The organism is Variovorax sp. PvP013 (assembly GCF_050435945.1).
GTDB lineage: Bacteria > Pseudomonadota > Gammaproteobacteria > Burkholderiales > Burkholderiaceae_C > Variovorax.
The window spans coordinates 170,285-227,123 of sequence record NZ_JBNDLF010000006.1 but is presented as its reverse complement, the minus strand read 5'-3'; the positions used below and the strand labels follow the sequence as shown (position 1 = coordinate 227,123).

Here is a 56,839-nt window from a genome sequence, read left to right as displayed (position 1 = left end):
GCCGGCGGAACGCGGACCTTGAAACTCTTCAGGTCGGCGGCGGTCTTGATCTCGCGCGTCGAGGACGTGATGTGGCGGAAGCCGTTGTCCCAGATCTTGGAGACCGTGAAGATGGGCGTCTTGGCGATCTCCGCGCGGATGAAGTTGCCCAGGTCGCCGTCCATGGCCTTCCACACGTCATCGTAGTTCTTGAACGCGAAGCCCACGCTGGTGATGCCCGACAGCGGCACGAAGGTCGACAGGATCAGCGAGGACAGGTTGAAGAACTCGACCGAGCCGTTGCGCACCTGGGCCAGCAGGTCGGTGTCGCTGCCGAGCTGGTTGGCCGGGAACAGCTTGATGTTGACGCGGCCCGAAGTCGCCTCGCGGATGCGGTCGAGCGCTTCCTTGGCGCGCAGGTTGACGGGGTGCGTCGGGTCTTGGCCGGTGGCGTACTTGAGTTCGAACTCGGCGGCATCGGCGCGGTGCGAGACGATCGAGAACAGCGGCAGGGCGGTGGCGCCGGCCAGCAGGGAGCGGCGGGTGAGTTGGGTCATGATGGTTTGTCTCCAGAAGGTTTTCGGTGGTGGGTCTGTGCCATGACCAGCGCGGCACGCACGCATCTCTCCCGGCCCACTGTTTTGTCGGTGGAAAAAGAGCCAGGAACGAGAGTTCAGTCGACCCGCCCAGCGGGTCGCGAATGCAAATGCTTCAGTGAATCAGCATGCCGCCGTTGACATCGAGCGTGATGCCGGTGCAGTACGCCGACAGGTCGCTGCCCAGGAAGATGCAGGCGCCCGCGATGTCGTTGGGGTGGCCCAGACGACCCAGGGGAATTGTCTCGGCGATCTCGGCCTTGCGGTCCTCGGTCAGCTTGCCCTTGATGATGTCGGTGCCGATCAGGCCGGGCGTGATGCAGTTGACGCGGATACCCGCCGTGCCCAGTTCGCGTGCCATGGCGCGCGCCAGGCCCAGGACGCCGGCCTTGGCCGCCGAGTAGTGCGGGCCGCCGAGGATGCCGCCGCCGCGCTGCGCCGACACCGAGGAGATGCAGATGATGGATCCACTGCCTTGGCGCTCCATGGCCGGGATTACCGCCTGCGAGCACAGCAGCGTGCCACGCAGGCTCACGTCGAGCACGGCGTCGTAGTCAGACGCCGAGATGTCGACCGTCTTGCGCGGCTGCGTGATGCCGGCGTTGTTCACCAGGATGTCGATGCGGCCGAACTTGGCCAAGACATGGTCCACCGCCGCATCGACTGCAGCCTTGTCGGTCACGCTGGCAACCACCCCGAGGTGCTCGTCGCCGAGCTGCTTGGCGGCCTCTGCGGGCTTGGCGCCTTCGAGGTCCATGATCGCCACGCGGGCGCCCTGGCTGGCCATCTGCATGGCAGTGGCGAAGCCCAGGCCGTTGAGGCCGGCACCGCCGGTGATGAGAACGACCTTGTTCGTGAGCAGCATGTATGTCTCCGGTTGATTTGGAACGGCGTGATTGTGGAAACACGCATGCCTGAAAACAAGCGATACTTTTTCAGTCTAAGTTGATAGTTTGTCATCTTTGGGTTTACCCGGATTCACACCATGAGTTCATCCTTTCCGCCTTTCCCGTGCCTCATCGCCTTCGAGGCGGTCGCGAGACGAAAGAGCTTCGCACTCGCCGCCAACGAATTGCACCTGACGCCTTCGGCCGTGAGCCATCAGATCGCCAAGCTGGAGCAGTTTCTCGACATCCGGCTGTTCGTCCGCACGTCGCACAGCGTGGAGATCACGACGGCGGGCGGCGACTACCTCCAGCGCGTCAGCGGTGCCATGGCGGCGATCAGTGCCGCGACCGACAACGCGCGAAGAGGTGTCAGCAATTCATTGCATGTGCATTCGACACCGAGCTTTGCGACGTTATGGCTCATGCCGCGATTGAAGGACTTCGCGAAGGATCATCCCGAGATCTCGCTATCGATGTCGGCGTCCGTGACGCATTCAGATTTTGCTGCCGGGCACACGGACATCGACATCCGCTATGGCGTGCCTCACTGGCCGCAGCTCACGGCCCGCCCGATCTTCGACGAGCAAGTGATGCCTCTTGCGAGTCCGGCCTTCCTGAAACGCCATCGCATTGCGACCCCTGAAGACCTGACGCGCGTTCCATTGATCCAGTCCAGCGTGGGGGTGGTGCAGTGGCCGGACTGGTTCTCGGTCCAGAACATCCTTCACCGGCCCGGAAGCTATGCTTACCGTTTCGATCGCGCGTTCATGGTTCTAGATGCGGCCGTGCAGGGTCTGGGCGTCGCTTTCGAGAGCACGTCGATCGGTGAACCGCACCTTCGCAAGGGGAAGTTGAGGCCCGTGTTCGAGACCGGGAAGTACCTGCCTGTGCAGGCGCACTTCCTGGTGTACCCGGAGCGCCATGCGCAGCGGCCCGAAGTGCTCAGCTTCGTCAATTGGGTCCTGACGCATGCGGTGACGCCTGCCGATCCCCGCATGCAGAAAGCGGGTTTGTCACGCTGATCACCTTCTGCCGTGACCCATTTCGTGCATCGGGTGAGGAATCGCAAGATCGTCTCACCCCAATTTTACGGGTAAACCCTTAAGGGTTTACACTATGACTTCGGGATGAGTGTCCTGAGGAATGTTTTCATGATCGTATCTCTTGTGTCGGTGGCCATGGTGCCCGGTTTGGCAGCGCTGGTCGGTTGGTTTGCCAAGGTTCCTACGAAAAAGGCCTGACTCCAGCGCATCTCATCACAGCGGTTTGCGCAGACGATGCGTCAGTGGTCCATTTCTGCGTGACAGCGCATCGGCGGAAATCGATCCAGCCGACATTGCTCTGACGACGCGCGATGATTTCTCGCGCTCCAGGTCCATGCTGATGAACGATTCGGCATCGATCAGCTTCTGCAGGCCGATGTCCGTCTTATGGTCCAGCTCTGAAGCAGGTACGCGACGTCCTCTGTGGCCACGTTGCCCGACGTGCCGGCCGCGCTGCCGAGATCGAACCTCTGGTGCGACGGCTCATCGTTGGCGAGACATAGGCGCAACCGCCCAAGAGTTCATGCCATGCACTCCCATCCTCGCGTGGTTGTCATTGCCGGGTCGATCGAGAGCATCGATGCGTTGGCACGGTTCATCCGCCAGATGCCGGCCATCTTTCCAATCTCGGTTGTCGCCCACCTCCACGGGCTGCAGAGCCGTTCGATCGAGCGTCTGATCAGCAAAAAATGGCGCTTTGCATCCCACCCGAACATCGTGTATGCCCGGGAAGGCGATCATCTCCAGGCAGGCCATGTCTATGTCATAACTGCCGAGGACGGTCTGGTCTTTGTCGGCGTGGACGTACTGGGTGTGACGCTCGATGGTGCAGGCTCGAACGCGGATCGTCTGTTCGCCTCCGCTGCGCACTGGTACCAGTCCGAGGTCATCGGCGTCGTGCTCAGTGGCCTGGGAACGGATGGCACCCAAGGTCTGCGCGCCATCACCGAGGTTGAGGGCACGCGCGTGGTTCAGCGTCCGAACGAGGCGGCGTTCTTCAGCATGCCGGTGAGTGCCCTGCGCAGCAATGCTGTCCAGTATTCGGTCATGCTCGACCAACTGGGCAAACTGATCATGGATCTGGTGGCCGAGCCTGGACCGGTAGAGACGCTGTCTGCGGAGAAGATCCACGAAATTGCGTTACAGACTCGGGCTTCAGAGGAGGACCGAACCAAGTCACTGGATCGCAGCATCGAAGACATTCTTCAAGTGATCCGTAACGACTTGAGCATGGACATCGTGTTCGTCACGAAGCAAGTTGGAGACAAAGTTGTCATCACTCATTCGACGCCCGGGACAAATGAAATGCAGATGCATGGAATGTCGTATCCCAAGCACCAGAGCCTATGTCAGCGGGAGCTCGACGGTCGCTTGCCTGCTGTGATGCCTGATGTGGAGGCACTGCGTTTGACGCACTACCTCCCGGTCCTTCCCTTGTTCATTGGAGTCTACATGGCTACACCCGTCTGGCTCGCCGATGGGACGCTTTTTGGAATGCTGTGCTGTCTCAATGCGGCTGCTTCACGAGAAATGGATCAACGTCACTACGTGCGTCTTCAAATGTCAGCTCGGCAAATCTCTCGGCTTGTTAATGAAACACGAGACAGCTGATTGATTCAACAATTGTTGAGCGAATAGGAGAACGGCTTCTGCCACGATGGATGGCAGCTACATCCATGGCGGTGCCACCGATGTTCGATGCCACACGCGTTGATGCGAATGCTTTTTGGTACATGAGATTGCATGCCTGACTGTCATGGTCTTTGGATCAAGCCCCGACAATTCATGGATGTTTTGATGGCAGGCCCTTGAACCATTCAACTGATCAGGGTCTGGCTGAATTGTCGAATCGTTTCGCACGCATGTCGCAGGGATGCGTCATCGAGCGCATAGGCGATGCGGAAGTACGGCCCGAGCCCGAAAGCACTGCCATGCACTGTGGCCACATTGGCCTCGTCCAACAGAGCGCCGATCACATCTTCGTCACTGTCGAGTCGCGTACCCGCAGCCGTGGTTTTGCCGAGCCAGCCTTCGCATGAAGCGAACACGTAGAACGCGCCTTGAGGCATTTCGCAACGCAGGCCGGGCGTCTGGTTGAGCAATTGCACCACCATGTCACGCCGTCGTTGGAACGCCCTGCGCGACTCCCAAATGAAATCCTGCGGGCCCGTCAGGGCGGCCAGCGCCGCATGTTGTGAAATGGTGCATGCGCCCGAAGTCTGCTGCCCCTGCAGCTTCTCCATGGCCTCGATCAGCCAGCCCGGTCCGGCACAGAATCCGATGCGCCAGCCGGTCATGGCATAAGCCTTGGAAACGCCATTCATGGTCAGCACCCGGTCGCGCAATCGAGGTTCGACTTGCGCCAGCGTGAAGAATTCGATGCCGTCGAAGATCAGATGCTCGTAGATGTCGTCGCTCAGCACCAGAACACGCGGGTGTGCCAGCAGCACTTCAGCCAGCGCCTGCAGTTCGTCACGGCCGTACACCGCGCCCGTGGGGTTGGACGGCGAGTTGAGGATCAGCCAGCGCGTGCGAGGGGTGATGGCGGCCTCCAGCGCTTCGGGTGTGAGCTTGAATCCGCTTTCGGCACCGCAGGCCACGGTGACGGCCTTGGCACCGCACAGTTGCACGATCTCGGGGTAGCTCACCCAGTAAGGTGCGGGCACGATGACCTCGTCACCTTCGTTGAGCGTGGCTGCCAGCGCATTGAAGATCACTTGCTTGCCGCCGCTGGTCACCAGCGTGTGACGCCAATCCACCTCCAGGCCGTTCTCACGCTCGAACTTGGCCGCCACGGCCTCGCGCAATGCTCTCAGGCCTGCCACCTGCGTGTAGCGGGTGTGGCCCTTACGGATCGCCTCAATGCCGGCATCGCAGACATGCTGGGGCGTGTCGAAATCCGGCTCGCCCGCACTCAGCGAGATGATCCGGGCCCCCTCGGCGCGTCGGGCGGCCACGCGATCCATGACCTTGTAGGTGGCCGATGGCTTTGCAGCAGACAGGTAGCGGTTGAGTCCCCGGGTCGTGGTCATCGTCGCCCGGTCTTCCAGATCGAGACGTGAATCAGCTCCAGCGGGAGCCGGTTTTTCAGCGCCGTGCATCGTTGTCATTGCATCAGGCCTTGGTCTGCAGTTGGTGGTAGCCCAATGCCGCACGTGCCTCACCCAGGGTCTTGCCCTGCGCGATTTGTTCGCGGATGCGCGATTCGATTGCTTCGATCTGGCGTGCGGTCTGGGCCACCTCGCGGGCGCGGTGGCGCGGCACGACGACCACGCCATTGGCATCGGCGACCACGATGTCGCGTGCGGCCACGCGCACGGCGCCGATGGCGACGGTGGTATTCACTGACTCGACTTGCACGCGGTCCTTGCCGGTGCGCATGAAGCGACCGGCGCTGAACATCGGGTAGTTGTCGCCCAGAGCCTTGCTCACGTCGCGGCACACGCCGTCGATCACCGTGCCGGCGATGCCACGCAGGCCGGCATACTGGGTCATGATGTCGCCCCAAACCGTGCAGTCGGTGCGCCCGTCGTTGTCGATCACGATCACGTCGCCCGGGGCCACGTCGTCGATGAAGTCGCCCACCGTGCCTGGCGGGTTGCTGGCTGGCACGTACTTGACCGTGAAAGCTGGACCGACCACCGCCTGCGTGTAGTCAGCCAACGGCATGATGCCCAGCGCTTGACCATGCAGGCCCAGCTTGTCCATGGCGTCGGAAACGCCCGGGGTGTCCAACCCTTCGAAGAGGGCGACCAGTTCCTTGTCTTCTGCGTTCATGCGTGTCACTCCAAAGTTGATGCGTTGTCGGGGGTCTGCTGGTCGTGTCCGTCAGTCGACCCGTGCGCTCGTCCGCTTGACGAGCGACTCCCAGAGCGGGCCTTCCTTTTTCACGAACTGCTGGTATTGCGTGGCGTCGTAGCCGACGTTTTGAGAGTCCAGCTTGGTCAGTGCTTCGGCGATTTCCGGCGCCTTGAGCGTGTCGTGGATGCCGGTGTTGAGCCGGACCACCAAAGGCGCAGGCGTGCCCTTGGGCACGAACACGCCGTACCAGTTGGTCACCACGAACTTCGGAAAACCCAGCTCCTTCATCGTCGGGACGTCGGGCAGCGCGGTGGAGCGCTGGTCGCCCGTGGTGGCCAGGGCACGGATCCTTCCGCCGGCCAGATGGGGAACGATCGAGCTGGTGCTCTCGAACGCGAAGGCGACATGGCCCGCGAGCACATCCTGGATTGCCGGTCCGGAACCCCGGTAAGGCACGTGCGTGAGCTCCAGCTTGTGGTCCAGCTTCAGTTGTTCCCCCAGCAGGTGGTGCGGCGTGCCGCTGCCCGGAGAAGCATAGGACTTGCCGGGATGGGCGCGCAGGTCATCGATGAACGACTTCACGTCTCGGACCGGCAGCTGTGCATTGACGTACAGCACCATCGGCACGGTCGCGGCTTCGGCCACCGGGGTCAATGCCGCCATGGGATCGCTTGCGAGCTGGTAGAGGTTGCGACTGATGACCACGTTGGTGCTGTTGCCCAGCAGCCAAGTGCATCCGTCGGCCTTCGAGGTGCTGACCGCGGCGGTGCCGATGTTGCCGGCGGCGCCGGTCTTGTTCTCCACGACGACGGTGGTACCCAATCGCTGGGTCAGGCCTGGCACCATCAGGCGCGCCAGCATGTCGCTGGAGCCGCCCGGCGGGTAAGGCACGACGAACTTGATCACCGGGCATGGAAATGCCTCTGAGGGTTGAGCAAATGCAGGGCTGCTGGCGGCAACAGCGAACAGCACGCAGGCGAGATGGCGCAATGGGGTCACCTTGAACTTTTGGAGCTGAAGGAACGACGCTGTCGAATTCATGCCTTGGTCACCTGGGCTGTCCGGCGATGGCCTCGAATTCCTTGTCGTGCATGACCTCGGCCACCGAGCGCCCGTTGCGCACGGCCGTGACCATGCCGTCCTGACGCCGGGCGATGCGCTCACCGAGGTCCAACACGTCATCAATGCGCGCAGCCGACACGAAGACGGTGCCGCAGCGGTCGGCGATCACGTAGTCGTCTTCGTTGACGGTGACGCCGGCCATCTGTACGGGCTTGCCCGAATCGATCTGGATCACGCGGTTGCGCGCGCTGATCATGGTCACGCCCCGCCCGTAGACCGGGTAGTCGATCGAGGAACTGCCGTCGATGTCGCGGCTCAGGCCATCGATGACGGTGCCACGCACCTTTCGGGCCTTGGCCGCGTTGGCCAGGATGTCGCCCCAGCACGAGATGCCTTCCATGCCGCCGGCCACGACCAGCACGCGGTCGTCGGTGGTAACGGCGTCGATGACGGGTGAGATCAGGTGCACCGTGGGCTGCGCATCGCCCTTGCGGCCTAACTGGATGGTGCTGGCACGGCCGACGATCCTGGGACAGTCCCACAGGGGACGCAGACCGTGGGTGGCGCCAGGCAGGCCGAGGAAATCGAGCGCGTCGGAGACGGTGTTGGTGTCCAGCGCGGCAAGCCGATCGAGTGGCGAAGAAGAAGTCATGGTCCCGTTTCTGGTGAAGGTACCCATGCATCTTCTGATCGGCTGCCTGATATGTGAATTCCGATCTTCGTATCGCTGTGATCCGACAATGAGAACAGAGAGGCTTCGGATCGTGCGTCGAACGACCGCTCGATCTGCTGCGCCCGCGCACCCATGAATCACGAAAGCCCCCATGAGCCCCACGATCGATTTCCGCTTGGTGAAGCAACTGTGGATGTTTCTGGCCGTTGCCGAAGAGGAGCACTTCGGACGGGCCGCGCAAAGGCTCAACATGTCGCAGCCGCCGCTCACCGAACAGATCAAGGTGCTGGAGCAGGCGCTCAAGTTGCAGCTGTTCGAGCGCTCGAGGCGAGGAACGAAGCTCAGTCCCGCAGGGGCCGCGATCCTGCCCGCCGTGCGCCGGTTTGCCGGACAGGTCGAGCAACTGGAGCGCGTGGTCCGCGAAGTCGCAGCCGGTCAGTCGGGCGTCCTGCACGTGGGCGCCATCACCTCTGCCATGCTGGAGATCGTGCCGCCGTTGCTCGAAGCGCTCAAGCGCGCCCATCCACACCTGACCGTGTTCGTGAAGGAAATCGACAGCGTCGACGCGGTGCCGGCGCTGGAAGCCGGGGAACTCGATCTGGCCTTTGTGCGCCTTGATGGAAAGATCGGAAGCGACATCGCCACATTTGCGCTGGCGGAGGACAGGCTGGCCGTGGCCTTGCCCAGAAATCATCCACTGGCCGCTCAACCCCGCCTTCGGTTGAATGCACTGTCCAAGGAGCAACTGGTGATGTCGTCGCGGCAGGTCAGTCCGGTGTACTTTGACATGCTCACCGGGGTATGCCGGGCGCATGGATTCGCGCCACGGGTGACGCACGAAGTCAGGTCGGTCACTTCCCAGATCGCCTATGTCAGCTGCGGCCAGGGTCTGGCACTCGTACCAGCATCCATGAAAAAGCTTGCTCCTGAGAACGTGGTGATTCGGCCCTTGAAGGAACGGATCATGGTCGTCACGGCTGCGGCTGCATGGAATTTAAAACGCCATCACCCCATGGTCGATGAAGCAGTTGCTTGGTTGCGGTCTGAGAATGATATCTTTAGCTATGAAAAGAATGAGAATTGTTAAAAGTCAGGAAGGCACTTGGGGTCGCAGCAGAATTGCCGACTACCAGCTGGATGGGTTAAAGCCAAGACAGATTCAACAGCAAAGACACTTTTGATGCTCCAATTCGCACCTGATTATGTAAATAATCTTAGGGCAATAGGTTTGTGACGGGACGCAGTGCAGTGTCAAAATAAGTTGGTTTCAACAGCCGATTACCTTGCGTGCTTGAGTTAAGGTCAAAGTTGTAGCCCCCTAGCGTGTGGCGCCTCATCCCATGCCCCGCATTGCCCTCATCTCCGACACCCACAACCTCCTGCGCCCCGAAGCCCTGGCCTTCCTCGCCGGCTGCGATCACATCGTCCATGGCGGCGACATCGGCGGGCCAGACATCCTGGCGCGACTGTCGGCGATCGCGCCGATGAGCGTGGTGCGCGGTAACAACGACCATGCGCCATGGGCGGCCGACATTCCCGTGTCGTTGACTGTGGTGTTGGACGGCGTCGCGGTGCACGCGGTGCACGACATCGCCGATCTGAATCTGGCTGCGGCCGGTGCGAACGTGCGTGTGGTGGTATCTGGCCACTCGCACAAGCCGTCAATGGTCGAGCGCGATGGGGTGCTGTTCATCAACCCGGGCAGCGCGGGACCGCGTCGCTTCAGCCTGCCGATTTCTGTGGGCGAACTGTGGATCGACGGCGGTCAGGTGACGCCGCGGCTGATCACGCTGGACGTTTCGCCTCCACGTTGAGCCAACGGTCAGCAGCGTTCGTACTTGCTCTGGCACCCTCGGAGCAAACAACACACAGACTGGACGCGCGCATGACACTGGAAAAACCGTTCGAGCCGACCTTGCCAAGGTCTTCCTGCTGACCGTGGCATGGCTCTTCCTCATGCCAGTGGCCACGCTGTTCTTCACCGGCTGCGCGCAGCGCACACAGGAACACCGCGTTTCTCGCTCGGGTCGAGCGGCAGATGGCGGCCTGAAGCAGACCGAGCCGTCGAAGGTGCGCAGGCCCATGGTCTGATCGATGTCCAGCCAGTCCACAGAACGCATTTGGATCGATCTGCCAAGCAGCACTAGACGGTTTGCCGGTGGATGGCCAGTGGCCCGAAGGATTGCGTCACGGGCATGACCTCGAGGAAATTGACGTTCATGCGCGCGGGCAGCGTCCCGGTCCAGAAGACGGCTTCGGCAATGTCGTCGGGGGTGAGGGGGTTGGCGTCCTTGTAGATCGTCTCTACCCGGGCCTGGTCGCCCTTGAGGCGCACCGACGAGAACTCCGTGCCGCCGACCATGCCCGGCGCGATGTCGGTCACCCGCACGGCCGTGCCCAGCAGGTCGGCGCGCAGGTTGAGAGAGAACTGCCGCACGAAGGCCTTGGTGGCCCCGTACACGTTGCCCCCGGGGTAGGGATACGCTCCCGCCGTGGAGCCCAGGTTGATCACGTGGCCGCGGTTGCGCGCCACCATGCCAGGCAGCACCGCGTGGGTCATGTACATCAGCCCCTTCACGTTCGTGTCGACCATGGCGTCCCAATTGGCGAGGTCGGCTTTCTGGGCTGGCTCCAGGCCCAGCGCCAGACCGGCATTGTTGACCAGCAGGTCGATGTCGCGATGGTCCGCGGGAAGACCGTTCACGGCAGCGGCTACGGCATCCCTGTCGCGGACGTCCAGGACCAAGGGCAGCACGCGATCGCGTCCGAGTTCGTCGGCCAGCGCGTTGAGACGCTCCTCGCGGCGCCCGGCCGCGATCACGCGATGGCCGGCGGCCGCGAAGCGCCGGGTGATGGCTGCGCCGAACCCTGAAGAGGCGCCGGTGACGAACACGATCATGCTGTTTCCTTAAAGTGGAAAGGGCGCTGGTGGGGCGCAATGGAAAAGGACGATGATCATCGCAGGCCAGCACTGAAAGCTTGCTGCTGGTCTTCGACCGGCTTTTGGTGCAGGCATCTGACGTCGTGTCCGAGTAAATTCAATGGCTTTCCCAATTCACCCTCGAACGAATAAAAAGCCCTTTGGCTTGTCCTAAAAATCGACACAATTGCCTTTGATTAAATTTAATTGTTGTTGCGATTCAAATAGGATTTATCGAAACGATGTTTTAAAATTTCGATATATACCTAAGCGGTTGATGATAAGACTGGAGATTGTGGTTTATCAACATAAAGGAACGTGCCGGTTGCATCCATATGGCCCTGTTTCACAGGCTTGAATGCTCGGCAAGTCCGGGGGAAACACCTCTTCGCCAACCACACACAGGTGGAAAGCACTTCCTATAATCCGCCCGCCGCCACTGCGAACCCACGTTCGTCGGGGTGGTCACAGTCCGAAGGTGCCTGCCGAACCAGCCATGGTGCGGCAGGTTAAACGGGAAGCAGGTGCGAGACGTCGTCGCTGACGTCTCAAAGCCTGCGCTGCCCCCGCAACGGTCAGCGGATACGGAAACCCTCAGGCCTGCTCTTTCACAGGGGCAGGCAACCACTGCGCTTCGGCGTGGGAAGGCGAGGTGGTTCCGCTCTAGTGCATGTCATGCACTCGAGCACTCCGCGAGCCCGGATACCGGCCTTCGAGACTGCCTTCGGACTTGCGGGAGGGCGTGTCCGGGCCCGGAGCTCGCACGCCTTGCCGCGCGCGGCCGGCCCATCTCCTTCTCCCGCGCATCCGCCATCGGTTCGAAACCCGCGGGGACGCGGGTCGAAGGAGAAGTCAATGAGTCGAACATCGCCCCTGCGCGATTGCGCGAGCGTGCCCGGTCGTCGCACGCGCCTGTCCAGTCTTTCGTTGAGCATCGGTCTGGCCGTCGGACCTGCCGGCGTCGTCGCCCAGCAATCCGAACGCGCCTTGGGAGGCAGTGACCGGAGCCTCAACCAGGTCCAGGTCGAAGCCGATCGACACACGCCGCTCTCGATCGACCTGCCCACCGAGACCGGCAGTCGGCTGGGTCTGACGCCCTTGGAGACGCCCGCGAGCATCGAGGTGCTCGGCGGTGACCTCATCCGTGCGCGCGGCGACGTCTCGGTGGTCGAGGCCGCCACGCGCGCCACCGGCATCACCGGTTCCCCGGGTCCGGGCAACGGCGGCACCGCCATGGCGGCACGCGGCTTCTCCGGCCATGGCTCGGTCATGCAGCTGTTCGACGGCACCCGGCTCTATGCCGGTGCCGGCACCGTGACCTTTCCCTTCGACACCTGGTCGATCGATCGGATCGAGGTGCTGCGTGGTGCCGCCTCGGTGATGTACGGGGAGGGCGCCATCGGTGGCGCCATCAACGTGGTGCCGAAGAAGCCCATGCAGGCGCCCATCCAGAACGAAGCCCTGCTGACGCTAGGCTCGGACGCCACCCGCCAGCTCGCCTTCGGCAGCGGTGGCGCCATCAACGATCGCCTGTCCTACCGCTTTGACGTCAGCCAGCGTCGCACCGATGGTTTCATGCAGCGGGGTGAGGCCGACAGCTTGGCCGTGGGCGCCGCAGTGCGCCTCGATGTCTCGCCGCGGCTGAGCTTCACGCTGTCCCATGACGAGGGCCGTCAGTTGGCGCAGACCTATTACGGCGTGCCACTGATCGACGGCCGCCTCGACGTCAGGACCCTGCGTCAGAACTACAACGTCGACGACGCCGAGATCCGGTACGACGACCGGTGGACTCGCCTCGACGCGCAGTGGGCGCCCGGCAGCGCCGTGACCGTGCGCAACCAGCTCTACCGGCTGGCGAGCCAGCGTCACTGGCGCAACACCGAGAGCTACACCTTCAATGCCGCGACCCGCCGCGTGGCGCGCGGCGACTACCTCCAGATCGGTCACGACCAGGAACAGATCGGCAACCGCACGGACGTCACGCTCCGGCACGACCTGCTCGGCCTGAGCAACCAGGTGCTCGTCGGGCTCGACGTCAATCGCATCGATTTCCAGCACACCAACGACTCGCCCTACGGCGGACGCTCGACGGTCGACCCCTTCGTCTTCGATCCGAGCCTGTACGCTTCGCCGGTGGCGTACACGCCGCGCTATCGCACCCGCACGAACACCCATGCGTTCTTCGCCGAGGACAAGCTGGAATTCAACGATCGCTGGTCGGTGGTGGGCAGCGTTCGCTGGGACCACGCGAAGGTCGAGCGCGCGGATCTCCTCAATGCGGCCAACACCATCGACAAGACCTTCGAGTTCCCCACAGGCCGGCTCGGCGTGGTGTATGCGCCTGACGTTGCGCAATCCTTCTATGCCCAGGTGGCGCGGGCAGCCGATCCGCTGACCTCGCTGATCACCACGTCCGCCACCCAGGTGCCCTTCGACCTGAGCACCGGCCGGCAGGTGGAGGTGGGCTACAAGCGACAGCTGGCGGGAGGGAAGGGCGCCTGGACCGTGGCCGCCTACCGCATCGAGAAGGACAAACTGCTCTCGCGCGACACGTTCAATCCGAACCTCACCCAGCAGATCGGCAGGCAGTCCTCCGAGGGCATCGAAGCCACGCTCGACTGGGCCTTGACCTCGACCTTGCGGCTCGAAGCCAACGTCGTGAAGCTGCGCGCACGCTACGACGACTTCAACGAGGTGGTGGGCGGCGCCCTGATTTCGCGGACCGGCAACACACCCACGGGGGTGCCCGAGCAAGCTGCCAACCTCTGGCTGCGCTGGCGTTTCCTGCCGCAGTGGGAGGCTGACGTCGGTGTGCGCCATGTGGGCGCGCGCCAGGTCGACGCGGGCAACACGCGCCAGATCGGCTCCTACGCGGTGGCCGACGGTGGGGTGAGCTGGCGCGCGAGCCCGTCATTGCGGCTCGCGCTGCGCGGCTACAACCTCGGCGATCGCCGCTACCCGGTGTCGTTCTCCAATGGCGGCAATCAGTGGCTCCTGGGCCGGCCGCGCGCGGTCGAGCTCTCGGCGCTGGTGAACTTCTGAAGGCGGCATGACTGCACTCTGGCGACGGGCTTGGCCGCGCGTGCGGCACGGGCTCTACTGGACGCATCGGTGGCTGGGCATCGGCGGCTGCCTGCTGTTCGTCATGTGGTTCGCCTCGGGCGTGGTGATGATGTACGTGAGGTATCCGAACCTCACCGACGACGAGCGGCTGGCGGGCCTCGCACCGCTGCGACTCGAGCAGGCCGTCGTGGCGCCGGCGGCCGCGCTGGCGCTGCTGCCTGCGAATGTGCGCGACCTGCCGCCACGCCGCATCGGTCTGGAGATGCAGACCGGCGGACCCGTTCCCGGCCGTGGCCTCGGCCTTGAACCGGTGTGGCGCATCGTGGACGCACGCGGCGGCCGCCTCACGGTGTCCGCCCGCACGGGTCGGGTCCTGGGCGATGTCGATGCCGCCCAGGCCACGGCCGTCGCGCGTGCGTTCTCGGGTCATCCGCAGGCGCGCTGGGTCGAGACGCTGGCGCGCGATCAATGGACCGTGCCCCAGGGCCTGGATGCGCTGCGGCCGCTGCACCGCATCGCGGTGGGCGATGCGCAAGGCACGGAACTCTATGTGTCCCAGCGCAATGGCGAGGTGGTGCGCGATACCACGCGTGCCGAGCGCTTCTGGAACTGGCTCGGGTCGGTGCCGCACTGGATCTACTTCACGCCGCTGCGCGCCGACCCCCCGCTGTGGCACGACGTGATGGTGTGGCTGTCGGCGGCGTGCATCGTCTCGGCCGTGACGGGCATCGTGATCGGCATCCTGCGTCTTCGCTTGCGGCAGCGCTACCGCAGCGGCTCGGCCACGCCCTACATGGGCTGGATGGCCTGGCACCACATCGCCGGTCTGTTGGGCGGCTTCTTCGTGCTGACCTGGATCGTGAGCGGATGGCTGTCCATGAATCCCAATGGCTGGTTCCAGCGGGGTGGCACCGACGCCGGCGCGTTGGCGCGGTATGCCGGCATCGATGCCGGCACGCCAGACGTTCCTTGGCCGCCCATCGCTCTGCCAGTGGGCACCGACATGGCTGCACCGCGCGAGGCCGTGCTCGTGTGGTTCGACGGTCGGGCACTGTTGCGGTTGCGCGATGCGCGGGCGGCCGTGCAGGTCGTGGATTCTGTGTCGGGCGAGCATGTGGCGATCGACGAAAAAGATCTGGTTCGTGCCGCCATGCGACTGCGTCCTGGCGCCTCGATCGTCGATGCGACGCTGCAGACGCGGGCTGACTTCCACTGGTACGGGCACCACCGGGAGCGTGTGCTGCCCGTGTGGCGCATCCGCTTTAACGATTCGGCGGGCAGCTGGATCTACATCGATCCGACCGACGGCCAAGTCGTGGGCAGCAGCGACCGTATAACGCGCCTGCGGCGATGGCTGTTCAACGCTGCGCACAGCCTGGACTTTCCGTGGCTGATCGCGCACCGGCCGGCCTGGGACATCGTCGTCTGGGTGCTGTCGATTGTCGGCATGGTCGCCTCGGTCAGTGGCGTCGTCGTCGGTTGGCGACGACTGAAACGTCAGCGGCGCCGTTCGATGAGAACTTGACTTGGCTACGGCATGGCCATGGTCGTCAATGCACTCAGCAGTTAGTGTAGCTACAATAAATTCATGGAAGTGACCTTCGATCCTGCCAAACGAGCTCGGACCTTGGCCGAAAGAGGCCTGGACTTTGCTGACGCGGTACGGGTATTCGAAGGCGACACACTGGAAATTGAGGACGACCGCAAGGACTACGGCGAGACCCGAATCATCTGCTTCGGCTGGTTGATGGGACGTCTGGTGGTCGTCGGCTACACACCGCGTGGCACGGACCGCCACATCTTCAGCATGAGGAAAGCCAATGAACGCGAACGACAGCGCATCGGCCCGAGTCTTGGGCTCTGACGTGGACAAAGTGGACCGCCACGAGATACAGGCGTCAGAGTACGAGGAGTTGCCCGAACTGACCGACGACATGCTGGCACGGGCCACGCTCAAGCGTGCCGGTCGTCCGCTATCAGCATCGAAAAAGGTGCTGCTGTCGGTGCGTTACAGCAAAGAGGTGGTGGACTTTTTCCGCGCGACAGGTGACGGCTGGCAGTCCCGCATGGATGGGGTGTTGAAGGAGTATGTCTCGCGGCACTCAAACCCTTGAACAGCAGTTTCCGCCGCTTTTCGAGGGTCAGTGGCAGGGTCCGCATCGACGGTCGGGCCAGGTGGATGTTCCAGAATCCTGCCCATGCAACGCTTCACCATATCTCTCGACGACGAGCTCGCCGCCCAGTTCGACGAACTGATCGCCAGCAAGGGCTACGTCAACCGCTCCGAGGCCGTGCGCGATCTCATTCGGATGGGTCTGGGTCGGGAGCGGCTAATCACGCCAGATCTTGCGGCGCCGCCGGCATGGTGCGTCGCCAATGTCAGCTATGTCTACGATCACCACGAGCAGACAGTCACTTCGCGCGTGCTCGATTTGCAGCATGACCACCATGACCTGGTGATCACCAGCCTACACACCCACCTGGATCACGATCACTGCCTGGAGACGGTGGTTCTGCGTGGACCGCTGGCCGAAGTCCGCGCCTGCGCCGAGCAGCTCATCGCCTTGCGTGGCGTCAGGCATGGCAATGTGCATCTAGTGCCGCTGGAAGCAGCGGACCAAGCGCGCCACTCGCACGGTCATCGGCCAGTCCACGACCACCTCAAGCCCATCAACTGAGATCGGCTGCGCTGCATGGCGTATGGCGAGTTGGCATGTGTGTATGAATAATTCAGGATTCTTCTTACGAATCCTGAAGTGCTTTTCATGACGTCATTGCTTCCCCGGTTGCGCCAGCCTGTCCTGCTGGGTCTCCTCTGCGGCGGTGCTGCAATGGCACAGGAAAGCCATCTGCCTGAGATTGAAGTGCGCGGTCCCCGCGATGCCTCCATCGGTACGGCCGACAGCGCCAGCGAAGGCGCGGTGGAACGCGATTCCTATCAGTCACGACCCAAGCTCCGGCCCGGCGACATCGTCGAGGCCGTGCCCGGCGTGGTCGCCACCCAGCACTCGGGCGACGGCAAGGCCAACCAGTACTTCCTGCGGGGTTTCAACCTCGACCATGGCACCGACTTCGCCGTGACGGTCGATGGCATGCCGGTCAACATGCCCACGCATGGTCACGGGCAGGGCTATGCCGATCTGAACTTCCTCATCCCCGAACTCGTCTCGGGCGTGCGCTACCGCAAGGGGCCGTACTTCGCCGAGGGCAGTGACTTCTCGCTGGCCGGCAGCGCGAGCCTCGACTATTTCAGCGCGCTCGATGCGCCCTTCGCCGAGGTCACGCTCGGCAGCCATGACTTCCGGCGCCTGATGGCCGCCGGGTCGCGTACCGTGGACGACCGGACATGGCTCGGCGCGCTCGAGATCGAAGGCAAGAACGGTCCCTGGGACGTGGCGGAGAACCTGAAGAAGGTCAATGCCGTGCTGCGCTACTCGCAAGGCTCCCCCTCTCGCGGTTTCAGCATCACCGGCATGGCCTACCGAAGCAGCTGGACCTCCACCGACCAGGTGCCTGAGCGGTCGATCGACAGCGGCGAACTGTCGCGCTTCGGCTCGCTGAATCCGAGCGATGGCGGCAAAACGCGGCGCCTCAGCCTGTCGGCCAAGTGGTTCGACAAGGGCCCGCAGGGCGACACCCAGGTCAGCGTGTATGCGATCAACTACCGCTTCGACCTGTTCTCGGACTTCACCTACTTCCTCAACAACCCGGTCGAGGGCGACCAGTTCGAGCAGGTCGATCGGCGCAGTGTGTTCGGCGCCCAGGCCTCACGTGCGGTGGCCAACAAGATCGCAGGACTCGAGGGTCTGCTGACCTTCGGCGGCCAATGGCGCGGCGATCGCATCGGGCAGGTCGGTCTCTACAACACTCAGGAGCGCGAGTGCCTGTCCACCGTGCGTGACGACAAGGTGACGCAGGATCTGTTTTCGGTCTACGGGCAGCAGCTGGTCAACTTCAGCGATCGCTGGCGCGGCTACGTCGGCGTGCGTGGCGATGTGTTGCGCTACGACGTGCAAGGCCGGGAGGCGGTTTATGGCGCCGGCAACAGCGGGCGTGGAAGGGATTCGCTGGCGAGTCCCAAGCTAGGCATGGCGTACACGCTGACGCCCGCCCATGAGCTCTACTTGAACACAGGCGTCGGCTTCCACAGCAACGATGTGCGCGGCGCCACGATCACCTTCGACCCTCAGTCGGGTCAGGCCGCCGAGCGGGTACCGGCACTGGTCAAGGGTCGGGGATCGGAGCTGAGTTGGCGCTTCCAGCCCGACGAGAACCTCACCGCCACGCTGGCGCTGTGGCAGCTGAAGCTGGATTCCGAGCTCGTCTACATCGGTGATGCAGGATCGACCGAGCCAGGACGTGCCAGCAGTCGCCGCGGCATCGAGGCGACCTTGCGTTGGAAGCTGGCGCGGTCCTGGCGCCTGGAACTCGACGGCGCACTCTCGCGGGCCCGCTTCCAGGGCAACGCACCTGAAGGGGAAGGCAACTACGTCGACAACGCCGTCGAGCGCGTGCTAGCCGCGGGTGTGACCTATGTCGACGGACCGTTGAGCGCGTCGGTGCGGCTGCGCTACCTCGGACCCCGCGCGCTGGACACCGTCGACTCGGTCCGCTCTCGCTCGGTCGCGTTGCTCAACGCCGGTGCCCGCTACGCAGTGAACCGGCAGCTCACCCTGGGCCTGGACGTCTTCAATCTGACCGGCCGCAAAGGCAATGACATCGAGTACTTCTACGCGTCCTGCACCGCCGGTGAGGTGGCCGGTGGGACGTGCGGCGGTGGCATCGACGGCCGGCACATCCACCCGATGGAGCCGCGCACGGTGCGGGTCAGCGCACGTTGGAAATTCTGACCTTGTGCAGAACCATAAATCCACGCTGGCATCGGTCAACAAGCCAAAAGATGCGTGCGGTAACTGCTGAGCAGGGTGGCTGATCTGAACATGGTTCGGCAGGACCATTGACCTCCAAGAGATTTCTTGCAGCTTTTGTTGACATGACGTTACATTGAGTACTTAAGGCCTCATCAAACTTCAACAACGAGGTCGGAGCACAGGAGATTCCTCATGTCGGCGCAATTGTCTTTTCCCTCCTCACCCCCCACGCTGCGCGTGGTCGCCGAGCGGTCGGCGGACTTCGTGAGCATCCGCGGGGTGCGCCTGCTGATGGACCAGCTGGTGGACGCCTCCTTCCTCACGCCCGAGGCCACCGCGCGCCTGCGCGAGCGCCTCATGGCGGCCACCCCCTTCCCCCACCTGGTCATCGAGGGCCTGTTCAACCCCGCCCTGCTCGAGCTGGTGCGCGAGGAGTTCGACAACCGCCCGGCCGAGGGCTGGAAGGACGTCACCAGCAGCTACGAGTCCACCCGCCGCTCCGAGCTCGGCGCCGCCCTCGGGCCGGCCTCGCAGATCTACTTCGACCTCATCAACTCCGGCTGGTTCACCCGCTGGCTGTCGGCCGTGACCGGCACGCCCTACCTGCTGGGGGACCCCCAGCGCTTCGGCGGCGGCCTCCACGAGAGCCGCGCGGGCGGCGCCTTCGCCATCCACCGCGACTTCAACTACCACCCCCACGTCGGGCTGAAGAACGAGATGGTGTGCATCACCTACCTCAACCACGACTGGCAGGACGCCTGGGGCGGCGTGCTCGAGCTGTGGGACGCCAAGGACGGGCAGTGCCAGGCGCGCGTGCGGCCGGAGTTCGGCCACACGCTGATCCTGCCGCACGGCCCGGCGAGCTTCCACGGCCACCCCGGGGCGCTGTGCCCGCCCGAGGGCGTCAAGCGCCGCTCGGTGGCCGCGTACTTCTACACCAGCCCCAAGGCGGGCCGCCAGGACCCCGAAGAAGCGGTGTCGATCTTCATGCACACCCGCCGCGCCGACCGCGCCAAGAAGGCCCTGCGCCTCATGACGCCCCCGCTGGTCTGGCGCGCAATGAAGAAATTCAAAAAATCGCCTTGAAAAATGACTGAAATGAAATTACAGGTGGTGGATGCTCATGATCAAGGATGATTTGAAACCAATTCAGCGTTTGGTGACCGTTGTCATTCCAGTATGCACGCCAGAACCGACTGCACTGGGTCGAGTTTCTTTGGCTCAAACTCTGGCCGTCCTTGGTCGCCATCCCATCACCTTTGTCGTGCCCTCATCGCTTGACGTTCAGTGGTATGAGGAATTTTGCCAAGACAAGGCTGAAATACGGTTCGAGCGGTTCGAATGGAAAAATGGCGAAGATTTTTATGAAATAACGCTCAGCTCGAGATTTTTTGAACGTTTTAAGAACTACGACTATATTTTGACGTGCCGCTTGGATGCGTTTGTATTCAAGGACGACCTTGCGGCTTGGTGTCATCAGGGATATGACTACATCGGTTCTGTGATCCCGAAAAATTCTTGGGAGGAAGAAGACATAATTTTGCCACGGCGCAATTCACGATTTCTGAAGATTGTGAGGAGTTTGCTTCGCACTCGACCGACGGCTTATTTGACTTATGGCGACTTCTCGCTCAAAAGGGTAAGCACTTTTCTGGAGATGACGCGGATTTTTAAGCCATATATCAATTTTTATAAATGGACATCGATTGTCAGAGGAAAAATTTTGTGGGAGAGCTTGTTTGTCATGCGGCATTTTCCGCGCTTGTCACGCAATTTCGTCATGCCGCCGCGCGAAATCGCGGAGCGATTCAGCACGGAATACATGGATTATGACGAGCGCGGAATGCTTTTCGATGCGAAAGGCAACGATGAATTGCCATTTGGTTCACACGGCTGGAGTCAATTCCAATCTAAGCACAAAGATTTGATCGTGTGACTGCATGATGTGTCAGTGCATGGTTTTTCTTTAATTCTTAAAGACGGATAATCCCAGAGAGAAACGACAGCTTGCGCTTTAGCCAAGCAACGCGAGTTAACAGCGATCCATTGAAAACTAAATTCAAAAAACCTGTCACATATCAAATCAATATTTAAAATAATGATTTTATGTTATCCCGGCCTCATTGATCAGCCTTGCAATTTGCCTCGCTGTCATTTGCAACCGCCGGTAATGGATTTGATCAAGTTTAGGTGCTGCATTGCTGCTGAGACAACACAGGGTGCCGTAAAGCTCTCCATTTTCAAGCCAGACTGGCGCAGCCATGTAAGCACCGACAAAAATCGGTGTCTCAGGAATGTCGTGGGTCAGGCGCATCGATTCCACATCCGGCATTACGGCAGGCAGATGCCCATCCAGCACACGTTGGCACAGGGTCTGATTGGTTGGCATTGATATGCCTTGGATGCTACCGTCATTAGAGCTAGCAGCAGCATGGCTGACGACCACATGATCGCCAGACTTCTTGGTCACCAGCACGATGTCCATGAACAATTGCTCGCGCATCACGCCGAGGATGCTGACGATGCTGTGATCGAGCGCTTTCGCTTGTTGTTCTCCCGAACTCAACACGCGGCGTGCTACGTCTGAATGTTTGGGAGAAGACGCTTTTTCGACACCTTCTGAGTCACCAACCAAAGCCATCAAAAGATGGCCTAGCTGGTCGAGCATGACCGAGTGCTGGACATGGTCTCCCAGCATGGCATTGGAGGGCATGCTGGAGAAAGTGGCCTCACTCGGACTTTGAACCACACGGGTGCCGTCCACTTTGGTGATGACTCTCAGGCCATGGGTGCCGTCCGTGCCCAAGCCGCTGAGCACCACGCCGATCACGCCTGACTGGTACCAATGTGCGGCGGACTCGAACAAGTGATCCGCATTCGATGCGGCAGTGTTCGTGGTCAGATCCAGCATGCCGACCGCGGTGAAGCCCATGCTCTCGCCAGCGGGTATGACGTAGACGCGCCCTGGAAGGAGGGGATTGCCCTCCTGTGCATACACCACGTCGAGGTTGGAAGCGGAGTGCCATTTTTGGTTCTTGAGCCTGGTGATCACCTGGCCCTGGAGCCTGTGAATGTTGACGATCACGGGCAAAGGGAAAGTCGAAGGCAACTGATTGATCAATCGAGCCAAGGCATCAATGCCTTCGATCGAGGCAGCGACGACGATCACGCGAGGTTTTGACATCAAAATTCTTGAAAAACAAACGATTTGCCGAGGCACGTCAGCGGGTTCATCAACTCAAGACATGATCTGTGACATGTCATGCCTACCAGACTCAGGGTTTGTCCTTAAAAGGGAACGTTGAAGGTTAGTCGCGGTATCAAGACACAGCGATACAGCGCAGCAGGCGTCAAGAAAAACGCCCTCTCCAACTCATCTACCCTGCGTTTAAGGGGCGCTTGCCCATAGATCGCCGTGGTGGTCTGGATGCTGGCATGGCCTATCTGGGCTTGGATCATGTCGAGCGGCACGTTGCGTGCGATGGCGCGCGTGCCGAAGGTCTGGCGCAGGCAGTGCGTCGTCGCACCCGCGAGCTTCGCGCGCTCGTGCATCGGCAGCTCCGACGCGGCGACCGCTTTCCGGATCCATGCGCGCACATGCTCGTACAGGGCCTGGTAGCCGATGGCCGTCATGGCATCGGCGGTGCTGGCCAGCAAGGGCGCCTCCGGCTGCGCGTTCTGCAAGTTGCCGAGCCCACGGTGGGCGAGGTAGGTCTGCAATGCGTCGAGCGCCTGGCCGGGGAGGGCGGCGATGCGGTTGCGGGCATCCTTGCCAAGGACCTGGATTACCCAGCCCTCGGGTTCGAGCCGGAGGTCCTGCAGCTTCGCGCCGAGTAACTCGGCCGAACGGGCCTAGTGACCGTGCTTGGCGTTCAGGTACCCAACGACTCCGGCCATGGCTCGCGGCCTACCCCAAAGCCGCCGCTGGTTGGACGCAGGTTGCTTCGAGGCTATGGTGATGGACATGCGCTCGATGATCGAATCAACTGTTGATAAGAACGGTGATTGTGATTTATCAACAGGATGGATTGCATCGATTTAGCAATACGGCCCGGGGGTAGCACACATAATGAAAGCGAAAACCGCGTCTGAGGACAGTTGCTTGACCTGCTCAATCACTGCGGTCGTCGCCATTTTCCACGCTGGTGAACCGACCTAGCGATCGCCTGGACGAATTGCCGGCGCTTTGGGTGAGGCCGAGTGCTCCAGGCGCATTGGAAGGATCCACTCCGTCGAGCACGGACCCGTTCTCAAGAACCGATCGAATCACGACTTCTCGCGCGAGCAAAGGCAGGAGTCGCCGAGAAATCCATTTTTGCCTGCACCAGCGACTTCATGGCGTTGACCAACGCCCGCGTGTCACCCCGACGCCACTGGAAAGCATAGTGCAGCGGCGCCAGAGCCGTGGACGCGCACGCAGTGCGAAGATCCAGTGTGGCAACCCATTCCACGGGAAGAAAGCCGACGCCCACGCCCAGACGCAGCATGCCGACAACCGCGGCCCAACTGTTGCACTCGACGCGTTCTTTTACCGATGCATTGTTGGTCAGCAGCCAGTCGTCCAGCAGGCGGGTCGTGCCCGCACCCTGGGGTAACGTGACCAAGGGATGATGCTGCAACAGCGCCGCTGCATCCAGATCGGTCGTTCCTGCCATGCCAGGCACCACGACCCAGGCGAAATGTGCCGCTCCTACAGGATGCGACATCAGTTCTGGCCGTGAGGAGCGGCCCGCTATCACAGCGAAGTCCAGTTCGCCCGCTGCCAGACGCTGTTCCAGGACGCTGCCCATGTCCACAACGGGTTCCAAGCTCAACTGCGGATGAGCCTTGCGCACTGCCGCGACGAAAGCAGGCAACCAAGTGAGCGCGGACAAGTCGCCCACGCCGAACCGGCAGCGACCCGCAAGCTCCGCATGCGTGCCCAGTGCCTTGCCCAGGAGCGCTGTCGCATTCAACACGTCGAGCACGGCGGGCAGCAGCTGCTTTCCCGCGTCGGTGAGGACGGCGCGATGGCCGGTGCGGTCGAACAGCGTCGCCCCTAATGCTGCTTCCAGTTCGGTGATGCGTTTGGATAACGAAGACACCGACAGGTGCAGACGTTCTGCAGCCGTAGCGAAATTGGCGCAGGTGGCAGCCCACCAGAAGGCTTCCAGCTGCTTGAGGGAGGGTGGATGCATGTTTCTAAAAAGCGAAAAGACTAATTCTAGATATCTCGCTTTTTTTCAAATATCGACTTGTCTAGAGTGCGATTCATCTTTTGCTTCAACGCTTGCCCATGGCCTCCTACGCCGAACCTTCTTCCGTGAAGTTGCCTCGTGCCCTTCGCAACATGCTGGCCCTGCACGATTTTGAAAATGCGGCACGACAGCACCTGCCTCGCCCCATCTTCGGCTATATCGCGGGAGCGGCGGAAGACAACGCCTCGCTGCGCGACAACCGCGAGGTGTTTGGCGAGTACGGGTTCGTGACTCGCGTGTTGCGCAACGTCTCCGAGCGATCACAGGCGGTCGAATTGTTCGGTCAGCGCTACGCCAGCCCGTTCGGTATCGCGCCGATGGGCATCAGTGCGTTGTCCACCTACCGAGGCGACATGGTGCTGGCGCGAGCCGCCCAACAGGCGAACGTCCTGTCGGTCATGAGCGGCACCTCGCTCATCCCGATGGAGAAGGTAGCCCATGACAGCCCGGCCACCTGGTTCCAGGCCTACATCCCAGGGGATCAGTCGCGCATCGACGCGCTGGTCGACCGGGTGGGGCGCGCAGGATTCAACACGCTGGTGGTGACGGTGGACATCCCCGTTTCGGCCAACCGCGAGAACAATATCCGCACCGGCTTTTCGACTCCGTTGCGACCCAGCCTGCGCTTGGCGTGGGACGGGATGGTGCGTCCACGCTGGGTCGCGGGCACCTTCCTACGCACGCTGCTGCGCCACGGGATGCCGCATTTCGAGAACTCGTTCGCCACGCGTGGTGCACCCATCATGTCGTCCGGTGTGTTGCGTGACTTCTCGGCGCGTGACCACCTGGGCTGGAGTCACATCGAGGCCATCCGCCGCCGCTGGAAGGGTAGCCTGGTTGTCAAGGGCCTGCTCAACGTAGAGGACGCGCTGGAGGCCCAGCGCATTGGCGCCGATGGCGTTGTGCTGTCGAACCATGGCGGACGTCAGCTTGATGGCGCGGCCTCGCCGATGCGTGTGCTTGAAGCGGTCGTTGCTGCGGTCGGTCCGGATTTCCCCGTGCTGATCGACAGTGGTTTCCGGCGTGGCTCGGACGTGCTCAAGGCAGTGGCGCTAGGCGCACGCATGGTGCTGGTGGGCCGCCCATTCAATTACGCCGCTGCCGTTGCGGGCCAGGCCGGAGTCACCCATGCCATCGACCTGCTGCGTGACGAAGTCGATCGCAACATGGCCATGCTCGGCGTGACCCGCTGCGCTGAACTGGGGCCACAGCATTTGCTGCGCCGGTACGGCTGAAAAATCAATTCCCACCTTAGGAGACCGTTCCAATGCTCATCTTTTCCTTTCGCCGTGATGCGCGTGCGCTGCTCTGCACTCTGGCCTTCACAGCAAGCGCCGCCGTGTTGGCACAGCCGGCTTACCCTAGCAAACCGATCCGCCTGATCGTGCCCTTTGCTGCAGGCGGCACCACCGACATCATTGCCCGGGTAGTGTCTGAGCCCCTGGGTCGTGAGCTGGGTCAGGCGGTGATTGTCGACAACAAGAGCGGCGCGGGCGGCACCATCGGCGCCACTGAGGCCATGCGCGCCAAGCCCGACGGCTACACATTGAGCGTCGCCACGGTGTCCACCACCGCCACGAACCCGGCCATCACGCCACGGTTTCCGTACAACCCCGAGACGGACTTCGTGCCCATCATCAACATTGCCGCGACGCCCAACATCGTTGCGGTCAATCCCAAGTTCCCAGCCAAGAACTACGAGGAGTTCGTCGAGGAGCTGAGGAAGAACCCCAACAAGTATTCGTATGCCTCTACCGGTACCGGCAGCATCACTCATATGCTGATGGAGCTCTATAAAAGCATGGCGGGCGTCCAGATGACTCACATTCCCTATCGAGGCGCCGGTCCGGCCTCGAACGATGTGGTCGCCAACCAGGTCAGCATGAACCTGGACAACCTGCCTTCATCGCTTCCGTTCATCAAGGATGGCCGGCTGGTGCCGATCGTCGTGGCGGCTCCGCAGCGACTGGCCGTGCTGCCCCAGGTTCCGACGTTCAAGGAAGTGGGATTGGAGCCGGTCAACCGCATGGCGTACTACGGCATCGTCGGACCCAGGGGCACGTCCAGGGAAGTGGTGGACCGGATCAATTCGGCTTTGAAAAAGGTGCTGACCGATCCAGCGGTGATGAGACGTATCGAGAATACGGGCTCATTGGTGATTGCCAACACGCCGGAGCAGTTTGCCGAGCAGATCAAAAATGAATTCGCCACGTACAAGGACGTGGTGACGAAGCAGAAGCTGACGCTGGACTGAGTCTTATCGGGTGCGTCTAATCATGTTGGAGACTCTATCACTCGAAGATGCTCCGGTAGGCATAAAGACCGGGTGTCCCGCCCGTCATGACGAACAGTACCTTGTCGCCGCGCTCGTACCGCCGAGCCTGGACGTCGGAGATCAGACCCGCCAGGGCTTTTCCAGAATAGACTGGGTCGACCAGCAAGCCCTCGTTCGCGCCCAGCAGCTTGACTGCCGAAATCATCTCAGGGGTCGGAATGCCGTAACCCTCCCCACGATGCGTGCTATCAAGGTCGAGTGCGTCGTCGTTGACATCTCCGGAATGACCGAGGAGCGCGAGCGTTGATCGTGCAAGTTCCAGCGTGGCAGTTCGGGTTGCTCCCGGATCCGCCAGCACGGAATACCCCCGCACGCTGCCGATACCGCGTTTCAGGAGTTCGAAGCCAGCGGCCAGGCCCGCTTGCGTGCCAAAGCTGCCGTTGGGGACGACGATTTGCCGGAACCGCCAGCCGGACTGTTGTTCCTGCTGCTCGATCTCGAGGGCACATCGGACGTAACCCAGACAGCCCAGTGGGGTCGAACCTCCCATGGGAATGACATAAGCGCGCCGTCCTAGACCAGCCAGCGCGTGCGCATGTTCGTGCGCCGCCTGCAGCGCGTTCGATCCATGAACCAGCGTGCGGACCCGGGCGCCAAAGATGGCGTCGAGCACGAGGTTGCCGCTGCGCTCGTATTCGTCGTCGGTGCGCTGCACGGTCTTGGTGAGGAAGACTTCGCAGGCGAGTCCGATGCGAGCCGCCGCCGCCGCAGTCAGCCGCGCGTGGTTGGACTGCAAGGCACCGACCGTGACCACGGTGTCCGCGCCCTGCGCCTGGGCCGCGGCAAGGAGGTATTCAAGCTTTCGCAGTTTGTTGCCACCGCCACCGAGCTCCATGTGGTCGTCCCGTTTTGCGAACAGCTGGACGCCATAGGCTTCGGCCCCGAGTGCTGCCTCCAAGCGTGTCAACCGCTGGATCGGTGTCGGGCTCGTTATCAATGAAACGCGGGCGAAACGGGCCAGCGCCTGGTCTAGATCAACGGGGGTCACAGCAGCTCCTACTTCGATATGGCCTTCAACCTCGCAGTGTAGAACTGCGAAACGGATTAACCGTCCACGGCTGTTGCGGGGGCAATCTGGTTATTTGCGCCGTGCCTGCACGCTTCGGACGACGTGCAGCCGAGAGGCAGCCATGTCGATGACTGGTCCTGCTTCAAGTCAGCCCGTGGCTTCCAGCCCACTAAGGGTATTTACCTAAAAAACGAGCTCGACCAATCTTTTTTTAGAGACTAGTATCGAAACATGAGCCAGAGCAGACGCTCTGGGTTTCGATGAACAGACGCCACCACTTCTCAGAAGGACAGGGCAACGCGTCTTCTCTAGGAGTTTCTTCGTGGAATCGATCCTTACGCCGGCATCCCCGGCGCCGATCAGCGACAAGGTCAGTGCGTATGCCTGGAAAGCCCTCGCAGGCTCTGCCATCGGCTACGCAATGGACGGCTTCGACCTGTTGATCCTTGGCTTCATGCTCGCGGTGATTTCCGCAGACTTGCATCTCACGTCCGGTCAGGCTGGATCTCTCGTGACCTGGACGCTGGTGGGCGCTGTCGCAGGAGGTATCGTCTTTGGTTCGCTCAGCGACCACTTCGGCCGCATCCGCGTGATGACCTGGACCATCGTACTGTTCGCTGTCTTCACCGGGTTGTGTGCCTTCGCGCAGGGCTACTGGGACCTGCTGATCTACCGCACGGTCGCAGGGATCGGATTGGGCGGTGAGTTCGGAATTGGCATGGCGCTGGCGGCGGAGGCCTGGCCAGCGAGCAAGCGTGCGCGGGTGTCGTCGTATGTGGCACTGGGCTGGCAGACAGGCGTCTTGGGTGCCGCGCTGCTGACGCCCTTGCTGCTGCCAAGCATTGGCTGGCGTGGCATGTTCATGGTCGGCGTGCTGCCCGCTTTCATTGCTTGGTTCATCCGCAACCGGCTGCATGAGCCCGAGGTGTTCATCCGTCAACCCAAAGTCAAAGGCTCAAAGCTCCAGTCCTTTCGGCTGCTGATCAAGGATGCACGCACTACCCGCACCAGCCTGGGCATCGTGATCCTGTGCGCAGTTCAAAACTTCGGCTACTACGGCATCATGATCTGGATGCCGAGCTTCCTGGCCAACAAGCTCGGCTTCAACCTGACGAAATCAGCCCTGTGGACCTCCGTAACCATCATGGGAATGATGGCCGGCATCTTCATCTTCGGCCAGCTCGCCGACAAGATCGGCCGCAAGCCCAGTTTCCTGCTGTTCCAGACCGGCGCCGTCATCATGGTGCTGACGTACTCCCAGCTTTCCGATCCCATCACGATGCTGTGGGCGGGTGCCGTGCTCGGCATGTTCGTCAACGGCATGCTGGGCGGCTACGGTGCCCTTATGTCGGAAGCCTATCCGACCGAAGCGCGGGCCACGGCACAGAACGTTCTGTTCAATCTTGGACGCGGGGTGGGCGGTTTCGGGCCAGTGGTCGTCGGTGCCCTGGCCATGGCCTATTCGTTTCAGACCGCCATCGCGCTCCTGGCATCGATCTATGTGCTTGCCATGCTCGCCACGCTTTTCCTCATCCCTGAACTCAAGGGCAAGGAACTCGAATGACGTTTCTTCCGACTGACCATCAGTCCCCGTCTTTTGCGCCCGTCGAGCCGGTTGGCTGCTCAACCGCTTCGGAATGCTTTCAGCGCAATGCCGACCATGTGGCATCGCACCGTTGCGAAGTGGTCGAGCACCGTTGGGTCAACGACCGCTACAAGTACCTGAAGCTGATGGCAAAAGCCAATCTGGCGGGTGCGACGAAACCTGGGCAGTTCTATCAACTGAAGTGTCCTGCCACCAACGACTTGAGCCCGTTCCTGCTGCGCCCGATGAGCGTCTATGGCGTCGGCCCGGAGCCCGGAACGATCGAGTTCCTTTACAACGTGGCAGGCGTTGGCACGCAGGCGATGGCGCAACTCGACGTCGGCGGCCACATGGACATCGTTGGACCGCTGGGCAATACCTTTGTGCTTGACGCCCAGGTCAGGCGCATTCTGGTCGTGGCGCGGGGTGTGGGTCTGGCCACGATGGCACCGCTGTTGCAGCTTGCTGCGAGCAAGGGCATCGGTATCACCGCCGTCATGTCGGCGCGTGCACCGAAGGATCTGATGCGCGAGGAATTCCTGCGTGGCGTGGAAGCCGACGTGCACTGCGTCTACGACAGCGACGGGACCTCCTCGGTGGACGCCATGGATGCGCTCGTGCGCCGCCTGTTCGAAGCCGAGCACCACGATGTGGTCTACACCTGCGGTTCGCACCGTGTGCTGATGTTGCTGCAGCACGTGCTCAAGGATTTTCCCGCCATGCGCGGAGAGGTCGCCATGGAACAGCGCATGGCCTGCGGCATGGGAGTGTGCCTGTCCTGCGTTCGCCTGTTCGACAAGGACGGCGACAAGCAATTCCTTCGCGTCTGCCGTGAAGGTCCGGTGTTTCCCATCAGCGACGTCGTCGGGGAGGTGGAGTTTGGCTGATCTGTCCATCAGGGTGGGCGAGCTCGCGCTCCGAAATCCAGTGATGCCCGCTTCGGGCTGTTTCGCGATCGAGTACGCCGAAGCGCTCGATTTCAACAATCTCGGTGCACTCGTCATCAAAAGCGTCTCGCCTAAGAGCCGGGCGGGCAACCCGACGCCGCGCGTGACCGAGGCATACAGCGGCATGCTGAACTCCATCGGCATCCCGAGCAAAGGTCTCGGCTACTACCGTGACGCCGTTCTGCCACCGTACACCCGATTCAACACGCCGGTCGTGGTATCGATCTCGGCTGACACCGTCGACGAATTTGCCGATGCAGTTGCCCAGATGTCGCTGCCCGAGGTCGCGGTGATCGAGGCCAACATCTCTTGCCCGAACCTAGAAGCCGATGGCATGGCGTTCGCCATGACACCCGAGACAACATACCAAGTCGTCAGCGCAATTCGCCGGCGCACGACCCATCCATTCTGGGCCAAGCTCACACCCAACGCGTCGCACATCGCCGCTGTTGCCAAGGCGGCTGAGGAAGCGGGCGCTGACGCGCTGGTCATGGGCAACACCGTGCTAGGCATGTCGATCGACGTTCGCACCCGCAAGCCCAAGCTTGGCAACGTGATGGGCGGCCTCTCAGGGCCGGCCATCAAGCCGATTGCTTTGAGGATGGTCCACCAGTGCTACCGCAGCGTGCGCATTCCAATCATCGGCTGCGGCGGCATCTCCAGCGCCGATGACGCCGTGGAATTCATGCTGGCAGGCGCTGCCGCTGTGCAAATCGGTACTGCGTCGTTCATTGATCCGGGCGCAATGCAAAAGATCATCAACGGGCTTGACGCTTACTGCCAAGAAATGGGCGTGGAGCACATCCGCGATCTCACCGGACAGGTGAAGCTCGACCGACAGTTGTCGGATCGCTGGCTGCGCTTCGCACAGCAATCAGGCTAAAAAATTCCCAACACTGACGTCAACAAATACTAATTGGCGAATGCATATGAAAAATATTGCTCTTTTTAATTCTAGTCCGGTAGTAAAGGGTTTTCTTGCTTGCACCTTATTCAGTGCAACCATTGCTGTTGCTGCAGGCTACCCTGACAAACCGATTACCATCGTTGTGCCTTATGCAGCAGGTGGAAGCAATGACCTTGTGGCACGTGTCATTGGCAATCAAATCGGCAAGGAATTGAACATTGCGGTCGTTGTTGACAATGCCGCCGGCGCAAGCGGCACCATTGGCGCCGCAAAAGTCGTGAATGCCAAGCCTGATGGCTATACGCTGCTGTTGGGTTCCAACAGCGAAGTCTCGATTGCAAAGCTGATGAATCCGGCGATTCGTTACGACGGGCAGCGCGATCTCGCGCCGATCAGAATGATCGGATCGCAGCCAATGGTGCTGGTGACGGGATCGCAATCAAGCATCCATGGCATCGATGGTTTTCTTTCTTTAGCAAAAGACAAGCAGAACGTCAATTACGGAACGTCGGGTATCGGCACTCCCCTGCATCTGACAGGCGAACTCGTTCGTTCCCTCACCAAGATCAACATGAATCATGTGCCTTACAAGGGAGGCGCAACCGCTGTCACTGATTTGATTGGGAATCAAATCGACTTGGGTGTGCTGGTGCTCTCAACGGCACTGCCTTACATCAAATCCGGAAAACTTCAAGCCATCGGGGTGACTTCGGCAACGCGCTCGCCTGCCGCGCCGGACATTGCGGCGCTGGCAGAGAACAAATCGCTGGCCGGCGTGAACATGCGCCTGTGGTTCGGCATATTTTCCCCGAAGAACGTTCCCAATGACGTAAATGACAAGTTGGTGGCAGCACTGAACCGTGCGGTGGCGTCTCCTGAAGTGGCCAAGAAGTTGGCCGAATCAGGGGTCGAACTCGACACCAGGGTCGGTGCGACTTTTGGTGCCTTCATTGCGGACGAAACCAAAAAGTATCAAAAGATTTTGGCTGAGACCAACGTTCAGAAGTGATGTTGCAGCATGTCTGTATCCATCATGATTTCTTCATGCGGTGACCAATGAACTTTTCTGCCCTTTGTCCCGTTGCCAATCGACTTTTCGACGACGTGCGTGATTTGTCGTTCGACGGGGTTGGTGTGACCCGCGAGAGCTATGGCAAATTCGAGTCAGCAACTGCCGACTACCTGCGCGCATTTGCGGAGGAAGAAGGCCTCGACGTTCACGTCGACAGGGCAGCCAACCTGGTTTTCCGGCTGCCGGAAACCGCTGCGGCAGCCACCGTAGCTTGGACCGGCTCACACATCGACTCGGTGCCACAGGGCGGCAATTTCGATGGCTACGCCGGTGTGGTTGCCGGGCTGCTGTGCCTGATCGAACAGAAGCGCAGTGGCCGCCACTATGATCTACCCTTGGAGGTCATTGCCTTTCGCGGCGAAGAGAGTGCCTGGTTCGGCAAGGCTTACATAGGTTCGGGTGCGCTTTTGGGCAAGCTCGGCGACGCCGATCTGGCCTTGACGCAACGCACGACTGGTCAGACCCTGGCTGAATGCATGCTCGCCTGCGGCGCCGATGTGGAAGCGATCCGTGCTCAGGAGGTGTTGGTCGATAAGGCCCGCATCCAGGCCTACCTCGAACTGCACATCGAGCAAGGCCCAGTCATGATTGCGCGTCAGCTCCCGCTGGCCGTGGTCTCTGGCATCCGTGGCAACGTGCGTCACAACCGCATCGTCTGCCATGGCGATGCACAGCACTCAGGGGTCGTCCCACGCTGGCTGCGCCGCGACGCCATGTTCGCCGTGGCCGACCTGATCATGCGCATCGACGAACACTGGCGCGAGTTGCTCGAACGCGGCACCGACCTAGTGGTGACGGCAGGCATCGTGACGACCAATCCGGCTGAGCACTCGATCTCGCGCATTCCGGGCGAAGTCAGCTTCAGCCTGGAAGCCCGCAGCAAGAGCAACGACACGCTCGAAGCGTTCTATCAACTGATGCAAGCCGAGTGCAGTTCCATCGGTCGCGAGCGCAATGTGCGGTTCGAGTTCGACCGCCGACTGCGCAGCGAGCCCGCCACGATGGACCCCGCCATTTGCGACGCCTTGTCAAAAGCCTGCAGCGATCAGGGCACGCCGTTCGAGGTGATCCCGAGCGGTGCTGGTCATGACGCCTCTCTTTTCGCCAACGCGGGCATCGCCAGCGGCATGCTGTTCGTGCGCAATCAGAACGGTTCGCACAACCCGCATGAAGCCATGGACATGGCGGATTTCATGCTGGGCGCGTATGCGCTGCATACGACCTGCTCGCGCCTTACACCCAGGGCGAAGGTCACTTCATGAGCCCGACCACGCTCACCCTGCGTCAACCCGATGACTGGCACCTGCACCTGCGCGATGGTGACGTCCTGCAGACGGTGCTGCGTCACACCACCAACCAGTTCGCACGGGCGATCGTGATGCCCAACCTGAAGACGCCGGTGACCACCGTGACACAGGCCCGGGCCTACCGGGAACGCATCTTGGCCGCCGTGGACCCAGGCGTGTCATTCACGCCGTTGATGACGGCCTACCTCTGCGACAACACGCCTGCGGATGAACTACGCCGAGGTTTCGAGGAAGGCGTCTTCACAGCTGTCAAGCTCTATCCCGCTGGTGCCACCACCAATTCCGAATTCGGCGTGACATGGACATCACGCATCACGAAGGTGCTTGAAACCTTGCAGGAGATCGGCATGCCGCTGCTGGTCCACGGGGAGAGCACTGATCCTGCCGTCGACGTGTTTGACCGCGAAGCCGTTTTCATCGACACGACGCTGCAGCCCATGCTGTGGGATTTCCCGGCGCTCAAAGTGGTGATTGAGCACGTCACCACCCAACAGGCGGTGGACTTCGTGCGATCTGATGACAGCGGCAGACTCGGCGCCACGATCACACCGCAACACCTCATGTTCAATCGCAACGCGATTTTCATGGGCGGCATCCGGCCGCACTACTACTGCCTGCCGGTGCTCAAACGAGAGGGTCATCGCCTGGCCTTGAGGGCCGCCGCGACATCGGGCGACCCACGGTTTTTCCTCGGGACCGATTCGGCGCCGCACCTGCGAACCTTGAAGGAAGCCGGGTGTGGCTGTGCCGGAATCTTCAATGCGCCCAGTGCCCTTCAAAGCTACTGCACGGTTTTTGACGAGGAGAACGCACTTGATCGCTTGGAGGGGTTCACTAGTTTGCATGGCGCTCGCTTCTACGGTCTTCCGGTCAACGAAAACACGGTGACGCTGTCCCGGACCCCGTTTGAAGTGCCCGAGGACGTCCTGCTGCCCAGCGGGGCGGCAATTCATCCTTTCTTGGGTAGCACCAGCCTGCCTTGGACGCTGACTCATTTGCCTGATGACTGAGTCGTAGAACTCCGTTTCTCTCTACCTTTTTTGAATTAGAAGTTTATGACGACTTATCGCATCGAACACGATCTTCTTGGCAGCCGAGAGGTTCCTGCTGACGCTTACTACGGTGTGCACACCCTGCGCGCGAGCGAGAACTTCCGGATATCGGGTACTACCGTCTCTACCTATCCGACGCTGATCAATGCGTTGGCCTGTGTGAAGCAAGCAGCGGCCCTCGCCAACACCGAACTGGGCCTGCTGCCTTCGACGTTGTGCGACCCCATCGTGGCAGCCTGCAAGAAGGTCCAAGGCGGCGCTCAGCACGACCAGTTCATCGTCGATGTGATCCAGGGCGGTGCGGGGACGTCGACCAACATGAACGCCAACGAAGTGATCTGCAACGTCGCTCTGGAAATCATGGGACATGCACGAGGGGAGTACCAACACCTCCATCCCAACGAACACGTCAACATGGCACAGAGCACCAACGACGTGTATCCCACGGCCATCCGCATCGCCACGTGCTTCGCGATTGAGGAGTTGCTCAAGGCCATGGAGCACCTTCGATTGGCTTTTGACGCCAAGGCCGTCGAGTTCGCGCCGCTGATGAAGATCGGACGCACCCAGCTCCAGGATGCCGTGCCCATGACCTTGGGCCAGGAGTTCTCGACCTACGCGGTGATGGTTGGAGAAGACATTCATCGCCTGACTGAAGCATCCGCCCTCATTCGCGAAATTAATCTGGGCGCCACAGCCATCGGGACCGGCATCACGGCACATCCCGAATATGCCGTGAAGGCCCTGGCCTCATTGCGCGAGATCACTGGCCTGGACCTGTCGATGGCGCCCAATCTCATCGAGGCGACCCAGGACTGCGGCGCCTTCGTGCAGCTGTCTGGCATCCTCAAGCGCATCGCCGTCAAGCTGTCCAAGACCTGCAACGACCTCCGGCTGCTGTCGAGCGGGCCGCGTTCGGGGTTCGGCGAAATCAACCTCCCGCCCATGCAGGCAGGCTCGTCGATCATGCCTGGCAAGGTCAATCCGGTTATTCCTGAGGTGGTCAACCAGATCGCATTCGAAGTGTTCGGCAACGATCTCACGGTCACCTTCGCTGCCGAAGCCGGTCAGCTTCAGCTCAACGCCTTCGAGCCGATCATTGCCAACGCGCTTTTCCGCAGCTTCAAGCACTTGACCAACGGGTGCATGACGCTGGCGGACCTGTGTGTGAAAGGCATCACGGCCAACCCCGATCGCCTGCGCGAAGGCATCGAGCGTTCCATCGCGCTGGTCACGGCCTTGAATCCCATCATCGGCTACAAAGAAGCCACCTCGGTGGCGGCGGAGGCGTACGCCAACGGGACGAACGTGCGCGAGGTCGTCTTGCGACGCCAGCTGATGACCGAAAGCGAGTTGGACGCCGCCTTGCGCTACGAGGTACTGACCCAGCCGCGCATCTATGAAGCGGTTCAGAAACAGGCCTAGCATCATGGCGTCCATGACGCAGAGCTCGTCTATAGTTTCCTTTTCGATCCAGAAAGTGGAAAAAGAGATGGAAGCTGCTAACCAGGCATTCAGGTCCTCGATCGATTACGTGGCTCTCGGACAGCGCCTGCGGGCTTACCGCGTGGGCGCGTCTTTGCTGGCTGAGGACGTCGCAGAACGACTCGGGATCTCAAGGGCGGTGGTCTATCGCATGGAGAAGGGCGAGATCGTCAAAATAGAGACGCTGGAACGCTTGGCACAGCTTTTGGACACATCGGTGGCCTCCTTGCTGGGCGTCGAGGTCGAGTATTACTCGACGGCTCTGGGCCTGTTCGAGCGGATGCGGCAGCTCGAGGAATCGGCGGATCGCATCCTGTCTCACTTCGAACCCATCTCGTTGCTGCTGACTTCGGATGACTACCTTTCGCTGCTGCGCGAGATGCTCTCCGAGACGTCGCCGCAGGCTGGCGGCCAGAACGTGAAAGCCAAGGACATCGACAAGATGTTGGCCATCATGCAGGAGCGCCGGGCGTTTTTCCAGCAGCGTCGCCCGCACATCGTGAGCCTGATCGGCTTGCGCGAGCTGGAGCGATTCGTTCAAACCGGCCTCGTCGGTCGAGTGGATTTGCCTGAGAAGACCAGATCTGTGCGTCAACTGGCCGCTCGACGCGAGGTTGAACGCATCGCTGACCTCATGGAAAGCGAGCCAATCGACGTGCAGATTGGGCTGATCGACGATGCCATGCCGGCCTCGACCTTCCAGGTGTTCTCAGGCCGTGAAACCACCGTCTTGGCTGTCAGTCCATTCCGGCTGGCGGAATTGCCCAACGTCAGGAACGGCATCGCGACCGTGACGTCGTCGCCCGAAGCCGTGCGCATGTACGAAACCATGATTGGCAAGCTCTGGCAGGCTGCCTACAAGGGCAAAGCGGGTGCGCAGCACCTGCGCAAACTTCTCAACCGCATTCGATAGCCTCCACACATCTTCCCTTCATGACTACCGCTCTGACTGAATCCATCTCTCCCGCCGAGGCCATTGCAGCGCGCCTGATCGATACAGGCTGCGTTAGCTTGCGCCGCGAAGAGCCTTATCGACTGCCCTCGGGCTGGGCTAGCCCAGGGTACATGGACTGCCGACGGCTGATCTCGTTCCCAACTTTGCGCAAGGATCTTGTTGACCAAGGCATTGAACTGTTGCGCTCAAAGTCGGCACTGGATGGGGTGGCGTCGATCGCAGGCGGTGAGGCGAGCGGTATCGCGCTCGCGGCTTGGATGGCTCAGGCCCTGGACCTGCCGCTGCAATATGTGCGCAAGCGGGCGGTCGGAACCAGCTTGGTCGAAGGTATCCTGGAGCGAGGTGCCCGGGTCTTGCTGGTCGACGACATGATGGCCGCGGGCGCCTCAAAAGCACGCTTCGTGCGCACGCTACGCGATGCCGGCGCAAGTGTGAGAGATGTGTTCGTGGTGTTCGACTACGGCACCTTCGAAACACGCCAGATCTTCGAGCCCATGGGTCTGCGCGTGCATGCGCTGGCCACCTGGCGCGATGTTTTGGCCGTCGCCCGACGCCGCGGTGACTTCGCTGTAGCGTCGCTTACAGAACTGGAAGCGTTTCTTAATCACCCCTCAGACTGGTCTCTCGCCCATGGCGGCAGAGGTTCGGTCGCTACGCCTGAAAGTGTCATCTCATGAACTTCACAGACATTGCCAATCGTTTTGCGAAATCTTCCTCTGGCACCGATGCATTCAAACTCTTCTACAAGAGCGCGTTTGATTTGATGAAAACGGACCCTGACAATGCAGGTCTGTATTTCGTTGTGGGAATTGCCGCGCAATCATTTGTGCGCAGGTATGAAGATCAAGGCATCTCGACAGAATTCGCAGAGCAAGCGAAGTCGAAGCTTGATGGTTTCAATCAAAAGTTGATCCTAGCTTTAGAAGCTGAGCCTATTGAAAGGCTACGCCTGCTTGGCGAAGTAGCCATTGACTACGAATGGCACGTGCCGAGCTTCTGATAGCATACTGATGTGCCAGCTTGAAAGCTGACTCATTTGAGTCAGCTTTTTTCGTTGCAGTTGATGATAATTTGTCGAAATGTGATTTATCAATAAACTGTTTGATGTGCGGCTCTCAGTTTTGAGAGCAAAATTTAGATGGGTACGGTCCAACTAGTTTGAGTGGACGGCGGCTGGGTTAACCTCATGCCACCCATTCCGGGTGATACGCCACCATGATCGCAACAAACGTCGCGATGGCGCTCAGCGACACCATGTCGACAAAGGTTGTGTCCATCTTCAACCGGGTCTTGCTGTCTTGCTTGTCGGTCTCCACCAGGCCCAGGCACACCAGGCTGGCGATGGCGGCGGCACCGAATATGGCATGTGCGAGGTCGAGGTATTCCATGGCGTTAATCCTTTGGGAACCCCGAGGAGTGCAGGGATCATCCGCTTGAAAGCAGGTGTTGGACAGCCATCACATCTCTGTAGCAGTAAACGGCGGTCTGGGGAAGACACGACGCCGTGCTTCAGGTGTGTCGTCTCGGCCCTAAAGTGACCAGCATTCTCAGCAAGACGTGTTTCTGTGCCCAGAGTGGATGGCATGACGCATGGTGTTTTCTCAGCCCAATCCAATACGGTCAGACTTCATCAATCCGTGGGAAAAGGTCATACCGTGAATGGTCCAGGGACCGGAGCTGGAGTTGATCCAGCGGCACGCTTCGCGGTCTTAAACGGTTGGACGTGTGAGATGAGCGACATGCAGGGGGATCGGCAACCGCGCATACTGGTCGGGCCTGTTGATGTGACTCCTGCCGGTTGGTTGACCCGATCCAGTGCCCTTTGTCATCCGAGGTATTGCACTTGGAGTGCCTCGTTTGACCCTCGTCCGCAACCATCTGCTTAACCTGCTGCCGCCGTTTGAGCGCCAAGGCATCCTGGCGAATTGCGAGAAGGTGCCCTTGATACGCTCGACCATCCTGTGCCAGCCGGGTCTGGCCATGACCCATGTGTACTTCCCCGTCGCCGGCCTGATCTCGGTGACAGCGACCCTGGAGGATAGCGCCGGCCTCGAGATCGCCATGGTCGGTAGGGAGGTGCCTTGGGCGCCCAGGTGGCGCTGGGTTTGGTGAGCGCACCGCTCAGGGCGACGGTGCAGGCCGAGGGGTGGGCCTGGCGACTGAGGACGGATCGCTTCCAGGCATGCCTGCTGGCCGGTCCCGTGCTCGGGCAGGTGGTCGATCGCTATGCCGCGGTGCTCATGAGCCAGTTGGTCACGTCGGCCATCTGCCAATGCCATCACGAGGTGGCACCCCGGCTGGCACATTGGCTGATGATGAACCAGGATCGGATGGGCCCAAAACCCTTGAGCATCACGCAGGAACTCCTGGGCATCCTGTTGGGTGTGCGCCGGGTCAGCATCACGAGCGCGGCCGGAGCCTTGCAGCGCCGCGGCCTGATCGCTTGCCAACGTGGCACCCTGCACATCCTGGACCGGGCAGGATTGGCCGCCACGGCTTGCGCCTGCTATCGCAGCGACCAGGCGAGCTACGCCGAGAGCATGGGATCGAGCGGCTGGGCGGCATGACAGTTGGCATGGCCATGGCTGTGCCTGACTGCTCCATCCACTGCGAGTTCGTTGGCACACCCCAGGGCTTGACGGCTGGAGCCATGTCTCCCCGGGTCCAACAACAGGGTTCAGATAAAGTCGTCTGGTTGAGCTTTCCCCAGTTTCTCGGACACATCGAGTGACATGATGTGTTTAGGAAGCAGAGATCGTCATTGACAAAACGTTGATTGGCAGCCTCTGCGGGCTGCTCTGCACCGCGCGTTAGCTACGTGGATAGCCGGACATGTGGCAGGAGAGGGCCTGCAGGTTTGCCATGACCTTGTCGCCAGTCGCCCTGTCGAGCTTGACAAGCGGCGGACGCATGTTGCGCCACTGGTCATCCGCGGAACAGGTGGCGACCGCATGCTTCATCGCGGGGAACGTGTATTAGCAGACATGAAACAGCCGCCTCTCTCAAATCCAGCGGAGCGACCATAGGCATCGAGACCGATGCTAGAAACATGCTGGAGAGCTGGTCAAAGCGTCGCACCACATCCGCCAAGCCGGTGCCTGTAACCGTATGATTCAAGGCGACAACAGTCGACAAGGCTTGTTGTGCCTCTTTTCATCCTTCCCTTTTTTACTGATTCAGCCATGCGTTTTCACCTTTCCCTTGCTGTTCTCGCCACTCTTGCGCTTTCCGGCTGCGAGACCATGAAGACCATGGACGTCAGCAAGCTGACCGACGTGGGCGGTTCGGCCATGAAGGCCATGTCACTCAGTGATGGCGACATCACCGCCATGTCCGACCAGTCCTGTGGCGCCATGGACCAGAAAAACCAGATCGCTCCGGCTGGCAGCAAGTACACCACCCGGCTGAACCAAGTGATCCGTGCCATGCCCACCACGGTCAATGGCAAAACCGCCAACTACCGTGTGTACCTGACCCCGGACGTGAACGCCTGGGCCATGGCCAACGGCTGCACCCGTGTCTACAGCGGACTGATGGACCTGATGAACGACGACGAGCTGCGCGGCGTCATCGGCCACGAAATAGGTCATGTGGCCCTGGGCCATTCGAAGGCCCGCATGCAGACCGCCTACGTTGCAACGGCAGCACGTGGCCTGGCCAGTGCGACAGGCGGCATTGCGGCCCAGCTGTCGCAATCCCAGGCGGGCGATCTGGCGGAAAAGTTTGTCAATGCCCAGTTCTCGCAGTCGCAAGAGAACGCGGCAGACGGCTACTCCTTCGACCTGTTGAGCGAGCGCAAGCTCGAACGCAAGGGCTTGGTGACCGGTTTCCAGAAATTGGCCAAGCTCAGCGAGGGCCATTCTGCGGGCAGCTCGCTGTTGAGCTCGCATCCGCCGTCGACCGAACGCGCTGCAGCGATGCAAAAGCGACTAGACAGCGGTAAGTAAGGACGTTCACCCGGCTGGATGTGGCAGTTCCTCTCGGTAGCGGGCCGCTCGATGGCTTTTGCTGGGGAAGTCTCCCAAGTCCGGCATGGCCAATCTGGCTTGAATTACGTGCCTTCGATGGCACAACCTGCTCCGCATTGCGCAGACCATTCATAGCAGGTGGTCTGGGAAGCGCGACTGGCGGACTTTGGGACAGGCACAGAGTTGCTTAACAGCAACTCTTTGTGGCCCGAATGGCCTTTTTGAGAAGATTAAGCGGAGTAACAGCAACCACATTGAGTAAGCGCGACACAATGCCTACCACAAACGCTAACCAAGTCAGATTCCGGTCCGATTAGCTCCGTCGCATTGGCTTGGCGTGCGGTCCTCCCGTTTCCACGCCTGCGCCATGCGACCTGCTTTTCCAGCCCGTTTCTTGACCCTGTGCGCCTTTGCCGGCTGCTTGGCTAGCGCTCATGCAGAACTCGACAGCCTCGTGCGCGATGCCGCCGCCTTGCAGCAGGCCGGCAAGGCGCGCGCCGCGTACGACCTGTTGGAGAGCCATGAAGCCGCTCGAGCCGGCGACCCCGATTTTGACTCCGTGTTCGGCATCGCGGCCAACGATGTCGGCAACTATCCGCGCGCTGTGCTGGCGCTGGAACGCGCACTGGCGATGCAGCCCGGCCAAGCTCGTATTCAGGCCGAACTCGGCCGCGCGCTGTTCGCGGTAGGCGACAACCAGGCAGCGCGCACCCTGTTGCGCGAGGCCCGCAGCGGCCAGCAGGTGCCCGAGGGCGCCGCCCGTACCATTGACCAGTTCCTAAACGCCATCGCCCGGGTCGAGGACGCAGGCCGCTCGGCGGTGCGTGGCTACGTCGAAGCAGGCGTCGGCTACGACAGCAACGTCAACAGTGGCCCGGCTGGCGCCAACATCGCCGTGCCGGCGCTGGGCGGACTGGTTCTCACCCTGAACCCAGCTGGCGTCGAGCGCCCGTCGAGCTTCGCCAGCGTGGCTGGCGGCCTGTCGGGCCGCTTCGTGCTGGACCCGCGCTGGTCGATGATCGCCGGCGCCAATTTGTCGGCGCGCCCTAACATCTCGTCAGCGAGCGGCATGAGCACGGCGCAAGCCGACGCCAACGCCGGGGTCTCCTACCGGCACGAGCGCAATGAGGTGATCCTGGCGAGCCAACTGAGCACCTTCGAGTACGGCGGCAGCCAGCTGCGCCAGACCGCTGGTGGCACCGCCGAATGGGTCTACCGCGTTGACGGCTCCCGCCAGTGGGACAGCTACCTCCAATATGCCCGGCTGCACTACCCGCAGCAATCGGTACGAGACACCGACCGGGTGGTGCTGGGCACCTCATACGCCCACCGTTTTAGTAGCGGACCACTGGCCTACGGCGGCGGTTACGTCGGTCGGGAAAGCACCCGTGCCGACGGTGTCGACCAGCTCGGTCACCAGCTCGTCGGCCTGCGCGCCGGCATGCAGGCACCGGTGGCCGAGCAGTGGGCCGCCTTCGCCACTTTTGGCTTCGAGTACCGGCGCTTCGGCGGCGACGACCCGTTCTTCCTGATTCGCCGCACCGACCGACAGACCACGCTCAACCTCGGCATGACCTGGGATCCGGTACCCCTGTGGCGGGTGACGCCGCAGCTCGCGTTGACACGCGTCGCCTCCAATTCGCCGATCGCCGATTTTCGCAAGGCCGTCGTGTCGGTCACTGCGCGCCGGGATTTCTGATGCGCACCGCATTGCTGGAACACACCATGACCACCGCAATCCGCTTTCGCAAAGCCACCCTGGCCCTCGCTGTGGCTGCCTGTTTTCCGGTGGCCGCTCAGACCACCGGGTCTGCCGCCGCGACCGCCGCCGGTACGGTGCAGTTCGCCGTCGGCGAGGTCATCGTGCGTCGGCAGGACGCCTTGGTGACGCTGCGCAAGGGCTCTGCCGTGGAGAGCGGCGACTTGCTGACCACCCGTGCGGACAGCCGGGTGCAGATCCGTTTCAGTGACGGCAGCCTGGTCGCACTGCAGCCTGAGACGCAACTCGCCATCACCGACTACGCTGACCGGCAAGATCCCAAGCAGGACCGCTACAAGGTCAGCCTGCTGCAGGGCGGCTTGCGCTCCATCACGGGGGAGATCGGCAAGCGCAACCATGACAGCTACAAGGTACAGACGCCCACCGGCACGATCGGCATCCGCGGCCCGGGCTTCACTGCCTTCTTCGATCCGGCCGACCGCAGCCTGAAGGTGGCAGGGGAGCAGGATGCGATCGAAGTCTGCACCGACAGCGGATGCATCGGTCTGACGGTCGGCGAGACCGCACTGGTCAAGGCCAACTCCGCCGGCGCGCTGCCGAGTCGCACCAGCGAACGCGCCAGCTTGCCGGTCTTGGCGCTCTCCCAGGCGCAAGCGCCGCAGACTGTGGCCAACCAGAGCGACGCTGCCGGCCGCCCGGTGGTGGTGGCTCAGGCTGCTGTTGAACAGCGGCCGGCGACGCCCGCGCCGCTCCCGCCTGCAGCGAGCCCAGCGCCTACGCCCGCCCCTGCGCCGGTGGCTGCACCCGTCCCTACTCCCGCGCCGATACCGATTCCGCCTGCTCCCCCAGCGCCGTTACCGGTCCCGGCTCCAGTGCCTGTGCCGTCCTTGACACCTGCGCCGGCGCCTGGGCTGACGCCCGCACCCGCACCCGAGCCAGCACCGCCTCCTGTTTCTGCTCCAGCGCCATCGCCTGCACCCGCTCCGGCGCCAGCACCACCTCTTGTTTCTGCTCCGGCGCCATCGCCTGTACCCGCTCCGGCGCCAGCACCACCTCTTGTTTCTGCTCCGGCGCCATCGCCTGTACCCGCTCCGGCGCCAGCACCACCTCTTGTTTCTGCTCCGGCGCCATCGCCTGTACCCGCTCCGGCGCCAGCACCACCTCTTGTTTCTGCTCCAGCGCCATCGCCTGCACCTGCTCCGGTACCAGCACCAGCACCGACCACCTCGGGCCTCACCGTTCGGGGTCTCTCCACGTCGTTTACTGGCGCCCTGCAGCAGCGCACCTTGAGCGCTGCCACCGCGACCTATGACACCGACGGCCAGCTACAGCGCTTCGCCTCTGGTACCACGTCAGTCACTCGCAACGGTGCAGCCGTGGCAAGCGCAAACTTCTACAGCAGCGGCAGCGCCGCAGCGGGCGACTTGCTGCAGCTTGGCAATTGGGGCACGTCGACCTGGACGGTTGGCGCCTCCGCCAGCCTGGACACCCGTTTCGCCTATGTCACCGGCGTACCCATCGCGCCGCAGTTTGTCCTGACCAACCAACGGGCCACCTATTCGCTTGCCGCAGCGACGCCGGTCTACACCAGCCAGAACCGCGTTGGCTCGATCGCCTCGGCCAGTCTGTCGGTCGACTTCTTCACCCGCAACACCAACTCCCTGGGGACGTTGGCAGTGGCCGTCGATCTGCCCAATGGCACAGGTTCGGTGGCTGAACGCTACAACCTGAATGGCACCCTCGCCGGCAACGGCGCGACGCTGTCGGGCGTACTCGGTATCACCGGCGCGACTTGCACCGGCGTGGCCAACCCCTGCCTGGGAGCCTCGGTTGCCGGCTTCTTCGCCAATGCTGCCGGTACCAAAGTAGGTCTGACCTTCGAGGGTAATACCACTACGGTCGGCAGCTTCGGCGGCGCCCTGGCGTTCACCCAGGCCGGCGCGCGCGGCACTCTACCCTCCAACGTCGGCAATTTCGCGGCGTCCTATGTCACCAGCTTCGCCTACCTGAACTCCATCGGCGGACCGGCCCAACGCATCACTGTCCCAGACGGTGACCGCGTTTTCTTCCAGGGTGCCGAGTTGATCGAATCGCGGCCACGCGGCTCCCAGCCCGACATCGTCAAGAACGGGCCTGTCACTGCCTCCAGCGCCCGTGCCGGCGGCATCGGCGTGCCTGGCAGCCTCGATTTCATCGGATGGGGCAGCTGGGAGTCGGGCAACATCAACGGCACGACGGGCCTGCCGGTGATCAGCAACGTGCACTACATCGTCGCCACACCGACCACCAACGCCTCGATGCCCACCAGCGGCACCGCCAGCTACAACCTGGTCGGCGGCAGCGCGCCGGTGTCGACCACGCGCGGCACCGGTACGCTCAACAGCGGCACGTTGACCGCCAACTTCACCAATGCCACCGTCGGCACGCTGCTCAATCTGGGTTTTGGCAACACCACCTACACCGTCGGTGGCACCGGCCAATTCCGTCAGCCCGGCGGTTACGACGCCGCGATCATCGTGCCCGGCACTGGCAGCAATGGCGCGCCGATCGCAGCGGTGATCAACGGCGTATTCAGCGGTGCCAATGCCTACCGCGCTGGCATCGCCTACAGCTTCACCGGCAGCTCATCCACCATCGGCGTCGTCAACGGCGCTGCGGTGTTCCAGAGGGTGCCGTAAGGCAAGGAAGTTTAAGGCGGCGCGTTCTGCAGATTGCCCAGCCCGCGATGGTCGAGGCAAGTCCGCAACGCATCGAGCGCCTGCTCGGGGATGGCGGCGATGCGGTTGTGGGCACCTTTGTCATGGACCTGGAGCACCCAACCCTCGGTTTCGAGACGGAGGTCCTGCAACTTGGCGCCGAGCAGCTTGGCCGAGCGCAGGCCGACCGTTTCGACTAAGCGCAGGATGAAACTCATGCGCGCGCTCGTGACGCTCATGGGCTAGTCGTCGATGAAGCGCAGCACCTCGGCCATGGTCGCCTGCGACTACGCCTTGGTGTCGAGCATCTTGTGGTCGCGGTCATCGCCGGTCTTCTTGTTGACCAACTGCCACGGACTGCTTGGCAGGCATGTCTAGGCCTTAGACAACCGCACGCAGGCAAGCAAAGTGGTGCAGACCGATGTGACGCACGAAGCGCCGCACTGCGGGGGACGGCGGATTCGATAGCAAGAGCACTTTTGTGCGCTCCGATTTGAGCCTGAGATTATGCGTGTAATCTTAGGTCAATGAATTCAACCAATTCATCAATCGATGCTCCTGTTACGTCATAGTGATGCCCCAGTTCGCCGTCGCTCGGTGGTGCCAATGCGTGCGGTCTTGTCGTCGACACGGCTTTTCTGGTCGACAACTCAACCAAGGCTTGCGCATCAGCTCATTTGTACAGCCAAGAGGCAGCCCACCGCGTGAGGCGTGGCATCACGACGTAGGCCATGAGCGCGACGACGATCGCGGCAGCGGTAAAGTGCGCCACGACATAGTTCTGGAGCATGGGCACCACGCCGGCGCTCCACGCTACAAATGCTGGTACAGCCATGGTGAGGGGAAAAATCGCGAGCAGCGTGAGTAAAAACTGCTTGTACCGGCGCGGCGGCTTCGCGCCACTGGCCGCGTCAAACCAGAACTCAAGTCCGGTGACGGTGTGGCGTGACTCAGCACCCACCAGCAACGGCTCTACTTCTTCGAGCAATTCTTGTCTCGCGGCAGACTGAAACCAGTCCTCGGCATGCAGAAGCGAGTCGAACCGCAGTGTGATCGTGTAGATCTTGCCGTTGTCGCCCGGGCGAATGATGTGCACCCCGCGGTGCCCGGGAAATCGCTCGGCCACCGGGACGATGCGCTTCAACCAGTCTTCGTAGGCGACGATGGCGTTGGGACGTGGGCGTTGCTCGATCGCGACAGTGACGCTATCGGGCCTCGGCAACGCTCTTGACGACACGTGGGCCAGGCTCGCTGTTCGCAGCGCAGGCTCACGGGTGTCCTCACCCCATGCCAAGTTGTCATGGTGATCGTGCGTTGGATTTTCGTTTGCTTTCATCGATGTTCAAGCCAATTCATAAACAAGCGCACTTTCATCGGCGTAAGGAGAATTTTCCAGCGCGGCCGAGGCCACGGACTTGACGTCGCCAATTTCCTGGGGACGTGCCAATTGCCTGCGTAATCACGCGCGTGAAGTGGCTCTGGTCCGCAAAGCCGCATTCATGCGCAATTTCTCCCAACGACAACTGCGAATTCAGTAGGTAACCCATCGCCAACTCCACGCGTTGTTTGAGCAGCCACTGGTGCGGCGTCTGTCCAGTGGTCATACGGAATGCGCGGATGAAGTGGCTGCGCGACATGTTGCAGGCCTCGGCGACATCAGCGATGGAAATCTTGCCGTCAATGTGGCTGCGCAGAATTTCTTTCGAGCGCGTTTCATGAAGGTGCGAAAGGCCACGCTGTTTTTTCGTTGCCGCCGCCGCACCACCGCCGTACGTTTCAATGAGGTGCGTGCCGATCACCACGCCCATTTGATCGACAAAAAGCGCGCTTGCGGATTTCGGGTGTTCCAGCGCCGGAGCGAGAGCTGCAGCCAGCGCGCTGAGCACCGGGTCTTTGACGCCAGCCACGTGTTCGAGCGCCTGTATCCTTGGCCGTATCTGTTTGCCGCGCACATCGAGTTCGTCGACCGTTTGCTCAAAGAAGCCAAGGGAAAGCTCCATCAGCACAAAATCGAAGGGTCCCTTGAGGTCGGCACGGTAATGGTCAGCGAAGTTGCGCACGTAGATCGACTGGGCGTCGAAGTCGTGTGATGACGCATGGCGTTCCTGAAGGATGCGTCGTCTGTGGCCGGACTGCATCGATACACCGACAAGAAAGCCGCGGTTTGTAGCAGGTGTCTCGACGAAGCCGAGTATTTCGTCCGTGCGCTTGCGATAGAAGCGGATGCCGCTGCCAATGAGCTCCTGGTCACGGTGGAGCGCGCTTGAGGTGCAGCCGAGCGAATCCATGGCCGGGACGGCGAGCGATTGTGTGATTGGCATGGGACCACCTTGTCGTCTGGCAGCAGGAATTTGCGCCCGCCAGCGTAGCAGTCCTTGCTGACGTCAAGATTGCAAGAAAGCCAGCAGGTCCTCGTTCAGCTGGTCCGCATGCGTCAGGGCCGTGGCATGCGGCGCGCCGGCGTAGACCTTGAGCGTGGCGCCGGCGATCAACTGCGCCGACAGCTTGCCGGTGGTCTCGAACGGCACCACCTGGTCGTCGTCGCCGTGGATGACCAGCGTCGGCACGTCGATCTTCGCCATGTCGGGACGGAAATCCGTTTCCGAGAACGCAGTCACGCAGTCGATCGTCGCCTTGATCGAGGCTTGCAGGGCGATGAACAGCGTCTGCTTGAACACGCCCCGCGATACCTTCGCCCCGGGCCGATTGGTGCCGTAGAAGAGCGTGCTGAAGTTGTCGAGGAACTGCGGGCGGTCGGCGGCCAGGCCAGCCTTGATGCCGGCGAACACCGACAGGTCGACACCTTGCGGGTAGTCGGTGCTCTTGCCGAAGATCGGCGTCACGGCACTGATCAGCGCCAGCTTGGCGATGCGGGACGAGCCATGGCGCGCGATGTAGCGCGTCACGTCGCCGCCGCCCATCGAGAAGCCGGCCAGTACTGCGTTCTTCAGGTCGAGGTGGTCGACCAGCGCCTTGATGTCATCGGCGAAGGTGTCATAGTCGTAGCCGGTCCAGGGTTGGCTCGACCGTCCGAAACCGCGGCGGTCGAAGGCGATGGCACGGTAGCCGCGCGACGCGAAGAACAGCATCTGCGCGTCCCACATATCGGCGTTCAGCGGCCAGCCGTGGCTGAACAGGATGGGCTGGCCGGAGCCCCAGTCCTTGTAGTAGATCTCGGTGCTGTCGCGGGTGGTGATGGTGGGCATGTCGGTTCCTTGAATAGTGATGAAAACGGGTTCGGGCTCAGTCGAGCGCCAGGAAGTGATGCACAGCCGGGCGCTCCGGCCCGATGTGGAAACGCAGTGCCTCACCCTGCATGTCGGCGTCGGCTTTTGATACGCGTGCGTGCTGGCGGAGGTGCTCTGCCCACGACTCGACCAGAAACCACTCGATGACACGCTCGGGCTCGCTGGTGTGTTCGGCCACGCCCCAGGCATAGGCACCGTCGCGCCGGCGCTCCTGCGCGACCTGCCTCATCGATCGCAGGAAGGCTGCAACGTCCTGCTTGCGGATGCGGTACTCGATCTGCACCATCACCGGGCCACGATCGTGCGCGAACGGCTCGGTCAGCATCGGTTCCGGCCAGTGGTTGGCCGCCTGCAGGTCGGCCTCGCCGGTCGGCAGCTTCACGCGGTGAAACAGCAGCGAGACAACGACCAGGCCGGCTGCACCGATCAGCAGCGTCGCCGGTATGCCGGCTTGTTGCGCGATCAGGCCCCAGCTCAGGCTGCCGCCGGCCATTGCGCCGTTGAACACCATCAGGTAGATCGCCAGCCCGCGCCCGCGCACCCAGTTCGGCAGTACCGCCTGCGCGACGCCGTTCAGCGTCGTCAGCGCGATGATCCAGCCGATGCCCAGCACCAGCATCAGCAGCACGGCTAGCCATTGCGGTGGCGCCAAAGACAGCGCTGCCATCACCAGCGCGCTCAGCACCGACGCCGTCAGCACCAGCCCGTCTGCATCAAGCCGACGGCGCAGTCTGGGCAGCAGGAGCGCGCCGAGGATGGCGCCCGCACCGACCGCGCCGAGCATCACGCCGTAGAAACCAGCGCTGCCGCTGAGCATGCCACGCGCGACCAGCGGCAGCAGCGCCCAGACCGAACTGGCGAACAGGAAGAACACCGCTGCGCGCAGCAACACGACATGCAGTTCCGTGCTGGCACGCGCATAGCGCAGGCCTGCCCGGAAAGCGCCGAAGAACTGCTCCGACAGGCCGGTGTCGACCGCGGACGGTCGCTTCCACCAAACCAGCGCCGCGATCACAAACATATAGCTCGCCACGTCCGCGCCGTAGGCCGCGCCAGCACCGAAGCTCGCGAGCAGCAACCCGCCGGCCGCCGGGCCGAGCGCGCGGGCGATGTTGATGCCCAGCGAGTTCAGCGCGACCGCATTCTTGAGGTCGCTGCGCGGCACCAGTTCCGGCACTATCGACTGCCAGGTCGGCCCCATCAGCGCCGCGCCGATGCCGCCAACGAAAGTCAGCGCAACCAGCGATTCGACGGTCAGCGAATCGGTGCGAGCCAGCACCAGCAGCGTGCCGCTCACACAGGCCAGCAGGATCTGTATCGCGATAAGGAAGCGCCGCCGGTCGAGGATGTCCGACAGGACGCCGGCAGGAATCGCCAACAAAAAGATGGGTAACGTGGCAGCGGTCTGGATCAGTGCGACGGCAGCAGGGCTGGCCGACAGTTCGGTCACCATCCACGAGCTGGCGACGTCGCGCATGAAGCTGCCGATGTTGCCGAGCACGGTAGCAGCCCACAGCACCGCGAAGATCGGCTGGCGCAGCGGCGCGAAGCTGCCGGATGAGACTGCGGAGGAGGGCTTTTCAGAAGGCATGGTTGATCCCGATCTGCAGTGCGGAGGACGTGCCGTTGGGTCTGCCCTCGGGCGAGGTGTCGCCTGTGGCGTAAGCCGCATCGCCCTCGTTGACGATGCGCGACCAGGTTCCGCAGTGCACGGTCCCTTGACTCAACGCATGGACGTAGCCGAACGCGCGCTGACGCGCAATCCGGTCGGCCTTCGAAACGGAACGCATCGAAAGAACGGATCGTGCGAACATCGCCTTGATCGAGCAGTCCCACGCGGGAACAGCCACGCCGACGAGGGTGCTCGTCTGCTGCTCGGGTCCGAGCACCTGCTGATTCCGAAAGACGTAGACCTTGCCGATGCCGATGCCGGTCCTGATGCCGAAGTCGTACGTGCCGCCGAGGTTGGCCGTTTCGTAGGCTCGGCGCGAGGGCTGGCCGACCGCTTCGATCGACGCCGCCGGTGTTCGACCGAAGGCGGCAGCGACATTCAACGATCCTGCCTCGTAGCCCAGTCGTCCGCCCGTGCAGCGCGCGCCGTCGATGCCTTCGCCGGCAGCCGCCATGAACTGGCCGTAAACGCCGCCAAGGTCGGGCGGTAGGAAGTAGCCGGCCGCGTTGCTTGCACGCTGCTGTGTCGTGGCTCGCCCGAGCCCGAGCGGCCATCCCTCGATGGTGTTGCTGCCGCCCCCCGCGCCGACGGTGCCGAACGGCGAGAAGCTGCTGACGTTCCAGAACGTGGGCGTGCAGTCGCGACCCAGTCTGATCTTGCCGAGCTCCTCGCTCGACAAGCCGATCGTCGAGCGGCGTGTGAACGCGCTTGCCGTTGCATCGGTATCGGGAACGACGGCGGCTTCGAGCCAGGAGCTTGCAGCAAAACCGCTTCCGAGCTGCCCATCGCTGCGGAAGCCGAAGCGGCTCGGCAGCAGATAGCTGCCTTGATCCATGGCCAGGTTCGATGCGCCGGGGACTTTCGAGTCGGTCAGGTTCAGGTCGATGTTGCCGAACACGCGCACCGTCGCCTGCGTCGCAGCGATGCCGCGCGACACGGCGGCGACGCCTGGCAGGAGCAGCGTGCAGGTCGGCCCGTGCACCTCAACGCTTGTCATCGTCCGCGTGCAAGTCGTGCCATGCCACTAGCAGGAAACCGCCGACGAGACCCCAGTGCTCGAAGAAGGCGTTGGCGGTCATGAATCGCTCAATGCCGGCCATGTCCCAGAAGCGGTTGGCGACGAAGGTCGCCAGCAACGTGAAGGCGGCCAATCCCATAGCGCCGAGCCAGCGGTAAAAGCCGGTGAGGATCATTAGTGCAGCGCCGATCTCGAAAACGATCACCAGCACCGCCATCGGCCCGGCAGGAGAGAGCCCGAAATGGTTCATCTCCGCGATGGCCGATGGGAAGTCAGTCGCCTTGTTGAAGCCGCCTTGCAAATACGCGGCGCAGAGGAAGAGCAGCGCAAGCCAGCGCACCGCCGGTGCCGTGAAGAGGTTGTGAAACGCGCGCATTCTCAAACTGCCCAGCAGGCGCAGCCGAGCGCACCCCAGAAGCTCTTAAGATCCGAGATCGGCAGCTTGCTGCTCCAAGCGGTCGCGTGCTGGTGACCGTGCACGTTGCAGTCGTTGGCGCAAGCACAGTCGGCCGCGATACGGTGCATGGTCGATTGCAAGGGCCTGCCTTCGGCAACAGGCGCCCGATCGGCCCAGCCCGCATAGCCGCCGAAGGTTCGCGCGGGCGACCAGTCGGGCATGGCCAGCGGCGGAGCGCTCTCGTCGTGTCTCTGGAAAGGACCGGCGCCGTAGACCACCTTGCCGCCGACCATCGTCAGCAGTGCCGTGGTGTCGGCGATGTCGGACTCGGCACAGGCGAAAAAGTCGCGGTCGGGCACTACCAGGTCGGCGAGCTGGCCGGCCTCGATGCGGCCCTTCTTGCCGACCTCGTTGGAGAACCAGGTGACGTTCTCGGTCCACATGCGCAACGCGGCTTCGCGGTCGAGGCAGTTGCGCTGCGGATAGAGTTGCATGCCGCCGACCGTCTTGCCGGTGACCAGCCACGACAGCGACACCCACGGGTTGTACGAAGCCACGCGCGTCGCATCCGTGCCGGCCGAGACCTTCACGCCTTTCTCCAGCATGCGCTTGACCGGCGGCGTCGCCTCCGCCGCACCCGCGCCGTAGCGCTCAACGAAGTACTCGCCCTGGTAGGCCATGCGGTGCTGCACCGCAATGCCGCCACCGAGCGCGGCGATGCGGTCAATCGATGTCTCGGAGATGGTCTCGCAGTGGTCGAAGAACCAGTTCAGTCCGGCCAACGGCGTGTCGCGATTCACCTTCTCGAACACATCGAGCGCGCGCTCGATGGTCTCATCGTAGGTTGCGTGCAGGCGCCACGGCCAGCGGTTCTCGGCCAGCACGCGCACCACGCCTTCGAGGTCGCCTTCCATCTCGGGCGCCATGTCGGGACGCGGCTGGCGGAAGTCCTCGAAGTCGGCGGCGGAATACACCAGCATCTCGCCAGCGCCGTTATGGCGGAAGTAGTCGTCGCCCTGCTTGTACTTCGAGCTGGCGGTCCAGTTCAGGAAGTCCTGCTTCTCCTGCTTCGGCTTCTGCGTGAACAGGTTGTAAGCCAGGCGAATGGTGAGTTGCCCGGCCTCGGCCAACTGCTGGATAACCTGGTAGTCCTCGGGATAGTTCTGGTAACCGCCGCCAGCATCGATGGCGCCCGTCACTCCGAGACGGTTGAGCTCGCGCATGAAGTGGCGCGTGGAATTGAGCTGGTAGTCGAAAGGCAGTTTCGGCCCCTTGGCCAACGTCGCGTACAGCACGGTCGCGTTCGGCTTGGCCAGCAGCAGCCCGGTGGGGTTGCCGGCCGCGTCGCGGACAATTTCGCCGCCGGGCGGGGCCGGCGTGTCCTTCGTGTAGCCGACGGCGCGCAGTGCGGCGCCGTTGAGCAGGGCGCGGTCGTACAGGTGCAGCAGGAAGACAGGCGTGTCAGGCGCCACCGCGTTGAGCTCGGCGATGGTCGGTAGGCGCTTCTCGACGAACTGATGCTCGGTGAAGCCGCCGACCACGCGCACCCATTGCGGCGCTGGCGTGACGGCGACCTGGCGCTTGAGCATGTCCATCGCGTCGGCCAGGCTCTTCACGCCATCCCAGCGCAGCTCGAGGTTGAAGTTGAGCCCGCCGCGAATGATGTGCAAGTGGTTGTCGATCAATCCCGGCAGCACCGTGCGACCCTGCAGATCGATGACGCGCGTGGCGGCGCCGGCCAGCGGCAGGATGTCTTCACTGCGTCCGACATGCGTAAAGCGGCCCGCGCCGATGGCAACCGCGCTCGCGACCGGGTTCGCGCGGTCGAGCGTGGTGAAGCGGCCGTTGTGCAGGATGACTTCAGGTGTGGAGGCATTGGCCATCGTTGTGCTCCTGGACAAGCGTTGCTGCGCGATGGACGGCATCGCCATGGTCGCGCCGAGGGTGCCGAGAAATTTGCGGCGGCGTGGTGTGTCGAACGAATTCGTCATGAGGGGAGGCCGTCGTCGGCCGGTGTTTCCAAGGGTTCGGACGCTTTCGCGGCCTGTGTGCCTTTGGGCAGCTCGCCGAACATGTGCGGTGCGACCTGATGATCGAGCCACGAGGTGGAGATCGGGCCTTGCAGGAACAGCCGCTTCGCCAGCGACGGCAACTGCTCACCGGCCAGGATGCCCAGCAGGCCTACCAGCGCGACGATCGGCGGCGCCGGCGAGCGCACGCTGAACAGCGCATAGATGACGCCGACCAGCACGCCGAGTGCCAGTGCAATGATGTACGGCTTCATCGCGCGCGGCTCATCAGCCTTCGTGGGCGCCGAACATGGTGCGCGCGTAGTTGATGCCGATGCCGTAGCCGCCGCCAAATTTCTTCGCGATACCGGTGGTCATGTCATAGGTGTCGGTGCGAGCCCAGTCGCGCTGCATTTCCAGCAGGTACTGCAGCGCTGTCATCGGCTGTCCACCCGCTTGCACGATGCGTTCGATGGCGCGGTTGTGCGCTTCGGCCGAGATGTCGCCGCAGGCGTCGGCGATCACGAACACCTCGAAGCCCTGATCGATGGCCGACAGCGCTGGGCCCACAATGCAGACACTGGTCCACAGGCCCGCCAGAACGATGCGCGAATTGCCGATCTCGTTGATGCGGCGGATCACGGCCGCGTCTTCCCAGGTGTTCATCGACGTGCGGTCGAGCAGTGCCTGGCCGGGAAACGGCGCGGTCACTTCCTCGAACATCGGACCCGAAAAGCTTTTCTCGGCCACGGTCGTGAGGATGGTCGAAGCGCCGAAACCGGCGGCAGATGCGGCGACCAGGCCCGCGTTCGAACGCAACAGCACCGGATCGATCGAATTTGTCGCGAAAGCCATCTGCGACTGGAAGTCGATCATGACCAGCGTGTGGTCGGTCGGCGTCAGCAGCTTGGCGCCGGGGGTCGGGGTGGCTGTGATCTTCATGAAGGGAACCTTGTGTCGGAAGTTGCAGGAGATGGCCGACGGTAGGAGGGACCGGCGCGCGGGGATAGACGGATAACGCGGTTTTTGAAGGAATGTGCGCAGGCGCCGACAACCGTCCGGACGACTCTAGGATTCGTCGATCGATAAGAGAATGGAAAATATCGAAAACCATCCATGCCGATAACGTTATGAAGTCCACGAGAGCGCCATGAGAAAACTTCCCGACTTCGAGGCCTGGGCCATCTTTGCGAAGGTCGCGGAAACTGGCTCCTTCGCGCGTGCGGCAGCCGAACTGGCGATTTCCCAGCCGACCGTGTCCAAGGCACTGACTCGGCTGGAGACGCGCCTGAAGACGACGTTGTTTCATCGCACGTCGCGGCGCATGTCGCTCACGGCCAGCGGGCAGACGGCGCTGGAGCGTGCGATGCGCATCCTGAGCGAGGGCGAGGCCGTGGAAGCGGAAGTGATGGAGCAGTCGAAAAGCCTGCGCGGGAGCATCCGTATTGCTGCGCCAATGTCTTTCGGAATTTCGCATCTGGCACCGGCGCTGCCTGCCTTCATGACGCGACATCCAGACGTGACGCTGGACGTACAGTTCAGCGATGAGTTGATCGATGTCGTCGATCAGGCTTTCGACGTTGCCTTGCGAATTTCGACACTGCCGGATTCAAGCTTGCTTGCGCGACGCTTGTGTACCGTGCGACTGATGCTGGTTGGCGCGCCGTCGTACTTCACGCTTCATGGACGTCCTGAGCATCCGCGCGACCTGACAATGCATCGCGCATTGCGCTACGTGCATTCGCGCATCGGCGAAACGTGGCGATTCGGGCATTCCGAGCACGGCGAGTTTTCGCAGATCGTCCCGCCCGCGCTGCGGGTCAACAACGCCGAAGCGCTGATTCCGGCGCTGCATGCCGGACTCGGGCTGGCCATGCAGCCGGAATTCCTGGTTTGGGACGATTTGCGTACCGGACGTGTCGAAGCGACCTTGACCGATTGGGTGATCGATCCGATCGCGCTGCACATCGTCACGCCGCCGGGTCGGGCGAAGCCAGCACGCGTGCAGGCACTGATCCAATTTCTTGCCGAGACCTTTAGTGGCGCGCCATGGGCCAAAGATGTCGATCAACCGATTTGCTAATCACGCTCTGCGGCACTCGCCGCGCATCAATGCCGTTGACCGGAAACGCGCTGGTTTTTCACCAAGCGCCTTTTAAGCCCCCGTGGTCCCGCCCGTTCGGGCAGGAGTGTCGTATTATTCAATCTGAAACTCCGTCAGGACACGGATCTTCCGCGCGGGGTGCTGGCCCGGGGGACGAATGACGAAGGCGCCGGCTGGCGGCGGTGGATAACGCGTCATGTTGGGCACCAGTGCGCCGACGGCCATGTGCTCGTTCGTAAGCCAGTCGGGCAAATACGCTATCCCCACTCTTCATGCCCGAGTGCGTCTAGGGTTGCAGCGTCGAGCAATTGATAGGATCGCCTTCGACTTCGCGACGTTTGATCGGCTCATCAACGGTCATTCTTCAGCCGCTACCTAAACTTGGTGAGCGCGAGTCACTGCAGATGCCTGCGCTGTCTCGGCATCCTGCACCCAACTCGCCGATCGCCCGATGCTGTCCAGCAGATGCTGGGTAAAGGCAATTGTCTTAGAGTTGGCGCGTTGTGCGGCACGCATCAGGAAGATGCCAGTTGCCTCCAGCGGCGGCGCGTCTTCCAAGTCCAGTGCGACGAGTCGTCCGGCCGCTAAGTCTTCACCGATCGCCCAATTCGGCATCAAGGCGATGCCCAGGCCCTGTGCCGCCGACATTCGCCGCGCGTCGCAGTCGTCGCACTCGAACGCAAACTGCTCGGGCAGCCAAGCTGCGGGGCCAGTGACCTCGCGCCAGCCGCGCGTGTTGGTGCTGTGCTGCCGATCGATGAGGCGGTGTTGCGCGAGTTCATCGAAGCGAGTGGGGTGGCCGAACCGCCGCAGGTAGGCCGGCGACGCGCCAATGATGTAACGCTGGTAGCCGATGCGCTGTCCAACCATGCTGCTGTCGGGCTGCTGGCCAAGGCGGATGACGAGATCAAAACGCTCGACCACGGCATCGACCACACGCTCGGTCAGTTCCAGCTCAACACGCAGGTCCGGATGTTTTTCCGACAACGTCCCGAGGTGCGGCACCACATGCCGGCGTCCAAAGGCTGGCACACAGCTCACACGCAGCACGCCTTGCACGGTCTGTTCGGCAGAGACCACCTCACTGCGCACAGCTCTTATGTCGTGCACGATCTTCACGGCACGCTCGAACAGCAGGCTGCCCGCGTCGGTCATTATCAGAGCGCGTGTGGAACGTGTGAACAGCGTCACTCTCAGGTCCTGTTCCAGGGCATCGATCTG

Annotated in this window: 53 protein-coding genes, 2 pseudogenes and 1 riboswitch (2 of these 56 cut by a window edge); of the genes and pseudogenes, 31 read left to right on the top strand and 24 right to left on the bottom strand. The window is 62.1% G+C overall.

Features of this window, described 5'->3' with window-relative positions; translation table 11 throughout:
• Both ABID77_RS17055 and ABID77_RS17050 read right to left on the bottom strand, forming a co-directional pair.
• Positions 1–536, bottom strand: partial view of a TRAP transporter substrate-binding protein gene (locus ABID77_RS17055; protein ID WP_429598285.1) — the 5' portion only. It extends 475 nt beyond the left edge of the window; 536 of the gene's 1,011 nt are visible here — the first part of the coding sequence; it begins with the start codon at positions 534–536; its stop codon lies off the left edge, out of view.
• A 154-nt stretch (positions 537–690) separates the two neighbouring features.
• Positions 691–1,440 (bottom strand): SDR family NAD(P)-dependent oxidoreductase, encoded by a 750-nt coding sequence (locus ABID77_RS17050; RefSeq protein ID WP_429598283.1) that lies wholly within the window; start codon positions 1,438–1,440, stop codon positions 691–693.
• 120 nt (positions 1,441–1,560) lie between these two features.
• Between ABID77_RS17050 and ABID77_RS17045 the strand changes: the two genes are divergently transcribed.
• Entirely contained in the window at positions 1,561–2,484 is a 924-nt protein-coding gene (locus ABID77_RS17045; protein WP_429598281.1) for a LysR substrate-binding domain-containing protein, read from the top strand.
• Positions 2,485–3,033: 549 nt separating this feature from the next.
• On the top strand, positions 3,034–4,116 hold the full coding sequence (locus ABID77_RS17040; RefSeq protein WP_429598279.1) for a chemotaxis protein CheB: 1,083 nt from the start codon (positions 3,034–3,036) through the stop codon (positions 4,114–4,116).
• 206 nt (positions 4,117–4,322) lie between these two features.
• On the opposite strand, the gene ABID77_RS17035 is transcribed toward ABID77_RS17040, so the two are convergent.
• The 4 genes from ABID77_RS17035 to ABID77_RS17020 form a co-directional block, all read right to left on the bottom strand.
• A complete protein-coding gene (locus ABID77_RS17035; RefSeq protein WP_429598319.1) occupies positions 4,323–5,537 on the bottom strand; it encodes a pyridoxal phosphate-dependent aminotransferase in 1,215 nt (404 codons plus the stop codon).
• An 82-nt stretch (positions 5,538–5,619) separates the two neighbouring features.
• On the bottom strand, positions 5,620–6,282 hold the full coding sequence (locus ABID77_RS17030) for an RraA family protein (RefSeq protein ID WP_429598277.1): 663 nt from the start codon (positions 6,280–6,282) through the stop codon (positions 5,620–5,622).
• Positions 6,283–6,333: 51 nt separating this feature from the next.
• Positions 6,334–7,347, bottom strand: a complete 1,014-nt coding sequence (locus ABID77_RS17025; RefSeq protein ID WP_429598275.1) for a Bug family tripartite tricarboxylate transporter substrate binding protein — start codon at positions 7,345–7,347, stop codon at positions 6,334–6,336.
• Between the two features lie 7 nt (positions 7,348–7,354).
• Positions 7,355–8,020 carry an RraA family protein gene (locus ABID77_RS17020; protein ID WP_429598317.1) on the bottom strand — a complete coding sequence of 222 codons (666 nt, stop codon included), beginning with the start codon at positions 8,018–8,020 and terminating at the stop codon, positions 7,355–7,357.
• A gap of 172 nt (positions 8,021–8,192) precedes the next feature.
• Between ABID77_RS17020 and ABID77_RS17015 the strand changes: the two genes are divergently transcribed.
• Positions 8,193–9,128, top strand: a complete 936-nt coding sequence (locus ABID77_RS17015; protein ID WP_429598273.1) for a LysR substrate-binding domain-containing protein — start codon at positions 8,193–8,195, stop codon at positions 9,126–9,128.
• 253 nt (positions 9,129–9,381) lie between these two features.
• The gene (locus tag ABID77_RS17010) at positions 9,382–9,855 is read left to right on the top strand and encodes a metallophosphoesterase family protein (protein ID WP_429598271.1); all 474 of its coding nucleotides are present in this window, start codon (positions 9,382–9,384) and stop codon (positions 9,853–9,855) included.
• A gap of 329 nt (positions 9,856–10,184) precedes the next feature.
• On the opposite strand, the gene ABID77_RS17005 is transcribed toward ABID77_RS17010, so the two are convergent.
• Positions 10,185–10,940 (bottom strand): SDR family NAD(P)-dependent oxidoreductase, encoded by a 756-nt coding sequence (locus tag ABID77_RS17005; RefSeq protein ID WP_429598269.1) that lies wholly within the window; start codon positions 10,938–10,940, stop codon positions 10,185–10,187.
• Positions 10,941–11,421: 481 nt separating this feature from the next.
• A riboswitch (cobalamin riboswitch) is annotated at positions 11,422–11,689 on the top strand.
• A 127-nt stretch (positions 11,690–11,816) separates the two neighbouring features.
• Here ABID77_RS17005 and ABID77_RS17000 point away from each other — a divergent pair.
• From ABID77_RS17000 to ABID77_RS16965, 8 genes are all read left to right on the top strand, one after another.
• Positions 11,817–14,003, top strand: a complete 2,187-nt coding sequence (locus ABID77_RS17000) for a TonB-dependent receptor (protein WP_429598267.1) — start codon at positions 11,817–11,819, stop codon at positions 14,001–14,003.
• Positions 14,004–14,010: 7 nt separating this feature from the next.
• Positions 14,011–15,549 carry a PepSY domain-containing protein gene (locus ABID77_RS16995; protein ID WP_429598265.1) on the top strand — a complete coding sequence of 513 codons (1,539 nt, stop codon included), beginning with the start codon at positions 14,011–14,013 and terminating at the stop codon, positions 15,547–15,549.
• Between the two features lie 63 nt (positions 15,550–15,612).
• On the top strand, positions 15,613–15,888 hold the full coding sequence (locus ABID77_RS16990; protein ID WP_429598263.1) for a BrnT family toxin: 276 nt from the start codon (positions 15,613–15,615) through the stop codon (positions 15,886–15,888).
• Positions 15,845–16,138 (top strand): BrnA antitoxin family protein, encoded by a 294-nt coding sequence (locus ABID77_RS16985; protein WP_429598261.1) that lies wholly within the window; start codon positions 15,845–15,847, stop codon positions 16,136–16,138. Before ABID77_RS16990 ends, ABID77_RS16985 begins: the two co-directional genes overlap by 44 nt.
• Before the next feature lie 84 nt (positions 16,139–16,222).
• A complete protein-coding gene (gene nikR / locus ABID77_RS16980) occupies positions 16,223–16,702 on the top strand; it encodes a nickel-responsive transcriptional regulator NikR (protein ID WP_429598259.1) in 480 nt (159 codons plus the stop codon).
• 87 nt (positions 16,703–16,789) lie between these two features.
• Positions 16,790–18,874: a TonB-dependent receptor gene (locus ABID77_RS16975; RefSeq protein ID WP_429598257.1), complete on the top strand. Its 2,085-nt coding sequence runs from the start codon at positions 16,790–16,792 to the stop codon at positions 18,872–18,874.
• Between the two features lie 213 nt (positions 18,875–19,087).
• Complete coding sequence (locus tag ABID77_RS16970; RefSeq protein WP_429598255.1) at positions 19,088–19,981, top strand: 2OG-Fe(II) oxygenase; 894 nt, start codon at positions 19,088–19,090, stop codon at positions 19,979–19,981.
• Between the two features lie 37 nt (positions 19,982–20,018).
• Complete coding sequence (locus ABID77_RS16965; RefSeq protein ID WP_429598253.1) at positions 20,019–20,831, top strand: DUF5672 family protein; 813 nt, start codon at positions 20,019–20,021, stop codon at positions 20,829–20,831.
• 168 nt (positions 20,832–20,999) lie between these two features.
• Here the strand turns inward: ABID77_RS16965 and ABID77_RS16960 are convergent, their stop codons facing one another.
• The 3 genes and pseudogenes from ABID77_RS16960 to ABID77_RS16950 form a co-directional block, all read right to left on the bottom strand.
• Positions 21,000–22,079 carry a chemotaxis protein CheB gene (locus ABID77_RS16960; protein ID WP_429598251.1) on the bottom strand — a complete coding sequence of 360 codons (1,080 nt, stop codon included), beginning with the start codon at positions 22,077–22,079 and terminating at the stop codon, positions 21,000–21,002.
• A 104-nt stretch (positions 22,080–22,183) separates the two neighbouring features.
• A pseudogene (locus ABID77_RS16955) lies at positions 22,184–22,732 on the bottom strand (tyrosine-type recombinase/integrase); the annotation flags it as partial.
• Positions 22,733–23,145: 413 nt separating this feature from the next.
• A complete protein-coding gene (locus ABID77_RS16950) occupies positions 23,146–24,072 on the bottom strand; it encodes a LysR family transcriptional regulator (protein ID WP_429598249.1) in 927 nt (308 codons plus the stop codon).
• Between the two features lie 98 nt (positions 24,073–24,170).
• Here ABID77_RS16950 and ABID77_RS16945 point away from each other — a divergent pair, with 98 nt between their 5' ends.
• Positions 24,171–25,367 (top strand): alpha-hydroxy acid oxidase, encoded by a 1,197-nt coding sequence (locus tag ABID77_RS16945; RefSeq protein WP_429598247.1) that lies wholly within the window; start codon positions 24,171–24,173, stop codon positions 25,365–25,367.
• Positions 25,368–25,399: 32 nt separating this feature from the next.
• The gene (locus ABID77_RS16940) at positions 25,400–26,386 is read left to right on the top strand and encodes a tripartite tricarboxylate transporter substrate binding protein BugE (protein ID WP_429598245.1); all 987 of its coding nucleotides are present in this window, start codon (positions 25,400–25,402) and stop codon (positions 26,384–26,386) included.
• A gap of 37 nt (positions 26,387–26,423) precedes the next feature.
• Here ABID77_RS16940 and ABID77_RS16935 read toward each other — a convergent pair whose 3' ends face one another.
• On the bottom strand, positions 26,424–27,455 hold the full coding sequence (locus ABID77_RS16935) for a D-cysteine desulfhydrase family protein (protein ID WP_429598243.1): 1,032 nt from the start codon (positions 27,453–27,455) through the stop codon (positions 26,424–26,426).
• 343 nt (positions 27,456–27,798) lie between these two features.
• Between ABID77_RS16935 and ABID77_RS16930 the strand changes: the two genes are divergently transcribed.
• The 10 genes from ABID77_RS16930 to ABID77_RS16885 all read left to right on the top strand — a co-directional run bounded on the left by ABID77_RS16930 (position 27,799) and on the right by ABID77_RS16885 (position 37,786).
• On the top strand, positions 27,799–29,040 hold the full coding sequence (locus ABID77_RS16930; protein WP_429598241.1) for an MFS transporter: 1,242 nt from the start codon (positions 27,799–27,801) through the stop codon (positions 29,038–29,040).
• Positions 29,037–29,948, top strand: a complete 912-nt coding sequence (locus ABID77_RS16925) for a dihydroorotate dehydrogenase electron transfer subunit (protein WP_429598239.1) — start codon at positions 29,037–29,039, stop codon at positions 29,946–29,948. The genes ABID77_RS16930 and ABID77_RS16925 overlap by 4 nt, the downstream gene beginning before the upstream one ends.
• Positions 29,941–30,891, top strand: coding sequence for a dihydroorotate dehydrogenase (locus tag ABID77_RS16920; protein ID WP_429598237.1), 951 nt, complete (start codon positions 29,941–29,943; stop codon positions 30,889–30,891). The genes ABID77_RS16925 and ABID77_RS16920 overlap by 8 nt, the downstream gene beginning before the upstream one ends.
• 46 nt (positions 30,892–30,937) lie before the next feature.
• Complete coding sequence (locus ABID77_RS16915) at positions 30,938–31,924, top strand: Bug family tripartite tricarboxylate transporter substrate binding protein (RefSeq protein ID WP_429598235.1); 987 nt, start codon at positions 30,938–30,940, stop codon at positions 31,922–31,924.
• Between the two features lie 47 nt (positions 31,925–31,971).
• Positions 31,972–33,249, top strand: a complete 1,278-nt coding sequence (locus ABID77_RS16910) for a hydantoinase/carbamoylase family amidase (protein ID WP_429598233.1) — start codon at positions 31,972–31,974, stop codon at positions 33,247–33,249.
• Entirely contained in the window at positions 33,246–34,304 is a 1,059-nt protein-coding gene (pyrC, locus tag ABID77_RS16905) for a dihydroorotase (RefSeq protein WP_429598231.1), read from the top strand. The genes ABID77_RS16910 and pyrC overlap by 4 nt, the downstream gene beginning before the upstream one ends.
• Positions 34,305–34,349: 45 nt before the next feature.
• Positions 34,350–35,771: an aspartate ammonia-lyase gene (aspA, locus tag ABID77_RS16900; RefSeq protein WP_429598229.1), complete on the top strand. Its 1,422-nt coding sequence runs from the start codon at positions 34,350–34,352 to the stop codon at positions 35,769–35,771.
• 67 nt (positions 35,772–35,838) lie between these two features.
• Positions 35,839–36,744 carry a helix-turn-helix domain-containing protein gene (locus tag ABID77_RS16895; protein WP_429598315.1) on the top strand — a complete coding sequence of 302 codons (906 nt, stop codon included), beginning with the start codon at positions 35,839–35,841 and terminating at the stop codon, positions 36,742–36,744.
• 20 nt (positions 36,745–36,764) lie between these two features.
• Positions 36,765–37,463 carry an orotate phosphoribosyltransferase gene (locus ABID77_RS16890; protein ID WP_429598227.1) on the top strand — a complete coding sequence of 233 codons (699 nt, stop codon included), beginning with the start codon at positions 36,765–36,767 and terminating at the stop codon, positions 37,461–37,463.
• Positions 37,460–37,786: a hypothetical protein gene (locus ABID77_RS16885; RefSeq protein WP_429598225.1), complete on the top strand. Its 327-nt coding sequence runs from the start codon at positions 37,460–37,462 to the stop codon at positions 37,784–37,786. The genes ABID77_RS16890 and ABID77_RS16885 overlap by 4 nt, the downstream gene beginning before the upstream one ends.
• Before the next feature lie 184 nt (positions 37,787–37,970).
• Here the strand turns inward: ABID77_RS16885 and ABID77_RS16880 are convergent, their stop codons facing one another.
• Positions 37,971–38,174 carry a hypothetical protein gene (locus ABID77_RS16880; RefSeq protein WP_429598223.1) on the bottom strand — a complete coding sequence of 68 codons (204 nt, stop codon included), beginning with the start codon at positions 38,172–38,174 and terminating at the stop codon, positions 37,971–37,973.
• A 469-nt stretch (positions 38,175–38,643) separates the two neighbouring features.
• Between ABID77_RS16880 and ABID77_RS16875 the strand changes: the two genes are divergently transcribed.
• From ABID77_RS16875 to ABID77_RS16855, 5 genes and pseudogenes are all read left to right on the top strand, one after another.
• Positions 38,644–38,898 (top strand): hypothetical protein, encoded by a 255-nt coding sequence (locus tag ABID77_RS16875; RefSeq protein WP_429598221.1) that lies wholly within the window; start codon positions 38,644–38,646, stop codon positions 38,896–38,898.
• Complete coding sequence (locus tag ABID77_RS16870) at positions 38,868–39,353, top strand: Crp/Fnr family transcriptional regulator (protein ID WP_429598219.1); 486 nt, start codon at positions 38,868–38,870, stop codon at positions 39,351–39,353. Before ABID77_RS16875 ends, ABID77_RS16870 begins: the two co-directional genes overlap by 31 nt.
• Before the next feature lie 615 nt (positions 39,354–39,968).
• A complete protein-coding gene (locus ABID77_RS16865) occupies positions 39,969–40,733 on the top strand; it encodes a M48 family metalloprotease (protein ID WP_429598217.1) in 765 nt (254 codons plus the stop codon).
• Between the two features lie 415 nt (positions 40,734–41,148).
• Complete coding sequence (locus ABID77_RS16860) at positions 41,149–42,453, top strand: surface lipoprotein assembly modifier (RefSeq protein WP_429598215.1); 1,305 nt, start codon at positions 41,149–41,151, stop codon at positions 42,451–42,453.
• A pseudogene (locus tag ABID77_RS16855) lies at positions 42,453–42,920 on the top strand (FecR family protein); the annotation flags it as partial. The gene ABID77_RS16860 and the pseudogene ABID77_RS16855, both read left to right, overlap by 1 nt.
• Before the next feature lie 364 nt (positions 42,921–43,284).
• On the opposite strand, the gene ABID77_RS16850 reads toward ABID77_RS16855, so the two are convergent.
• Positions 43,285–43,692 (bottom strand): DUF3106 domain-containing protein, encoded by a 408-nt coding sequence (locus tag ABID77_RS16850; protein ID WP_429598313.1) that lies wholly within the window; start codon positions 43,690–43,692, stop codon positions 43,285–43,287.
• Positions 43,693–43,760: 68 nt separating this feature from the next.
• Here ABID77_RS16850 and ABID77_RS16845 point away from each other — a divergent pair, with 68 nt between their 5' ends.
• A complete protein-coding gene (locus tag ABID77_RS16845) occupies positions 43,761–45,152 on the top strand; it encodes a hypothetical protein (RefSeq protein ID WP_429598321.1) in 1,392 nt (463 codons plus the stop codon).
• 11 nt (positions 45,153–45,163) lie between these two features.
• Here the strand turns inward: ABID77_RS16845 and ABID77_RS16840 are convergent, their stop codons facing one another.
• The 10 genes from ABID77_RS16840 to ABID77_RS16795 form a co-directional block, all read right to left on the bottom strand.
• Positions 45,164–45,388, bottom strand: a complete 225-nt coding sequence (locus tag ABID77_RS16840) for a hypothetical protein (RefSeq protein WP_429598213.1) — start codon at positions 45,386–45,388, stop codon at positions 45,164–45,166.
• 455 nt (positions 45,389–45,843) lie between these two features.
• Positions 45,844–46,506 (bottom strand): antibiotic biosynthesis monooxygenase, encoded by a 663-nt coding sequence (locus ABID77_RS16835; RefSeq protein ID WP_429598211.1) that lies wholly within the window; start codon positions 46,504–46,506, stop codon positions 45,844–45,846.
• A gap of 34 nt (positions 46,507–46,540) precedes the next feature.
• Positions 46,541–47,491: an AraC family transcriptional regulator gene (locus tag ABID77_RS16830; RefSeq protein WP_429598209.1), complete on the bottom strand. Its 951-nt coding sequence runs from the start codon at positions 47,489–47,491 to the stop codon at positions 46,541–46,543.
• A 63-nt stretch (positions 47,492–47,554) separates the two neighbouring features.
• On the bottom strand, positions 47,555–48,376 hold the full coding sequence (locus tag ABID77_RS16825) for an alpha/beta fold hydrolase (RefSeq protein WP_429598207.1): 822 nt from the start codon (positions 48,374–48,376) through the stop codon (positions 47,555–47,557).
• A gap of 37 nt (positions 48,377–48,413) precedes the next feature.
• A complete protein-coding gene (locus tag ABID77_RS16820; RefSeq protein ID WP_429598205.1) occupies positions 48,414–50,009 on the bottom strand; it encodes an MFS transporter in 1,596 nt (531 codons plus the stop codon).
• Complete coding sequence (locus ABID77_RS16815; RefSeq protein ID WP_429598203.1) at positions 49,999–51,087, bottom strand: porin; 1,089 nt, start codon at positions 51,085–51,087, stop codon at positions 49,999–50,001. The genes ABID77_RS16820 and ABID77_RS16815 overlap by 11 nt, the downstream gene beginning before the upstream one ends.
• Positions 51,074–51,484 carry a DoxX family protein gene (locus ABID77_RS16810; RefSeq protein WP_429598201.1) on the bottom strand — a complete coding sequence of 137 codons (411 nt, stop codon included), beginning with the start codon at positions 51,482–51,484 and terminating at the stop codon, positions 51,074–51,076. Before ABID77_RS16810 ends, ABID77_RS16815 begins: the two co-directional genes overlap by 14 nt.
• Positions 51,485–51,486: 2 nt before the next feature.
• A complete protein-coding gene (locus tag ABID77_RS16805; RefSeq protein WP_429598311.1) occupies positions 51,487–53,388 on the bottom strand; it encodes an amidohydrolase in 1,902 nt (633 codons plus the stop codon).
• 104 nt (positions 53,389–53,492) lie between these two features.
• Complete coding sequence (locus tag ABID77_RS16800) at positions 53,493–53,789, bottom strand: XapX domain-containing protein (protein WP_429598199.1); 297 nt, start codon at positions 53,787–53,789, stop codon at positions 53,493–53,495.
• A gap of 13 nt (positions 53,790–53,802) precedes the next feature.
• Positions 53,803–54,456 carry an isochorismatase family protein gene (locus ABID77_RS16795; RefSeq protein ID WP_429598197.1) on the bottom strand — a complete coding sequence of 218 codons (654 nt, stop codon included), beginning with the start codon at positions 54,454–54,456 and terminating at the stop codon, positions 53,803–53,805.
• A 208-nt stretch (positions 54,457–54,664) separates the two neighbouring features.
• Here ABID77_RS16795 and ABID77_RS16790 point away from each other — a divergent pair, with 208 nt between their 5' ends.
• Entirely contained in the window at positions 54,665–55,597 is a 933-nt protein-coding gene (locus tag ABID77_RS16790) for a LysR family transcriptional regulator (RefSeq protein ID WP_429598195.1), read from the top strand.
• Positions 55,598–55,993: 396 nt separating this feature from the next.
• On the opposite strand, the gene ABID77_RS16785 is transcribed toward ABID77_RS16790, so the two are convergent.
• A protein-coding gene (locus tag ABID77_RS16785) for a LysR family transcriptional regulator (protein ID WP_429598193.1) crosses the window boundary here: on the bottom strand, positions 55,994–56,839 show its 3' portion. The gene runs 114 nt beyond the window's last position; the window shows 846 of its 960 coding nt (coding positions 115–960); its start codon lies beyond the right edge, outside the window; its stop codon occupies positions 55,994–55,996.

Excerpts from the sequence above, each read along its gene's own strand:
- ABID77_RS17050 (WP_429598283.1), bottom strand. The coding sequence starts at position 1,440 with ATGCTGCTCACGAACAAGGTCGTTCTCATCACCGGCGGTGCCGGCCTC.
- ABID77_RS17045 (WP_429598281.1), top strand. The coding sequence starts at position 1,561 with ATGAGTTCATCCTTTCCGCCTTTCCCGTGCCTCATCGCCTTCGAGGCG.
- ABID77_RS17040 (WP_429598279.1), top strand. The coding sequence starts at position 3,034 with ATGCACTCCCATCCTCGCGTGGTTGTCATTGCCGGGTCGATCGAGAGC.
- ABID77_RS17035 (WP_429598319.1), bottom strand. The coding sequence starts at position 5,537 with ATGACCACGACCCGGGGACTCAACCGCTACCTGTCTGCTGCAAAGCCA.
- ABID77_RS17030 (WP_429598277.1), bottom strand. The coding sequence starts at position 6,282 with ATGAACGCAGAAGACAAGGAACTGGTCGCCCTCTTCGAAGGGTTGGAC.
- ABID77_RS17025 (WP_429598275.1), bottom strand. The coding sequence starts at position 7,347 with ATGAATTCGACAGCGTCGTTCCTTCAGCTCCAAAAGTTCAAGGTGACC.
- ABID77_RS17020 (WP_429598317.1), bottom strand. The coding sequence starts at position 8,020 with ATGACTTCTTCTTCGCCACTCGATCGGCTTGCCGCGCTGGACACCAAC.
- ABID77_RS17015 (WP_429598273.1), top strand. The coding sequence starts at position 8,193 with ATGAGCCCCACGATCGATTTCCGCTTGGTGAAGCAACTGTGGATGTTT.
- ABID77_RS17010 (WP_429598271.1), top strand. The coding sequence starts at position 9,382 with ATGCCCCGCATTGCCCTCATCTCCGACACCCACAACCTCCTGCGCCCC.
- ABID77_RS17005 (WP_429598269.1), bottom strand. The coding sequence starts at position 10,940 with ATGATCGTGTTCGTCACCGGCGCCTCTTCAGGGTTCGGCGCAGCCATC.
- ABID77_RS17000 (WP_429598267.1), top strand. The coding sequence starts at position 11,817 with ATGAGTCGAACATCGCCCCTGCGCGATTGCGCGAGCGTGCCCGGTCGT.
- ABID77_RS16995 (WP_429598265.1), top strand. The coding sequence starts at position 14,011 with ATGACTGCACTCTGGCGACGGGCTTGGCCGCGCGTGCGGCACGGGCTC.
- ABID77_RS16990 (WP_429598263.1), top strand. The coding sequence starts at position 15,613 with ATGGAAGTGACCTTCGATCCTGCCAAACGAGCTCGGACCTTGGCCGAA.
- ABID77_RS16985 (WP_429598261.1), top strand. The coding sequence starts at position 15,845 with ATGAACGCGAACGACAGCGCATCGGCCCGAGTCTTGGGCTCTGACGTG.
- nikR (WP_429598259.1), top strand. The coding sequence starts at position 16,223 with ATGCAACGCTTCACCATATCTCTCGACGACGAGCTCGCCGCCCAGTTC.
- ABID77_RS16975 (WP_429598257.1), top strand. The coding sequence starts at position 16,790 with ATGACGTCATTGCTTCCCCGGTTGCGCCAGCCTGTCCTGCTGGGTCTC.
- ABID77_RS16970 (WP_429598255.1), top strand. The coding sequence starts at position 19,088 with ATGTCGGCGCAATTGTCTTTTCCCTCCTCACCCCCCACGCTGCGCGTG.
- ABID77_RS16965 (WP_429598253.1), top strand. The coding sequence starts at position 20,019 with ATGATCAAGGATGATTTGAAACCAATTCAGCGTTTGGTGACCGTTGTC.
- ABID77_RS16960 (WP_429598251.1), bottom strand. The coding sequence starts at position 22,079 with ATGTCAAAACCTCGCGTGATCGTCGTCGCTGCCTCGATCGAAGGCATT.
- ABID77_RS16950 (WP_429598249.1), bottom strand. The coding sequence starts at position 24,072 with ATGCATCCACCCTCCCTCAAGCAGCTGGAAGCCTTCTGGTGGGCTGCC.
- ABID77_RS16945 (WP_429598247.1), top strand. The coding sequence starts at position 24,171 with ATGGCCTCCTACGCCGAACCTTCTTCCGTGAAGTTGCCTCGTGCCCTT.
- ABID77_RS16940 (WP_429598245.1), top strand. The coding sequence starts at position 25,400 with ATGCTCATCTTTTCCTTTCGCCGTGATGCGCGTGCGCTGCTCTGCACT.
- ABID77_RS16925 (WP_429598239.1), top strand. The coding sequence starts at position 29,037 with ATGACGTTTCTTCCGACTGACCATCAGTCCCCGTCTTTTGCGCCCGTC.
- ABID77_RS16915 (WP_429598235.1), top strand. The coding sequence starts at position 30,938 with ATGAAAAATATTGCTCTTTTTAATTCTAGTCCGGTAGTAAAGGGTTTT.
- ABID77_RS16910 (WP_429598233.1), top strand. The coding sequence starts at position 31,972 with ATGAACTTTTCTGCCCTTTGTCCCGTTGCCAATCGACTTTTCGACGAC.
- pyrC (WP_429598231.1), top strand. The coding sequence starts at position 33,246 with ATGAGCCCGACCACGCTCACCCTGCGTCAACCCGATGACTGGCACCTG.
- aspA (WP_429598229.1), top strand. The coding sequence starts at position 34,350 with ATGACGACTTATCGCATCGAACACGATCTTCTTGGCAGCCGAGAGGTT.
- ABID77_RS16895 (WP_429598315.1), top strand. The coding sequence starts at position 35,839 with ATGGAAGCTGCTAACCAGGCATTCAGGTCCTCGATCGATTACGTGGCT.
- ABID77_RS16890 (WP_429598227.1), top strand. The coding sequence starts at position 36,765 with ATGACTACCGCTCTGACTGAATCCATCTCTCCCGCCGAGGCCATTGCA.
- ABID77_RS16885 (WP_429598225.1), top strand. The coding sequence starts at position 37,460 with ATGAACTTCACAGACATTGCCAATCGTTTTGCGAAATCTTCCTCTGGC.
- ABID77_RS16880 (WP_429598223.1), bottom strand. The coding sequence starts at position 38,174 with ATGGAATACCTCGACCTCGCACATGCCATATTCGGTGCCGCCGCCATC.
- ABID77_RS16865 (WP_429598217.1), top strand. The coding sequence starts at position 39,969 with ATGCGTTTTCACCTTTCCCTTGCTGTTCTCGCCACTCTTGCGCTTTCC.
- ABID77_RS16840 (WP_429598213.1), bottom strand. The coding sequence starts at position 45,388 with ATGAGTTTCATCCTGCGCTTAGTCGAAACGGTCGGCCTGCGCTCGGCC.
- ABID77_RS16835 (WP_429598211.1), bottom strand. The coding sequence starts at position 46,506 with ATGAAAGCAAACGAAAATCCAACGCACGATCACCATGACAACTTGGCA.
- ABID77_RS16830 (WP_429598209.1), bottom strand. The coding sequence starts at position 47,491 with ATGCCAATCACACAATCGCTCGCCGTCCCGGCCATGGATTCGCTCGGC.
- ABID77_RS16825 (WP_429598207.1), bottom strand. The coding sequence starts at position 48,376 with ATGCCCACCATCACCACCCGCGACAGCACCGAGATCTACTACAAGGAC.
- ABID77_RS16820 (WP_429598205.1), bottom strand. The coding sequence starts at position 50,009 with ATGCCTTCTGAAAAGCCCTCCTCCGCAGTCTCATCCGGCAGCTTCGCG.
- ABID77_RS16815 (WP_429598203.1), bottom strand. The coding sequence starts at position 51,087 with ATGACAAGCGTTGAGGTGCACGGGCCGACCTGCACGCTGCTCCTGCCA.
- ABID77_RS16810 (WP_429598201.1), bottom strand. The coding sequence starts at position 51,484 with ATGCGCGCGTTTCACAACCTCTTCACGGCACCGGCGGTGCGCTGGCTT.
- ABID77_RS16805 (WP_429598311.1), bottom strand. The coding sequence starts at position 53,388 with ATGGCCAATGCCTCCACACCTGAAGTCATCCTGCACAACGGCCGCTTC.
- ABID77_RS16800 (WP_429598199.1), bottom strand. The coding sequence starts at position 53,789 with ATGAAGCCGTACATCATTGCACTGGCACTCGGCGTGCTGGTCGGCGTC.
- ABID77_RS16795 (WP_429598197.1), bottom strand. The coding sequence starts at position 54,456 with ATGAAGATCACAGCCACCCCGACCCCCGGCGCCAAGCTGCTGACGCCG.
- ABID77_RS16790 (WP_429598195.1), top strand. The coding sequence starts at position 54,665 with ATGAGAAAACTTCCCGACTTCGAGGCCTGGGCCATCTTTGCGAAGGTC.